Annotated in this window: 48 protein-coding genes, 1 pseudogene and 1 riboswitch (2 of these 50 cut by a window edge); of the genes and pseudogenes, 32 read left to right on the top strand and 17 right to left on the bottom strand. The window is 39.3% G+C overall.

Translation table 11 applies throughout. The features are described 5' to 3' along the window. From IPI59_15950 to IPI59_15845, 22 genes are all read left to right on the top strand, one after another. Window positions 1–766 carry the 3' portion of a hypothetical protein gene (locus IPI59_15950; GenBank protein ID MBK7528988.1) on the top strand. 443 nt of this gene lie to the left of the window's left edge, so only the last 766 of its 1,209 coding nucleotides appear in the window; the start codon falls outside the window, past its left edge; it ends in the stop codon at window positions 764–766. A 95-nt stretch (window positions 767–861) separates the two neighbouring features. Next, a complete protein-coding gene (locus tag IPI59_15945) occupies window positions 862–1,209 on the top strand; it encodes a hypothetical protein (GenBank protein MBK7528987.1) in 348 nt (115 codons plus the stop codon). Window positions 1,210–1,252: 43 nt separating this feature from the next. After that, the gene (locus tag IPI59_15940; protein MBK7528986.1) at window positions 1,253–1,648 is read left to right on the top strand and encodes a T9SS type A sorting domain-containing protein; all 396 of its coding nucleotides are present in this window, start codon (window positions 1,253–1,255) and stop codon (window positions 1,646–1,648) included. A gap of 185 nt (window positions 1,649–1,833) precedes the next feature. Next, entirely contained in the window at window positions 1,834–2,403 is a 570-nt protein-coding gene (locus IPI59_15935; GenBank protein ID MBK7528985.1) for a cupin domain-containing protein, read from the top strand. 559 nt (window positions 2,404–2,962) lie between these two features. Next, window positions 2,963–3,184 (top strand): antitoxin VbhA family protein, encoded by a 222-nt coding sequence (locus tag IPI59_15930; protein MBK7528984.1) that lies wholly within the window; start codon window positions 2,963–2,965, stop codon window positions 3,182–3,184. Continuing rightward, entirely contained in the window at window positions 3,177–3,785 is a 609-nt protein-coding gene (locus IPI59_15925) for a Fic family protein (GenBank protein MBK7528983.1), read from the top strand. Before IPI59_15930 ends, IPI59_15925 begins: the two co-directional genes overlap by 8 nt. Window positions 3,786–3,965: 180 nt before the next feature. Beyond that, entirely contained in the window at window positions 3,966–4,517 is a 552-nt protein-coding gene (locus IPI59_15920; protein ID MBK7528982.1) for a putative metal-dependent hydrolase, read from the top strand. Between the two features lie 436 nt (window positions 4,518–4,953). Further along, entirely contained in the window at window positions 4,954–5,307 is a 354-nt protein-coding gene (locus IPI59_15915) for a VOC family protein (GenBank protein ID MBK7528981.1), read from the top strand. A 142-nt stretch (window positions 5,308–5,449) separates the two neighbouring features. After that, the gene (locus tag IPI59_15910) at window positions 5,450–5,647 is read left to right on the top strand and encodes a hypothetical protein (GenBank protein MBK7528980.1); all 198 of its coding nucleotides are present in this window, start codon (window positions 5,450–5,452) and stop codon (window positions 5,645–5,647) included. Window positions 5,648–5,721: 74 nt separating this feature from the next. Beyond that, entirely contained in the window at window positions 5,722–6,150 is a 429-nt protein-coding gene (locus tag IPI59_15905) for a fibrobacter succinogenes major paralogous domain-containing protein (GenBank protein MBK7528979.1), read from the top strand. A 29-nt stretch (window positions 6,151–6,179) separates the two neighbouring features. Beyond that, the gene (locus tag IPI59_15900) at window positions 6,180–6,707 is read left to right on the top strand and encodes a T9SS type A sorting domain-containing protein (GenBank protein MBK7528978.1); all 528 of its coding nucleotides are present in this window, start codon (window positions 6,180–6,182) and stop codon (window positions 6,705–6,707) included. Between the two features lie 244 nt (window positions 6,708–6,951). Continuing rightward, window positions 6,952–8,112: a chromate transporter gene (locus IPI59_15895; protein ID MBK7528977.1), complete on the top strand. Its 1,161-nt coding sequence runs from the start codon at window positions 6,952–6,954 to the stop codon at window positions 8,110–8,112. Between the two features lie 9 nt (window positions 8,113–8,121). Then, the gene (locus IPI59_15890) at window positions 8,122–8,847 is read left to right on the top strand and encodes a superoxide dismutase (GenBank protein MBK7528976.1); all 726 of its coding nucleotides are present in this window, start codon (window positions 8,122–8,124) and stop codon (window positions 8,845–8,847) included. A 608-nt stretch (window positions 8,848–9,455) separates the two neighbouring features. Then, on the top strand, window positions 9,456–9,944 hold the full coding sequence (locus tag IPI59_15885; GenBank protein ID MBK7528975.1) for a proline iminopeptidase-family hydrolase: 489 nt from the start codon (window positions 9,456–9,458) through the stop codon (window positions 9,942–9,944). Between the two features lie 152 nt (window positions 9,945–10,096). Next, window positions 10,097–10,297, top strand: coding sequence for a hypothetical protein (locus IPI59_15880; GenBank protein ID MBK7528974.1), 201 nt, complete (start codon window positions 10,097–10,099; stop codon window positions 10,295–10,297). A gap of 396 nt (window positions 10,298–10,693) precedes the next feature. After that, entirely contained in the window at window positions 10,694–11,236 is a 543-nt protein-coding gene (locus tag IPI59_15875; protein MBK7528973.1) for a cupin domain-containing protein, read from the top strand. A 509-nt stretch (window positions 11,237–11,745) separates the two neighbouring features. After that, a riboswitch (cobalamin riboswitch) is annotated at window positions 11,746–11,935 on the top strand. A gap of 116 nt (window positions 11,936–12,051) precedes the next feature. After that, entirely contained in the window at window positions 12,052–13,977 is a 1,926-nt protein-coding gene (locus IPI59_15870) for a TonB-dependent receptor (GenBank protein ID MBK7528972.1), read from the top strand. Beyond that, a complete protein-coding gene (locus IPI59_15865) occupies window positions 13,974–15,002 on the top strand; it encodes a DUF4465 domain-containing protein (protein MBK7528971.1) in 1,029 nt (342 codons plus the stop codon). Before IPI59_15870 ends, IPI59_15865 begins: the two co-directional genes overlap by 4 nt. Continuing rightward, window positions 14,999–15,991, top strand: a complete 993-nt coding sequence (locus IPI59_15860) for a T9SS type A sorting domain-containing protein (GenBank protein ID MBK7528970.1) — start codon at window positions 14,999–15,001, stop codon at window positions 15,989–15,991. The genes IPI59_15865 and IPI59_15860 overlap by 4 nt, the downstream gene beginning before the upstream one ends. After that, complete coding sequence (locus IPI59_15855) at window positions 15,984–17,024, top strand: surface layer protein (protein ID MBK7528969.1); 1,041 nt, start codon at window positions 15,984–15,986, stop codon at window positions 17,022–17,024. The genes IPI59_15860 and IPI59_15855 overlap by 8 nt, the downstream gene beginning before the upstream one ends. 687 nt (window positions 17,025–17,711) lie before the next feature. Continuing rightward, on the top strand, window positions 17,712–20,579 hold the full coding sequence (locus IPI59_15850) for an N-6 DNA methylase (GenBank protein ID MBK7528968.1): 2,868 nt from the start codon (window positions 17,712–17,714) through the stop codon (window positions 20,577–20,579). Further along, entirely contained in the window at window positions 20,576–23,605 is a 3,030-nt protein-coding gene (locus tag IPI59_15845; GenBank protein MBK7528967.1) for a type I restriction endonuclease subunit R, read from the top strand. Before IPI59_15850 ends, IPI59_15845 begins: the two co-directional genes overlap by 4 nt. 245 nt (window positions 23,606–23,850) lie before the next feature. On the opposite strand, the gene IPI59_15840 is transcribed toward IPI59_15845, so the two are convergent. Together IPI59_15840 and IPI59_15835 are read right to left on the bottom strand one after the other, a co-directional pair. Next, window positions 23,851–23,994, bottom strand: a complete 144-nt coding sequence (locus IPI59_15840; GenBank protein MBK7528966.1) for a hypothetical protein — start codon at window positions 23,992–23,994, stop codon at window positions 23,851–23,853. 74 nt (window positions 23,995–24,068) lie between these two features. Continuing rightward, on the bottom strand, window positions 24,069–24,752 hold the full coding sequence (locus tag IPI59_15835; protein MBK7528965.1) for an SDR family oxidoreductase: 684 nt from the start codon (window positions 24,750–24,752) through the stop codon (window positions 24,069–24,071). Window positions 24,753–24,964: 212 nt separating this feature from the next. Here IPI59_15835 and yaaA point away from each other — a divergent pair, with 212 nt between their 5' ends. Together yaaA and IPI59_15825 are read left to right on the top strand one after the other, a co-directional pair. Then, a complete protein-coding gene (gene yaaA, locus IPI59_15830; protein MBK7528964.1) occupies window positions 24,965–25,888 on the top strand; it encodes a peroxide stress protein YaaA in 924 nt (307 codons plus the stop codon). A 19-nt stretch (window positions 25,889–25,907) separates the two neighbouring features. Beyond that, window positions 25,908–26,708, top strand: a complete 801-nt coding sequence (locus IPI59_15825) for an RMD1 family protein (protein MBK7528963.1) — start codon at window positions 25,908–25,910, stop codon at window positions 26,706–26,708. A gap of 12 nt (window positions 26,709–26,720) precedes the next feature. On the opposite strand, the gene dapB is transcribed toward IPI59_15825, so the two are convergent. The 3 genes and pseudogenes from dapB to IPI59_15810 all read right to left on the bottom strand — a co-directional run bounded on the left by dapB (window position 26,721) and on the right by IPI59_15810 (window position 29,164). Continuing rightward, window positions 26,721–27,440 carry a 4-hydroxy-tetrahydrodipicolinate reductase gene (dapB, locus tag IPI59_15820; protein ID MBK7528962.1) on the bottom strand — a complete coding sequence of 240 codons (720 nt, stop codon included), beginning with the start codon at window positions 27,438–27,440 and terminating at the stop codon, window positions 26,721–26,723. 40 nt (window positions 27,441–27,480) lie between these two features. Next, a complete protein-coding gene (locus tag IPI59_15815) occupies window positions 27,481–28,200 on the bottom strand; it encodes a TIGR02206 family membrane protein (GenBank protein ID MBK7528961.1) in 720 nt (239 codons plus the stop codon). Between the two features lie 74 nt (window positions 28,201–28,274). Then, window positions 28,275–29,164, bottom strand: a pseudogene (locus tag IPI59_15810) (sterol desaturase family protein). Between the two features lie 373 nt (window positions 29,165–29,537). Here IPI59_15810 and IPI59_15805 point away from each other — a divergent pair. Then, entirely contained in the window at window positions 29,538–29,816 is a 279-nt protein-coding gene (locus IPI59_15805) for a hypothetical protein (protein ID MBK7528960.1), read from the top strand. A 119-nt stretch (window positions 29,817–29,935) separates the two neighbouring features. Continuing rightward, complete coding sequence (locus IPI59_15800) at window positions 29,936–30,397, top strand: hypothetical protein (protein MBK7528959.1); 462 nt, start codon at window positions 29,936–29,938, stop codon at window positions 30,395–30,397. 251 nt (window positions 30,398–30,648) lie between these two features. Here the strand turns inward: IPI59_15800 and IPI59_15795 are convergent, their stop codons facing one another. The 9 genes from IPI59_15795 to IPI59_15755 form a co-directional block, all read right to left on the bottom strand. Then, a complete protein-coding gene (locus IPI59_15795; protein ID MBK7528958.1) occupies window positions 30,649–31,554 on the bottom strand; it encodes an SPFH domain-containing protein in 906 nt (301 codons plus the stop codon). Between the two features lie 328 nt (window positions 31,555–31,882). Continuing rightward, window positions 31,883–32,251, bottom strand: coding sequence for a T9SS type A sorting domain-containing protein (locus tag IPI59_15790; GenBank protein MBK7528957.1), 369 nt, complete (start codon window positions 32,249–32,251; stop codon window positions 31,883–31,885). Beyond that, on the bottom strand, window positions 32,221–32,508 hold the full coding sequence (locus IPI59_15785; GenBank protein ID MBK7528956.1) for a hypothetical protein: 288 nt from the start codon (window positions 32,506–32,508) through the stop codon (window positions 32,221–32,223). Before IPI59_15785 ends, IPI59_15790 begins: the two co-directional genes overlap by 31 nt. After that, window positions 32,502–34,382: a hypothetical protein gene (locus IPI59_15780; GenBank protein MBK7528955.1), complete on the bottom strand. Its 1,881-nt coding sequence runs from the start codon at window positions 34,380–34,382 to the stop codon at window positions 32,502–32,504. Before IPI59_15780 ends, IPI59_15785 begins: the two co-directional genes overlap by 7 nt. A 133-nt stretch (window positions 34,383–34,515) precedes the next feature. Further along, complete coding sequence (locus tag IPI59_15775) at window positions 34,516–35,880, bottom strand: N-acetylmuramoyl-L-alanine amidase (GenBank protein MBK7528954.1); 1,365 nt, start codon at window positions 35,878–35,880, stop codon at window positions 34,516–34,518. Window positions 35,881–36,069: 189 nt separating this feature from the next. Continuing rightward, window positions 36,070–36,585 carry a hypothetical protein gene (locus IPI59_15770; protein ID MBK7528953.1) on the bottom strand — a complete coding sequence of 172 codons (516 nt, stop codon included), beginning with the start codon at window positions 36,583–36,585 and terminating at the stop codon, window positions 36,070–36,072. A 10-nt stretch (window positions 36,586–36,595) separates the two neighbouring features. Then, window positions 36,596–37,816, bottom strand: coding sequence for a pyridoxal phosphate-dependent aminotransferase (locus tag IPI59_15765; protein ID MBK7528952.1), 1,221 nt, complete (start codon window positions 37,814–37,816; stop codon window positions 36,596–36,598). Between the two features lie 114 nt (window positions 37,817–37,930). After that, window positions 37,931–38,482 carry a DUF1573 domain-containing protein gene (locus tag IPI59_15760; GenBank protein MBK7528951.1) on the bottom strand — a complete coding sequence of 184 codons (552 nt, stop codon included), beginning with the start codon at window positions 38,480–38,482 and terminating at the stop codon, window positions 37,931–37,933. Window positions 38,483–39,215: 733 nt separating this feature from the next. Beyond that, window positions 39,216–42,191, bottom strand: coding sequence for a T9SS type A sorting domain-containing protein (locus IPI59_15755; GenBank protein ID MBK7528950.1), 2,976 nt, complete (start codon window positions 42,189–42,191; stop codon window positions 39,216–39,218). A 493-nt stretch (window positions 42,192–42,684) separates the two neighbouring features. On the opposite strand from IPI59_15755, the gene IPI59_15750 reads away from it, so the two are divergent. Then, window positions 42,685–43,299: a hypothetical protein gene (locus IPI59_15750; GenBank protein MBK7528949.1), complete on the top strand. Its 615-nt coding sequence runs from the start codon at window positions 42,685–42,687 to the stop codon at window positions 43,297–43,299. 141 nt (window positions 43,300–43,440) lie between these two features. Here the strand turns inward: IPI59_15750 and sppA are convergent, their stop codons facing one another. The 3 genes from sppA to IPI59_15735 all read right to left on the bottom strand — a co-directional run bounded on the left by sppA (window position 43,441) and on the right by IPI59_15735 (window position 50,028). Next, window positions 43,441–45,222 carry a signal peptide peptidase SppA gene (gene sppA, locus IPI59_15745; GenBank protein ID MBK7528948.1) on the bottom strand — a complete coding sequence of 594 codons (1,782 nt, stop codon included), beginning with the start codon at window positions 45,220–45,222 and terminating at the stop codon, window positions 43,441–43,443. A gap of 151 nt (window positions 45,223–45,373) precedes the next feature. Next, window positions 45,374–47,488: a hypothetical protein gene (locus tag IPI59_15740; GenBank protein ID MBK7528947.1), complete on the bottom strand. Its 2,115-nt coding sequence runs from the start codon at window positions 47,486–47,488 to the stop codon at window positions 45,374–45,376. A 320-nt stretch (window positions 47,489–47,808) separates the two neighbouring features. Then, on the bottom strand, window positions 47,809–50,028 hold the full coding sequence (locus tag IPI59_15735; GenBank protein MBK7528946.1) for an Omp28-related outer membrane protein: 2,220 nt from the start codon (window positions 50,026–50,028) through the stop codon (window positions 47,809–47,811). 747 nt (window positions 50,029–50,775) lie between these two features. On the opposite strand from IPI59_15735, the gene IPI59_15730 reads away from it, so the two are divergent. The 5 genes from IPI59_15730 to IPI59_15710 form a co-directional block, all read left to right on the top strand. Next, window positions 50,776–50,913, top strand: a complete 138-nt coding sequence (locus IPI59_15730) for a hypothetical protein (protein ID MBK7528945.1) — start codon at window positions 50,776–50,778, stop codon at window positions 50,911–50,913. A 44-nt stretch (window positions 50,914–50,957) separates the two neighbouring features. Then, complete coding sequence (locus IPI59_15725; GenBank protein ID MBK7528944.1) at window positions 50,958–54,461, top strand: T9SS type A sorting domain-containing protein; 3,504 nt, start codon at window positions 50,958–50,960, stop codon at window positions 54,459–54,461. Window positions 54,462–54,550: 89 nt separating this feature from the next. Beyond that, window positions 54,551–56,137, top strand: coding sequence for a T9SS type A sorting domain-containing protein (locus IPI59_15720; protein ID MBK7528943.1), 1,587 nt, complete (start codon window positions 54,551–54,553; stop codon window positions 56,135–56,137). Between the two features lie 167 nt (window positions 56,138–56,304). Continuing rightward, a complete protein-coding gene (locus IPI59_15715) occupies window positions 56,305–56,862 on the top strand; it encodes a T9SS type A sorting domain-containing protein (GenBank protein ID MBK7528942.1) in 558 nt (185 codons plus the stop codon). A gap of 59 nt (window positions 56,863–56,921) precedes the next feature. Then, window positions 56,922–57,671: the 5' end (the start) of a T9SS type A sorting domain-containing protein gene (locus tag IPI59_15710; protein ID MBK7528941.1), read on the top strand. Its footprint extends 861 nt past the window's final position; the window shows 750 of its 1,611 coding nt (coding positions 1–750); it begins with the start codon at window positions 56,922–56,924; its stop codon lies beyond the right edge, outside the window.

Below are 57,671 nucleotides of genomic sequence, written 5' to 3'. Positions count from 1 at the left end.
CAAATCACTATGTATAAAAGCGGGAAAAGATATAGAAAAGGGGGGTTTGTATGTGTCGTTTTCCGATACAGTTTGCAATAAACTAAAAAATAATGCTACGCTGGCGCAAACTCAAGGAGCAACACAACAAAATCGTATTGGCACAGTAGGGAGTGATTCTGTTATTTATGTGTTTAACGCCACGATGCGGTTTCGCAAGCAACCTCTTGGCGGCAAGTCGTGGTATTATGGCTCGCCCGATACCTTAAAACTTAACCAGTTTAATTTCGAGAGCGTAGCCTTGCACGAATTGGGGCATTTTTTTCGATTAAAACATGTAAACGAACCCACCCTTATGTACTATGGTAGTGCTGCCGATACTGCTGCAAAGTATAATATTGTAGATATTACCAACGACCCAGCCAATACCGGAGTTGATACCGTAGTGGCGTTTTCTAAAAAACCAATTCCATTATGCGCCTACAAACCCTTGGTACCTGTAAGTTTTGTTAATTGCCCCTTAGTGCCGTGTAGCGTGGCTACTTGTTATAACCCAACCCCAATAGGCGACATAGATGTAAACATTACCTGCAACTTAGATAGCGGCACCATTGCTGAAGATGATTTTGGCGTACTATTGATGGTACCAGTTATTGTTTCTATTGAAGATACCACAGACCAACCCAATTTTAACTATTTATGGAACTTCGATGGCGGCATTATAACATCCGAACCAATACTACGCAATTTGGCCCTCACGAAGTTCATTGGGAAACTGCGGGGTTAAAAACAATTACCTTAACCATTAATGACGGTACTAACTGTTATGAACTTAGTCGTACCTTGTTTGTGAACGCCTAAGCCGGATGCGCTATTGACAGCATGTTAATTAGCACTTCGTATGCCCACCCCGACTGTGATAGCAATAACGGAATTATTTATTTAGACAATAGCTATTTGGCAGGAACTACCTGTTTTTATTATAAAATGTATAAAAATAGTTTAGAATTTTATACAGGTTATACCGACTTTTTGGGATTAACTTTAGATAATTTAAGTGCCGGAACCTATAAATTCGATGTTTGGGACAATATATCCGGATGTTTTGGTTCGCAGACAATTACGTTAATAAGCCAAGTTAAAGCCGATGCTACTATAACCCATACCTATAATGGTGGTAGTCATGGAAAAATAGAACTGCACCTTAAAAAACGATACAGCTACTTATAACTACGCATGGAGTAATGGGGCAAGTAGTGCTAAAATACAGAACTTGTCAGCAGGTAATTATACTGTTACAATTACAGACGGCGATTGCATTGGAATACATACTTTTACAGTAGAAAACCTAAATATAACTGTTGATGATTGCCATAATTGTGGAACAGGGCCGAGTGTAATTAGCCCTAATCCATTTACACAGCAGCTAAACTTTAAATTTATTATTCTACCACCAACTGGTTGTCAAGCCCCAAGTAGCAGCACAACCGCTCAGGTACGTTTATATAACCAACAAGGTATGCTTGTTAGTGAATTATATAACGAGCTGGTCAATTTTAATGAAAATAGCGAAATAACAGTTAATACAAACGATTTTCCTCCGGGGGCTTATTGGTTACAGTTAATATACTGTAACAAAACCAAAACATGGACAATAATTAAACAATAATAATTATTTATTAAAACACAAAGCATGATGTTGTATTTGTTTTAATGTATATAAATATAAACTTCGCCCAACAATGCACACCCGACAAGGCTACCGCCCTGCGTGTGTGCGGGACGTTAGCGGCAACTCTGGAACGACACTTAATCCTGAAACAAATTTTAAATTAGACAACTAAAAATATAACAATGGCAAAGCAAGGCGACCAAATCACAAATGCACGGACAGGGCAAAGAATGGTATTTCTTAAAACAAGCAAGGAAACGAATGGCAATTTGTTGGAAATAGACTCGTTCAATCCCAAAACGGATATGAGAGAACCTATTCATATTCATCCAAAACAGGAAAGCTCCGCTGAAGTCGTTTCCGGGAAGCTCCATTTTTTGATAAATGGGAAAGAACAAATAGTTGGTCCCGGTGAAAAAATCACAATTCCTGCAGGGGCACATCATTGCTTTTGGAACGAGGAAAATGAGGAAGCACACAGCATTCAACGATTTTCGCCTGCCCTAACTATTGACGAATTTTTTGAGACATTTTTTGCATTATCACGAGACGGTAAGTTAAACGAAAAGGGAATACCAAATTTTATACATGCTTCAATGATACTGCTGAAACACAGGAACGATATTCGGGTAATTAATCCTCCGTGGATTATTCAAATAATGACTTACCTGACACTTTCACCCATTGGCTGGCTGATGGGTTATAGAAACAATTATCAGTCTGTAAATGAACATAATAAGAGCAGCCGCTAACAAGGGTAACCGTTGCACAACCTAAATTTCCTAAGCGGGTTTTTGGGCTAAAATGCCCGCCGTAGCTGCATTTGCCGCGTTTTAGGCAAACCTCAATTTTGGGATAAATAAATTGCTGCCCTACATTTAAATACCCTCAACCGAGCCAATTGTTTATCCGGCGGTAAAAATTATCTTCCGGAACTAATTGGTCTAAACTTAGTTGGTAAAAAAGTTGCGGAGTAAGCTGTTTTCGTCCTTGCATAATGCAGGCAAGTATACTACAAATTATTGAGTTTTCCTATTCTTTTTAAAAATATTTCACCAAATTTTTTTGTATATTAATTTTTCGCTACCTTTGAGTTGTGCAACAGGCACAACGGCTTTACGGTTAGGCGGGCGGAAGTATTATTTCAAAGTGAAAATTTTCTAACAAAAGTTGGAAATGTATTGTAAATTTGTGCTTCGTAAACCGCCCAACGCAAAGCCTTTTCCGGTATAAGCCATTTTAACGAGACAGAAAACAAATGATTTGACCTAAATATTTTGTAAAATTGAAAAGAGCTTAAGACTGAAAGATATGTTTAACACAATAGAAATAGACAGAAGTAACCTGACCATAATGGGTGTAAAATTTTCAGACTTGAAAACGCTTGAAAGTACTGCAAACGCTTTGGGAAGCAATATGTTTGAAGGATTTAAACCGACACCAAAAGGAATAGAAATTATACGGGACTATGTTACTGGAAAAATATCACTAACAGAACTTGTGACATTCGCCAAACAAAAAGCCTATGTCTAATTCCTACAAATACATAGACCCTGACTTCACCTACACTGACCCCAAGACAGGACTTTTAAGGAATTTACAGGACATAACCGACCCCGATGTATTGCTCTTTGTTGAGAGCGGTGCGGTAACAAAACGACTACAAGAACTTTACGAAAACCCGATAAAAATAAAGGGTATTGACACCCTTTTTGAAATTCACAGACATTTATTTCAAGACATTTACGTTTGGGCAGGCAAAAAGCGGACAGTTGAAATTAGCAAAGACGGTAAGCAGTTCTTCCCTACTTCGCACTTTGACAACGCTTTCAGATACATTGACCAATTAATTGTTGAGTTCAAGAAAATTCCGAAAGACAACAAAAAACTGTTAGCCGAGAAATTGGCGGAAATTTTAGATAACGTCAATTATTTACACCCATTCAGAGAAGGAAACGGACGAACACAAAGAGAGTTTTTAAGACTGTTGGCATTAGAAAAAGGCTTGACTCTAAATCTCAACCCACCAGACAACAAAAGTGTTTACGAACAATATATGAAAGGGACGATTGAAAGTGACGTGAAGACGTTGACAGAATTGATTTTTGAGCTAATTGACACGAATGACAAATAGAAAAGCGGCTTATAACAGCAACTTGTCAAAAGCGGGGCGGACCTGGTGGCCGAAACTTTTTGGCTCTGAATAAACATTAACCATAGCTTGACAGATGGTGCTCCGAAAGCCCCGCCTTCGGCAAGCTGCAAAACGTTAGCGGTCAGGCTAAAAAAACAGACACCATATAAATAGGTTAATATGACGGACATTGAAAAATTAAAATTCCCGATTGGTAAGTTTGACAAACCATCAACAATAACGAAAGACATTTTAAACAAATGGATTTCTGACATTTCAACATTCCCAAAAAGACTATTAAACGAAGTTGTAAACTTAACAGACGAGCAACTTGATACGCAATATAGACCAAATGGTTGGACAATAAGACAAGTTGTTCATCATTGTGCAGACAGTCATATGAATAGTTTGACTCGCCTAAAACTTACATTGACAGAAAACCAACCAACAATAAAGCCATATTTTGAAGAACGTTGGGCAGAACTCCTTGATACTAAAAATATGCCGATACAACCATCATTGAGCATGATAGAAGGAATCCACGAGAGGTGGACAGTTTTGCTTAACAATTTAACTGACGACCAATTGAAGAGAGAATTCGTCCATCCTCAGAACGGGAAAATTTTCAGAGTTGACGAAAATATAGGTTTGTATGCATGGCATTGTAACCACCATCTTGCCCACATAACTGAAACAAAAAAACATAATAATTGGAACCAAGAATTGACGTAAACAAACCGACAGAAGCCCGAACCGCTAACACGGGTAACCGTTGCAAAACTCAAATTTTATTTAGGTAGTTTTTGGGCTAAAACACCCGCCGTAGCTGCATTTGCTGCGTTCTGGGCAAGTTTCAATTTTGAATTTTGAAAGCCTTGGTTTGAGCCTATTACTTCCGGATAAAATTGCATCAGCACATTTTCCGGATAAATTTGCGCCCTCGTTTTTTTATCCGGATAAAATTAAGGCAGCCCACTTCAAAACATATTTCATCCGGATTTATTAACGCAAAAAACAAGCCCTCAAATCGCCTCTATTTAAAACTTATAATGTAAATTTGTCGAAAACTAACGGTTTTTAGACGGACTGCCGTTAGTGGCAATGTTTAAAAGGACAATAGTATAAACCAAAAAATCAATAGGACATGAAAGTAAACAGTTTAACACCCATGATTTACACTGACAACATTCAAGAGACGGTTGACTTCTACGTTAAGACTCTCGGGTTTGAATGTTTAGCAAATGAGCCTGAATGGGGTTGGGCAAGGGTTCGCCTTGACAATGCAGACCTTATGGTAAGCAAACCGAATGACCACATCCCGTTCGACAAATCGACATTTACCGGTTCATTTTATTTAAACACTGACAACGTTGACGAAATTTGGACAATGGTCAACCAAAACACCAAAGTCTGCTACCCAATTGAAAATTTTGAATATGGAATGAGGGAATTTGCTATTTACGACAATAACGGCTATGTGTTGCAATTCGGACAAGACATTAAAGTAGAAACAGAAAAGTAAATCATAAAAACACAGCCACTAACATCGGTAACCGTTGCACAACTCAAATTTTATTTAGGTGGTTTTTGGGCTAAATCGCCCGCCGCAGCTACATTTGCCGCGTTCTGGGCAAACCTCAATTTTGAATTTTGAAAGCCTTAGTTTGAGCCTATTACTTCGGATAAAATTGCATTTTGCGCATTATCCGGATAAATTTACGCCCTCGTTTTTTATCCGGATAAAATTAAGGCAGCCCTCCTCAAAATTATTTCCTCCGGATTTATTAACGAAAAAACAAGCCCTCAAATCGCCTCTATTTAAAACTTATAATGTAAATTTGCCGAAACTTATGAGTTTTTAGACGGACTGCCGTTAGCAGCAAGTTTTAGCAAGTGTAATTTTAAAATGTAAGTTATGTAAATTGAAGATTAAACCATGAGAGAAATAATTCTTTTTTTTGCCGTACTTGCATTTTATGTGACTAAAATTCAGGCGCAGACAGTAACCGACTATGACGGGAATGTTTATAACACAGTAACTATTGGAACTCAAGTATGGATGAAAGAAAATTTAAACGTAAAGCACTATCGCAATGGCGATGCGATACCGGAAGTACAAGATTCAGTACTTTGGGTAAATCAAAATGAAGGCGCGTGGTGTTATAATGAAAATAACCCTGTCAATGGCGCTGTTTACGGAACGCTTTACAACTGGTATGCAGCCAACGACCCGCGCAACATAGCCCCGGTAGGTTGGCACCTGCCTACAGACGATGAATGGAAAACATTAGAGATATATCTTGGAATGTCACCTGCAACAGCTAACCGGGTCAATACCGAGGAACAACCGAGGGCAATGCATTAAAAGAATCCGGTACCACTACTCATTGGACGTTGGATTGTTGCCCGGGGCATGATCCGAATGCGGGAACCAATTCAAGCGGTTTCACAGCACTTGGTGGTGGCTTTAGATGGTATTTTAATGCAGGTGATCCTTATTTATCATTCTCGCCTCCAACCGGCAATGCTCAATTCTGGACATCTAGCGAACAAAATGATTCTACAGCATGGCTCAGACATTTGTGCGTTTATCACGAAGATATTTATAGAGCAAACTGGAAAAAAGCAAATGGTTCTTCCATACGTTTGATTAAGGATTTAACAACAGGAATAAATGAAGGTAACGGGCATCTGCTATTTAATGTTTACCCGCATCCTGTAACGGACATATTGTATGTGACAGTTCGCAATACTGAACCATCGGAAATTATGCTCTATGACATTTTCGCACGACAAATTTTGCAACAGACATTCACAAACTCAACGACAATAAAGACAGAACAACTTGCTGACGGAATTTATTTCTATAAATTGAGAAACAGCGATGATAAAATTGAGAGTGGGAAAATTATTAAGCAATAAACCAGCCGCCAACACCCGCGCAAATAAAAGCGGGGTGAAATTTCTATATTTAAAGTGAATCTCCCGTGAGGGAATTTTAGATTTTAGATTTACGATGTATGATTTGAAAAGTCAAAAATCGTAAATCAAAAAATCGTAAATCACAAGGCAGGGAAAGTGAACCGCTCGCCCCGTCTTTCTTTGCACGCGGGGAACGTTATATACCATTTTTTGAGGACAGTGCTATCATGAACATTTATTGCCAATGAATGAACAACCTACATACACTTTGCGACAACTTGTTTTGTATTTCCTGAAACTTGGCTATGCTGGTTTTGGTGGACCCGTTGCTCTTGTCGGTTATATGCACAGAGATTTAGTTGAACAACGCAAGTGGGTTTCGGAAGAAGAATACAAAGAGGGACTTGCGCTTGCACAGTTAGCACCGGGACCACTTGCAGCACAACTTGGAATTTATCTGGGCTTTGTTCACTACGGAGTTTTGGGTGCTACACTTTGCGGACTTACATTTGTTATTCCTTCCTTCATTATGGTTGTGCTGATTGGCGTCGCTTACAAACTTTATGGCGGACTGCCTTGGATGCAGGCAGTATTTTACGGTGTAGGTGCAGCAGTAATCGGCATCATCGCCATGAGCAGCTACAAACTCACAACTAAATCAGTGAGCAAACTCAACATTTCCGCCATCAAAGAAAAATGGTTGTTGTGGCTTTTCTTTTTAGTAGCAGCAACAATTACAATAATTACACAATCGGAAGAGGTGTTACTGTTCGTTGTTGCAGGACTTTTATACATGCTCATAAAAGCACCGCCAAAGTTTTTACAACGGCACACTAACTCTCTTTTGCTAACAGGCATCGGCTTTTGGCAATTTGAGTGGAACACATTGGGACAAATCGCTTGGTTTTTTACAAAAGCAGGTGCGTTTGTTTTTGGAAGCGGGCTTGCAATCGTTCCGTTTTTACACGGAGGGGTTGTAACAGAATATCATTGGCTTGACGAAAAACAGTTTGTTGATGCAGTTGCGGTAGCTATGATAACACCTGGACCCGTTGTAATTACTGTTGGTTTCATTGGTTATCTCGTTGCAGGTTTCCCAGGTGCTTGCGTTGCAGCATCGGCAACTTTTCTTCCATGTTATCTTTTGACTGTAATCCCTGCACCATATTTCAAAAAGATTGCGAAGAATGCGAGCATCAAAGCGTTTGTTGACGGCATTACTGCCGCAGTCATCGGTGCATTAGTCGGAGCAGTTATTATTATCGGCATTCGCAGTATCACTGACATTCCGACTGCTTTGATTGCAGTTGCAAGTGTGCTTGCACTCATCTACATCAAAAAAGTTCAAGAGTCATATATCATATTGGTTGCGGCTATAATCGGACTAATTCTAAAATCACTTTAAAAGAATGCAATGGACAGAAAACAATTTCTTCAAAACAGTTTAATCATCGGAGGAGCAACTATCCTTCCTTCAAATTCAATCTTTGCAAACGCAATTACCGAAGGAGGCATAGACAAACTTGTTGACGACAACGGAAATTTCATTCAGCAAGCATTACCGTATTCCGAAAATTTTTTAGAACCAAATATGGATGCAGAAACGATGCATCTGCATTATACATTTCATCATGGCGGTGCGGTGAAAGCGGCCAACAACGATTTGAAAAAAATAAAAGATGCGTTGGACAACAACAATCTTGAAACAGTTGACTTCTGGACAAAGAAACTTTCATTACATTTTTCATCGCACATCTTGCATTCAATCTTCTGGACAAACCTCACGAACAAGCAAACCACACCGACAGGAGAATTGCTAAAACGCATTGAGAAATATTTTGGCACTTACGATAAACTCAAAACCTACATTGCTTCAACTTCCAAAAATGTTGACGGCAACGGATGGGGAATTTTAGGTTATCAACCTTACAGCGACAGTTTAGTTGTGTTGCAATGTGAGAACCATGAGAAGCTGACACAATGGGGAGTTGTTCCGCTTTTAGTAATTGATGTTTGGGAACATGCTTACTATTTAAAGTATAAAAACAAACGAGCCGATTTTGTTGATGCCCTCTTTCCGATTTTAAATTGGGACAACGTTGCTGCACGACTTGACACAGCATTGAAATTGACTAAGTAACCCAAAATGAAAAGTAAAACGCCAGCCGCTAACAATGGCAACCGTTGCACAACTCAAATTTTATTTAGGTAGTTTTTGGGCTAAAATGCCCGCCGTAGCTGCATTTGCCGCGTTCTGGGCAAGTCTCCATTTTGAATTTTGAAAGCCTTAGTTTGAGCCTATTACTTCCGGATAAAATTGCATCAGCGCATTTTCCGGATAAATTTACGCCCTCGTTTTTTTATCCGGATAAAATTAAGGCAGCCCGCCTCAAAATATATTTCATCCGGATTTATTAACGCAAAAAATAAGCCCTCAAATCGCCTCTGTTTGAAATTTATTATGTAAATTAATTTGCCGAAATTATGAGTTTTTAGACGGACTGCCGTTGGCAGCTATTTAGCAGGACAACTTTAAACTTAAACCATAACAATAAAAAATGAAGAATTTAATCATTACAACTCTTATTTTGACCAGCTTATGCTCTTGCAATCAATCATCTGAAACAAGCGACACGGTTTCAACCCAAGATACAATTTCCACGAATTACGAAATAAAAACAGGTGGGAGTAAAATGATACAGGTTGACGGTAAGTATAATGTTTGGACAAAAAAAGTAGGACGGAAAAATCAAAGTTCTACTTCTGCACGGTGGACCAGGATTTACTCACGACTATTTTGAGTGCTTTGAAGATTTTTTGCCCAAAGAAGGAATTGAGTTTTATTATTACGACCAATTAGGTGTCGGAAACTCTGATATTCCAACAGACACTTCGCTATGGAATATTCCACGCTATGTAGAAGAAGTAGAACAAGTTAGGAAAGGACTTGGCTTAGATAATTTTTACTTGCTTGGACATTCTTGGGGCGGAATGTTGGCAATGGAATACCTGCAAAAATATCAAAGCCATGTGAAAGCTGCTGTTCTTTCTAATATGACTGCTGGTATGAAAAGTTATACATCATACACTGAACAGTTAAAGCAAAAACTATTCACTCAACAGGAATTGAAAACTTATGATTCTCTTGACAAACTCAAACTGTATGACTCACCTCAATACCAAGACCTCTTAATGAATAAGCTTTATACACAAGTTTGCTTATCGAAAGCCGGTTGAAGAATGGGCAGAGCCATTAATGAGAGCATTTAAGAAAGCCAATCACACTATTTATATTCATATGCAGGGTGTGGACGAGTTTCACGTAACTGGGTAATTTTAAAGATTGGGAAATGTGGGACAGGTTGTCTAATATTAAAGTTCCGACACTTGTGATTGGTGGTATGAAAGATGAAATGAACCCTGACGATATAAAAAAAGAAGGTCAACTCATATTGAATAGCAGAACGTATTTGTGCCCTAACGGAAGCCATATGAGTATGTATGACGACCAACAAAATTATTTTAAAAATCTTATTGCATTTTTGAAAGACGTGGAAGAAAACAAGTTTACGCCAGACAAAAAGCAATAAAACAGCAGCCAACAAGGGTAACCGTTGCACAACTCAAATTTTATAAAGCGGGTTTTTGGGCTAAACCGCCCGCCGTAGCTGCATTTGCCGCGTTTTAGGCAATTTTGAATTTTGAAAGCCTTGGTTTGAGCCTATTACTTCCGGATAAAATTGCATCAGCACATTTTCCGGATAAATTTACGCCCTCGTTTTTTTATCCGGATAAAATTACTTCCCGCTTCATTTTACGCCTCAAAACATATTTCATCCGGATTTATTAACGCAAAAAAAAGCCCTCAAATCGCCTCTATTTAAAACTTATAATGTAAATTTGCCAAAATTATGAGTTTTTAGACGGACTGACGTTATAGCCAATGCTAACGAACAGAATTAATAATCATTAAGCACAAACAAAAAATGAAAAGGACAATCGTAAACCCTATCATTAAGGACACTGTAACATTTTTACAGACATCTGAGGAATCAGGTGGAAAAATTACGGAAGGTGAAATAACGCTAATGCCAGGCGGAAAAAATCCCTTGCATTACCATAAAACATACTCAGAGACCTTTACCGCAATTGAAGGAGAATTAGGTTTAAAATTAGGCAAGAAGGGTTCAAAGATTCTAAAAGCTGGCGAATCTTATACAGTTGAACCAATGTCGTTACATAGTTTCTTTAACCCAACAGACCGTGAAATTAAATTCAATGTTAAAATAAGACCTGGGCATACGGGATTTGAAAATTCGTTAAGAATAATATATGGATTAGCTGGCGATGGTCTAACTGATAAAAATACAGTTCCAAAAAGCATTAGGCATTCAGCAATCGTCCTTTGTATGAGCGACATGAACCTTCCCGGATTATTCACCTTTATGTTTCCACTGCTAAAACTTATTGCAAAACGAGCAAAAAGAAATAGAGAAGAACAAAAGCTAATTGACAAATACTGTATATAGATAACATTATACAGAAAGTGAGCACTAGCTATAACACGGGTAACCGTTGCACAACTCAAATTTTTTTAGGTGGTTTTTGGGCTAAACTGCCCGCCGTAGCTGCCTTTGCCGCGTTTTAGGCAATTTTGAATTTTGAAAGCCTTAGTTTGAGCCTATTACTTCCGGATAAAATTGCATTTTTGCGCATTATCCAGATAAATTTACGCCCTCGTTTTTTTATCCGGATAAAATTAAGGTAGCCCGCCTCAAAACATATTTCATCCGGATTTATGAACGCAAAAAAACAAGCCCTCAAATCGCCTCTATTTAAAACTTATAATGTAAATTTGTCGAAAACTAACGGTTTTTAGACGGACTGCCGTTAGCGGAACCCTAAACCGACCCCACCCACCACCCAAACTTGCCAAAGAGCCAAATTTCCTGACCCACAGCATAGTCCGTTAAAAAATTATTGATAACTATAAGAGAAAAAATTTTATCTTTGCCCCCGATAAGTTTTTTACTTTATTTCTTTTTCAACCGGAGTAGGTTATACTTAGCGGTGTATTAAAAGGGAATCGTGTGAAAATCACGAACTATCCCGTAACTGTAAGTAACGCAAAGGTTTTATCAACAAAGTCCACTGTTTTAAATTTTAGAATGGGAAGGACGATAAAACTGTTACAAGTCAGGAGACCTGCCTATTCCGAATGGACGATGCTTTCGTGGATTGAAGCAACAGTCGGTTTGATGCAGGTATTTTACCACTTCCTGTTTTCTTCTGCTGCTCTATTTCCGAAGCATTGCGAAATGCTGTAATGACAAAATCGGATACCATGCAGAATAAATACTTATTCCTACTGTTTTTTCTTTCCTGTTTGCGGGCGGGTTCCGCTTTTGCACAACAGGCAGTTTTCGATTCTGTATTTCTTTTGAAAGAAGTAACAGTAGAAGCCCCAAGAATTTCCGGCTTCACCCCCGGCTTAAAAACCACTGAGTTTGATTCATTAACCAAAGCAGCATACGACCAGAAAAACTTAACTGACTTATTAGCTGACGAAAGCCCTTTGTTCATCAAGTCCTACGGATTAGGTTCGTTGGCGACCACTTCTTTCAGGGGTGGCAGTGCTTATCACACGGCAGTATTATGGAACGGTATTTCACTTTCAAGCCCCATGAACGGGCAACTTGATTTATCACTTGTTCCCACCGGTGCAGCCGACAACATTAAGCTGCAATATGGCGGCGGCAGTGCTTTGTTTGGCAGCGGAGCAGTTGCCGGAGTAATTCATTTACTCAATAACCCAAAGTTTGGCCAAAGCATTACCGCAAGAGTAAATTTATATGCTGGAAATTTTTCTGACTATCGCCAAAATATTTTAGTTGAAGTAAGCAAAAAGAAATTCGTTTCATCACTGAAAGTTTTTAATGCTTCTGCAAAAAATGATTTTAAATACTCCAATATTTATTCTGCTTCTGAAGCTACCGTTAAGCAATCAAATGGAGAATTAAAAAATCGGGGCATCATCAGCGAAAACAAATTTCTGATTAATAGCAATCAAATTTTAAGCGTCAACGCTTGGTTGCAATATACCGACCGCAACATACCGCCAACAATGTTGCAGAAAGAAAGTAAATCAAACCAAACAGATGATGCGCTGCGGCTCACATCAGAATGGAAATACGAAAAGAGGAAAACGGCAACCTTTATACGTGCTGCATGGCTCAATGAAAAATTGGTTTACTCTGACGGGCTTGCAGATTTTTCCGAAACAAGCAAAACCCAACAACTGATTGCAGAGGCAGAAACTAAAATCACATTAAGCAAAACTCATTTTGTGAATGTGGGAATCCACAATACTTATTCAACGGCAAGCAACCGCAGCTTTGAAACAGACTCACGCCAAAACCGTTTTGCATTATTCGCTTCCTACCTTTTTACATCACTAAACAAAAAACTTAGTGCAAGTTTATCAGCACGGGAAGAATTGCTGAATAATTCATTTATTCCTTTCGCCTATTCAGCAGGTGGGCAGTATGCAATTACCAAATTCCTTTCAGCAAGAGCAAATTTTTCAAAAGTATATCGCATTCCAACCTTCAATGATTTGTATTGGGTTCCCGGCGGCAATGCTAACTTAAAACCCGAAGATGGCTATGCCGAAGAAGCAGGGCTGAACTTAATTTTAAAAAACAAAACTTTCCTTCTCAAAACAGATTTAACCGTATTCAACCGCAATATTAAAAATTGGATTTTATGGTTGCCCGGAGTTTGGTATTGGAGTCCGCAAAACATTATGAATGTTTGGAGTCGTGGAATAGAAACAAACAATTCATTGGCAATTACATCCGGAAAAACAAAAATCACTTTTGCCGTTCTCACCAATTATGTTCAATCAACAAACAGAACAGCAAAAACAGAAAACGATAATTCAGTTAACAGGCAGTTAATCTATACACCTATGTATAGTGGCATGGCAAAATTATCAGTTGCGTATAAAAATCTTCAGATAACTTACCGTCATAATTATATTGGCTACCGCTATACTTCGACAGACAACACACAGTACCTGACACCTTATGATTTAGGTTCGGCTTACATTTCTTACAAGCTGAAATTCAAAAGCACCAGTGCAGATATTTTCTTTCAGGCAAATAATATCTGGAATGAGCAGTATCAGGTCTTGAGCAATCGTGCCATGCCCAGCGTAAATATTAACGGAGGAATTTCAATTCAATTTAATAAACAAACAAAGTCATGACAAAACAAATCAATCAACCAATCAATTTCAGCAAAATGAAAAATCAATTACAAAAACTTGCACTTTCAATATTGATATTGATAAGTGCGAAAGCAAATGCACAAACTGTTTCTGATTTTGAATCGCTTACGCTTGTCCCCAATTCTTATTGGGATGGCGCATCAGCGCCCGGTGGAACAAGTTTTATCAGTGGTAATGCCATCTTTCCTAATTACTATGATGCTGGTTTTTCTTATTGGGTAACCGGATGGGGATACAGTAATATGCAGGACAGCACAACTGCCGGATTTGCAAATTTATATAGTGCCATAACAGCCATCGGATATAATGGCTCTTCCATTTATGCTGAAGGCACTTATGGTGCCAGGGTTAATTTAAATCCAACTGCAATAGGTAAAGTGGTAAACGGTTTTTACATCACCAATTCAACCATTGCTGCTTTAAGTATGAGAGACGGTGATGCATTTGCAAAAAAATTTGGAGGACCTACAGGCAACGATCCCGATTGGTTTAAACTTACGATACGCAATTGGTATGGCGGTGTAATGACAAATGACAGTGTTGAATTTTATCTGGCTGATTATCGCTTTGCAAACAATACTCAGGACTATATTGTAAAAACCTGGCAGTGGGTTGATCTGACTTCACTGGGAAATGTGGATAGTCTCAGCTTTGAATTGTCATCAACTGATGCCGGAGCCTTTGGAATAAATACTCCGGCTTATTTTTGCATTGATAATTTTTCAACTGCAGATGTAGCAACAGGGGTGAATCAAATAAATAATTCAACCGGAGTTAATGTGTTTCCAAACCCTTCAAGTGATTTTATTAATGTACAGCTTAATAATACGCAACACAATCTGGCAGAAATAAAAATCACTGATATTACAGGCAGAATAGTTTTTACAGAAAGTACTTTTTCAACCTCAATACAAATTCCTTTAACGAAATTTCCTAAAGGCACTTATAACATTACTGTTTCAGAGAATGCAGTTATAACATCCAAAACATTTATAAAACAATGATTAGAAATATAATATTTATAATTTTCCTATTGCCAATTATACTTCTAAACACTTACGGCCAATTTGCGCCACCTGCGGGGCAACCGGGCACAACAGCCATCTATAAAGACAGTTCTGTTTTTGTAACATGGGCAACCGGATGTTCTGTTGTAAGAGGTTATCAGGATATTTCAAACCAAACGCTTGGTTATGCAACAACAGGCGACAGTTCCATGGCTTTAGGTGTGGCAGGCACGAACGGCGTAGTAAGTTTAGGCGATGGAGGTTATGCCATCCTCACCTTTGAAAAGCCTATAGGCGATGCTACAGGTTGGGACTTCGCTGTTTTTGAAAATAGTTTCAGTGATACTTTTCTTGAATTAGCTCTTGTGGAAGTTAGCTCTGACGGAATAAATTATTTCCGCTTTCCCTGCACCTCCAACACACAAGACACCTTACAGGTTGATGGTTTCGGAAGCATTGACGCAACAAAGATTGATAACCTTGCCGGAAAGTATCGTGCTTTGTATGGAACTCCATTTGATTTACAGCAGCTATCAGGACAAGTCGGTTTAAACATCAATGCAATCACTCATGTAAAAATTATTGATGTGGTGGGCTGCATTCAAACTGCTTACGCTACTCACGACCAGTTCGGAAACATCATTAACGACCCGTGGAGTACTCCTTTTGCTTCAAGTGGTTTTGATTTGGATGCAGTAGGTGTTATTCACACAGGCACAACCGGAGTAAATGATTTATCCGCAAAAAATAATTTCATCATTTATCCAAATCCTGCAAACAGGATTGTATTTATTCAGAACAATGGCAATGACGAAATAAAATCAATTACGCTGACAAATAATTTGGGACAAATTGTAAAATCAATAGCATCAATAGTTCAAACACAAGCAATTAATGTTTCTGCCTTACCCGATGGAATATATTTTTTGGCAATAGCAGACAACAAAAAAACTGTAACAAAAAAACTGCTTGTAAAACATGACTAAAAAGTATTTATTTTTTATTGCTGCGCTTCTGCTTTTGGCTGCATCCTGCAAAAAGGATGAACCGCCTGAGCCCGACAATGGAACTATTATTTCTTCAGGCAATAATGGCGTTTACATTATCAACGAAGGCAACTTTCAGTTTGGCAATGCAGCCGTAAGTTATTATGCCGATGGAATGGCCAATGCGGCTTTGGATTTATTTCAACCTGCCAACAACCGTCCGCTTGGCGATGTATGCCAGAGTATGTATGTGTTCAATAACAAAGCATACATCGTAGTAAATAATTCCGGCAAAGTAGAAGTTGTCAATCCCAACACATTTGTTTCAATAGCTACCATTACAGGTTTTAATTCACCAAGATACTTTCTTCCTGTTAGCAACAGCAAGGCATATATCACCGATTTGTATTCCAACAACATTTCAATAGCCGATTTAAGCAGCAACACAGTAACCGGAACAATACCTTGTGCAGGTTGGACAGAAGAACTTGCTTTGGCTTACGGAAAAGTTTTTGTAACCAACGAATTGCACGACAAACTTTATGTTATCAATTCGCTGAACGATGTATTGACAGACAGTATTACCATCGGTTACGGTTCCAATTCTATTGTTGAAGATAAAAACGGAAAACTTTGGGTGTTGTGTAGTGGTAAGCAAAGCAGCAATATCAACGCTTCGTTGCATCGCATCAATCCCGTTAACAACACAATTGAGAGTTCCTACACCTTCATCAATAGCGCAGATTCACCTTGGAGATTGGACCTTAACGGTACTCACGATACTTTATATTTTCTCAATAACGGCTGTTATCGTATGGCAGTTACTGATAATACACTGCCATCATCAGCATTTATTTCTCAAAACGGAAGAAACTTTTATGGCCTCGGAATCAATCCGCACAATGGAAACATTTACATTACAGATGCAATAGATTATGTGCAGCGTGGCAAAATATACATCTACAAACCTGATGGAAATTTAGTTACAAGTTTTCTGGCAGGCATTATTCCTGGGGATTTTTATTTTAAATAACAAATATCATAAATAAAAAAATCAACATTCGTTTTAGTTTTATCTGTGCCATGATTATGCTGGCAGCACTCAGCCGTATCATTCCACACATGCCCTATAACACGGATAACCATTGCACAACTCAAATTTTATTTAGGTGATTTTTGGGCTAAAATGCCCGCCGTAGCTGCCTTTGCCGCGTTTTGGGCAAATCTCAATTTTGGGATAAATAAATGGAAGTTCCCTTTTTTTGAAAGCCTTGGTTTGAGCCTATTACTTCCGGATAAAATTGCATCAGCGCATTTTCCGGATAAATTTTAACAGTTTCTTCAAATTATAGCCCAAAGCCGCCATTAAAACGTGTTTATTGGCCTGAGTTTAAAAAATCAAGATTTAGCGGATTGTTTATCCGGCGGTAAAAATTATCTTCCGGAACTAATTGGTCTAAACTTAGTTGGTAAAAGAGTTGCGGAGTAAGCTGTTTTCGTCCTTGCATAATGCAGGCAAATATACTACAAATTATTGAGTTTTCCTATTCTTTTTAAAAATATTTCACCCAATTTTTTTTGTATATTAATTTTTCACTACCTTTGAGTTGTGCAACAGGCACACGGGTTTTGCGTCAGTTTGCCGATTGTTTTTTGCCAACGCACCAATTAAATTACCGATATTCACAAACCTAATAATTGTAATAAGTAACAGCGACAGATGAACCAAAAAGTACACAACCAAATAGTAAGTTTTATATGGAGCATTGCTGACGACGTGTTGCGTGATGTTTTTGTAAGAGGTAAATACCGTGACATTATTTTGCCATTCACCGTTTTAAGGCGTTTAGACGCTTTACTTGTGCCGACCAAAGACAAAGTGCTTGAAGCGGACGCTTTCATGAAGCAAGAGAAGATTGACAATAAATCTGCTTTACAAAACGTGACAGGTTATCCGTTTTGGAACACTTCTAAATTCACTTTTGAGACCTTGCTGAATGATGCCGACAATATTGACAGCAACTTGGAAACCTACTTAGACGGTTACAGCCCAAACGTGCAAGAAATCATCAGCAAGTTTAAACTGCGCAACCAGTTAGAAACTATGAAAGATGCAGGCATTACGTATCTGCTTATTGACAAGCTCTGCAACAAGGAAATAAACCTTAGTCCTAACGAAGCAAAAAACAGCCGAGGCGAAACCTTGCCCCCATTAACCAACTTGGGAATGGGCTATGTGTTTGAAGAACTTATCAGAAAGTTTAACGAAGAAAACAACGAAGAAGCCGGAGAACACTTTACGCCCCGTGAAATAATTAAACTGATGACACACATTTTGTTTTTGCCAGTAAAAGACAAAATCAAAAAAGGAACGTATTTGATATACGACCCTGCCTGCGGCAGTGGCGGTATGCTTACCGAAGCAGAGCATTTTGCTCTTGACATTACCCAAAGCAAAGCCAACTTTGAACTTTACGGACAAGAAGTAAACCCCGAAACCTACGCCATTTGCACCAGTGATATGTTGATTAAAGGCGAAAACGCCAACAACATCAAATACGGTTCTACTTTGAGCAAAGACGGCTTTCCGCATTTGCATTTTGACTTTATGCTTTCCAATCCGCCTTATGGCAAAACATGGAAAATTGACGAAGATTCCATTGTGGACGAGCGGGGCAAAAAAGGAAAAGAAGTAATCAAAGACCCACGATTTCAAATTGGCTTGCCAACCATATCGGACGGACAACTTTTGTTCCTGATGAATATGGTTAGCAAAATGAAACACAACACAGAATTGGGCAGCCGAATTGCAACCGTTCACAACGGTTCTGCCTTGTTTACAGGTGATGCAGGTGGTGGCGAAAGTGAAATACGCAAATACATTATTGAAAACGATTGGTTGGAGTGCATCATCGCTTTGCCGAAAAACATTTTTTACAACACAGGTATTCCCACTTACATCTGGATTGTGAGCAACAAAAAAGCACAGCACCGCAAAGGCAAAGTGCAATTGATTAATGCTTTAGATTTATATGTAAAACTTCGGAAAAATTTGGGTGATAAGAATTGTGAAATGACCACGGGACCTAACGGACACATTGAGCAACTTACCCAACTCTACATTGACTTTAAGGAAACTGATATTTCAAAGATTTTCCCCAACGAGTATTTTGGCTACAACAAAATAACCGTTGAACGACCCTTGCGGCTTTCTTGCAAGTTCACTGCCGAAGCAGTGGAAAGTTTACGCTACGACAAAGCCATTCGTGATGAAATGGAATGGGCTTATACCCACATTGGCGAAAGCGGTTACACTGAACTGAAAAAGCACAAAGACAAAATTGAAAAGCATCTTGCCAGCAACGAAATAAAACTTTCGCCTGCCAACAAAACCAAACTGTTGAGCCAAGAGCATTGGAACGCACAACTGCAACTGATGCAAGCAGCCGAAAAACTGGCAAAGCATTTTGGCGACAAGCAGTTTGACGACTACAACACTTTTGTGCCATTGCTGAACAAAACGGTGAAAGAACTAAAACTGGAATTAGATGCCAAAGCCCTGAAAACCATTTTAGACAACATTAGTTGGCGAAACGAAGATGCCGAACGGGTGATTGACAAAACCGACAAAGACGGCACGGTGCATTATGTAGCCGATAGTGAATTGAGAGACACCGAAAATGTGCCGCTCGACCAAGACATACATGAATACTTTGAGCGGGAAGTGTTGCAACATATACCCGATGCTTGGATTGATGAAAGCAAAACCGTGAAGGGCTATAGCATTTATTTTACAAAATGCTTTTTCAACTCAATACCAACCAAAAATGCTGAAATGTTGAGTAACGAAATATTGAAACAAGATGAAATAAAAGTTTCAGTTCTAAAGAACCTTTCCAAACACACTAAAGCAGATAACTCATATACTTCAGTAGTCAAATTCTCTAACAATAGTGATAAAATTGAAAAGCCAACATGGGAACAATTACCTGACAATTGGCAACAAGAAAAAGCGAAATGGATTTTTAAAGAAATAAGTATCAAGAATTTTCCAAACGAAGAATTACTTGCAGTTACTCAAGACAGAGGCGTATTGCCAAAAAATTTGTGTGAAGAAAATTTTGTTTCACCAAATGATTTCAAAGGATTGAAACTTGTTTCACCAAATGACTTCGTTATTAGTTTGCGTTCATTTCAAGGCGGCATTGAATTTTCTGAATATAGAGGTATTGTAAGCCCAGCATACACAATTATCCATTTACAGGAGCAATACGACAACTATTTATATCAACGTTTCTACAAATATTTCTTTAAAACACAACCATTTATAGCATTACTCAATACAGTTATTTCAGGTATTCGGGATGGGAAAAATATAAGTTGGTTTGACTTTAGGGAACTTATGCTACCAATTCCAGATACTGCTTCCATTGAAGTTATGATTTCAATGTTTGATGAAGCTGACAAACTCACCAATATTTATCAGAAAGAAGCAAAACTTGTAAAAGAATTTAAGGAAGCGTTCTTAAATGATGTGGTTCTGGGAACTTTCTTAATTAACCAACAATCACATAGCGTAGAGAAATGAACTTAAACTTTTCCGATACATCAGAAAGAGGTTTTCAAAAGTTCATTGCCAACTACTTGGTAAATGAGCATAAATATGTGGTAAGCACACCGCAGGAATTTGACCGTGAGTTTTGCCTGAACATCAAACAGGTTTTGGCATTTATAGAAGCCACTCAAAAAGAGGCGTATGAGTTTATTCAGAAAAAAGGCGAAAGACAATTTTTAGTCCGCTTAGATGAAAAACTAAAAACCGAAGGTGTGATTGAAGTGCTACGCAAAGGCGTAAAGCATTTTGACAAAACCATACAATTATTTTACCGCCAGCCAGTAAGTAATTTAAACGCAAGAGACCTTGCCAACTATAACGCCAATATTTTCAGCGTAACCGAAGAACTTAAATATAGCTTAGACCACGAAAACCGTTTGGACTTAACCATTTTCCTCAATGGCATTCCAATTATCACAACCGAACTCAAAAATCCGTTGAGCGGACAAAACGTTCATAAAGGCATCAAACAATATCAGGACGACCGAGACCCGAAAGAAAAAATCTTTTCGTTTGCCCGTTGCATGGTTCACTTTGCAGCCGACACCGAATTGGTGTTTATGAGTGCTCACCTGCAAGCAAAGAAAACCAACTTTCTACCCTTCAACAAAGGACTGAATGACGGAAAACCAAATCCACCTTTTGGCAAAGGAAACCCCGTAAATCCCAACGGACTGAAAACACATTATTTGTGGGAAGAAGTGTTGAGCAAAGATTCTTTGTCAAATATCATTGACAAATATGCCCAAGTAGTTGAGGAAGAAGATGAGGACACAGGAAAGATTAAAAGAAAAATGATATTTCCTCGTTATCATCAACTCACTGCAGTTAGGCAAATTTTGGCACATGCCAAAGAAAACGGAATTGGGCAAAAATATCTGATTCAACATTCGGCAGGTTCGGGAAAATCAAATTCCATTGCATGGTTGGCACACCAACTTATTGGACTACACGACACCACAGGCGAACAAAATATTTTTGATTCGGTAATTGTAATAACCGACCGAACGATTTTAGACAAACAACTTCGAGACAACATCAAACAATTTGCCCGAACGAAAGGAATTGTTGAAGCCATTACAGGCGAAGGCACAAGCAAAACCAATCAATTAAGGGATGCCATAGCCAACCGCAAAAAAATCATCATTTGCACCGTGCAAACATTTCCACATTTGTTAGACGAAATGCAGGACATGGGCAATTTAAAATTTGGCATTATCATAGACGAAGCACACAGCAGTCAAAGCGGTGAAACCAGTGCCAAAATGAATGCAGTGCTGGCAAACAAATCAGATGAAGAACAAGAGGACGAAGAAGAACCAACACTTGAAGATAAAATCAACGAGTTGATTGAACGCAGGCAAATGATTAAGAACGGTTCTTACTTTGCCTTTACTGCAACACCCAAAAACAAAACGCTTGAAACATTTGGTATTCCGCAACCGCCAGTAACAGACGAAAACGGAAACATCAAAATTCCGCATGTGGCTTTTCACTTATACAGCATGAAACAAGCCATTGAAGAAGAATTTATTTTGGATGTATTGAACCATTACACTACTTACAATTCTTACTACAAATTGGTGAAAGCCACAGAAGGCAATCCCGAATTTGACACCAAACGAGCACAACAAAAATTAAGGGCTTATGTAGAAGGACATGAATTTGCCATTGCCGAGAAAGCCAAAATAATGATTGACCACTTCAACCGAGAAGTGAAACATTTGATAAACGGTGAAGCCAAAGCCATGATTGTAACCAAAAGCATTGTGGCGGCTATCAAATACAAAAAGGCGTTTGATGATTATTTGAAAGAAATAAAATCGCCTTTCAAATCCATTGTAGCGTTTTCGGGCAAGAAACTGTATGAAGGTGTTGAATACACCGAAACAGAAATGAATAATTTTTCGGAACAGAAAAACAACATTCCGAAGCACTTTAAGAAAAAGCAATACCGTTTTTTGATAGTGGCAAACAAATACCAAACAGGATTTGACCAACCGCTGCTGCACACGATGTATGTGGACAAGAGTCTGTATGGTGTGTCTGCTGTGCAAACGCTTTCACGTGTGAACCGTGCTTATAAACCGTGGAAGAAAGACACTTTTGTGTTGGACTTCTACAATGATGTGGAAGAGATAAAAAAAGCGTTTGACCCTTACTACACTTCAACCGTATTGAGCGAAGAAACCGACCCGAACAAACTGAACGAGTTGGTGGACAAAATGGATAAGGTTGAAGTGTTTTATGAGCATCAGGTAAAAGAGATTTTTGAGAAATATGTAAACGGAGAAGAACGCACCAAATTAGACCCGATTTTAGATTCATGTGCTTTTGTGTTCAATCAACAATTGGACGTTGATAAGAAAATTGATTTTAAAGCAAAAGCAAAATCCTTCTTGCGGGTTTACAGCTACCTGACAAAAATTATTGACTTCAAAAATCAATATTACGAGCAGTTGTGGTGGTTTTTGAAAATGCTTGTTCCGAAACTTATAATTGAGGATGACGAAGACCTTGCAGCAGGAATTCTTGAAACCATTGACATGGACAGCTACCGTCCAAGCAAACAAGGCACAGGTAAAATTGAACTGGACGACAACCCAGGTTTAGTAGAACCAATTCCAGTTGACGCTGGTGGAGGAAAAGGCGACCCCGAGTTAGACACATTGGAAAATATCTTGCAAGTTTTCAATCAACGTTTTGGCGACATTGACTGGACAGACAAAGACAAGGTAAATCAAATTCTTACAGAGCAAATTCCAACAGACATGAAAGCGGACTCTAAAGTGATGGATGCTATTGTAACATCACCCGACAGACAGAACGCAAAAATTTCATCAGACAAAAAACTGGAAGAACTCATGCAGAAATACCTTTTCACACAAACAGAAATTTTCAAAAAGTTTTCGCAGGACAAGGACTTTCAGAGAAGATACAAGGAGTTTATTTTTGATACGCTTTGGTCACAAGGCAAACAACCACCGATAAACCCATGACAGGACGATACAACCTTTCCAAGTCTGACAAAATTGAAACCGTTTACGGTTCACGAACACCAACAGAAAGCAAATAAAAAGTGAGTAATTAAAAAAAATCTCCTGCCCTTCTGAAAATAAAAAATACACAACGCACAGCAGACACTCAATGACACAGAAACTCAATACTGACAATGGTTTACAAAGACAGACGTACAGAACCACTGGTGGTAACAAGGCTAACCGTTGCACAACTCAAATTTTATTTAGGTGATTTTTTGGCTAAACCGCCCGCCGTAGCTGCCTTTGCCGCGTTCTGGGCAAGTTTCAATTTTGAATTTTGAAAGCTTTGGTTTGAGCCTATTACTTCCGGATAAAATTAAGGCAGCCCGCCTCAAAACATATTTCATCCGGATTTATTAAATACAAAAAACAAGCTCTCAATAAATTTGTTGAAAACTAAGAGTTTTTAGACGGGCTGCCGTTACTCTAAACTAAACTGCTTAATATTGGCAATTTCGTAATAAGTAATCTCTTGGCTCTTATTGGGGTTTTCGATGGCATAAACCAAATTTGCTAAAATATTATTTAGCCAAACTAAATCGAGGTTTTCCGCTTTTTGACGGGTAGAAGGCAATTTTTTAAGCAGCCAATATAACGGTAAAAATAACAAAGGCCAGTAATGGCCTGGTCCTATTACATACCAAGGACGCAAAATGCTTACAGATGTATAGTGCTTTGCAAGTATCAGTTGCTCGCAATGCGCTCGAATATTTTGATAAAATTGCATAATTTTTGATGGGGTTTGCGCCACACTTAAATACACAAAATGTTGAATTAAATTTGGCTCTGCTGCCTTTACTGCCGCTTTAACACTTGCCAAATCAATATCGTTAAACGCTTTGGTTTTACTTGGATTTGGTTTGGAAACACCAATTAAATGCACAAAAACAGTTTGATGCGTTAGCAAATGTTTGTAGGTGCTGGCATCTAAAGCATTGCCTAAAACAACATCGCACCCCGGTGGTATTTTTGCCTCGCTGCCCGAGCGAACTAAGGCAGTTGCCTTATGCCCTTTTGCCAATAAGAGTTTAATTAATCGCGAGCCAATATAGCCCGTACCTCCGGTAACAAATATTGATAAAGGAGTCTCTACTTTGGCAGAAATTGATACTTTTATAGACACGGCGTGTAGTTTCTTTTATATTTCAAACAAAAATAATCCGGATATTTTATATTTACACGTTTTTTTTATTGAGTATATTTGCACATTTCGCAGCTAACTTGCCTCTTTGCACATTTCGCAGCTAACTTGCCTCTTTACACATTTCCGATATAACTTGTTTGGCCAAATTTATTGTTAATTTATTTGTTTTTTATATGATTGCCTTGTTGTCGCCTGCAAAAACCCTCGATTTTACCACGCCCGTAAGTATAACTACCCATACACAGCCCCAGTTTTTAAATAAAAGTGAACAACTTATAAAAAAACTCCGCAAATTAAAACCGCAGCACTTGCAAAGTTTAATGAGCATAAGCCCGCAATTGGCCGAGCTAAACATGCAACGTTACCTTAACTGGCATTTGCCGTTTACACCACAAAACGCCCGGCAAGCAATATTGGCTTTTAAAGGCGATGTATATTTAGGTTTACAAGCAGCCAATTTTACCGAAGACAATTTTTTGTATGCCCAACAACATGTCCGGATTTTATCGGGGCTTTACGGCATGCTACGCCCTTTAGACCTCATACAGCCTTATCGCTTAGAAATGGGTACTGCTTTTGTGGTATCAGCTTCGTGCAAAAACCTGTACCAATATTGGGGTAAAACAATAACGCAGGCCCTAAACAATGAAATTTTACGTAATTGTCAGCAGTATCCGGATGATGGCTCTTTAAAATCTGCTAAAATGGTGCTCAATTTAGCCTCGAACGAGTATTTCGCTGCCATCGTTGCCAAGCAATTAAAGGCGCAAGTGCTTACTATTCAATTTAAAGAGTATAAAAACGACCAGCTAAAAATGATAAGTTTTTTTGCCAAAAGAGCGCGAGGTTTATTTGTAAACTATATGGTTAAAAATAATATCAATCAAATTGACGATTTACAGGGTTTTACCACCGAAGGCTATTGTTTTAACTCTCAATTAAGCACGCCCAATAACTGGGCTATTTACGCGCATAAACCAAGTATAAACTGCACTCGAAATAAAGACTTGGCAATTTTGCAGTATCTTTGCAAGGAAAATAGGCTAAATAATCACCTAAGTTTTATCTTTTTTATCCGGATTTACAATTTTATTTGAATCTGAAAAAGCAAAGTATATGCTGCCAATAATTGCTTTAAATATTGCCTACGAAATAGATCTAAAACGCTTTAAAGACAATTTTACCGGACTGCTTATAGCCGAGTCGAGTTCAGAGCTGTTTTACCGGATTATTGATGGCAACGATGGGCAATATATTTATTTGTCGCAATATGGCGTGGTAGCCTTTGCCAACCTTTCGGATGTTGACATGAGCAAATTTTTACAATTGCTTACACCATACTGCAAAAATTTGCACCCCGAAAAAATGCGGGACGATTTTATAATACATGTAAACCCCGCCGACCCTAATTTTAAATTTACTTTTAACGACCTAACACTGCCAACCCTAAACGAAAACGTAGTGCATATTGTGCTTTTTAACTTAGCGCAGTCGGTAGCATTAGACAGATATGTAGAAATATGCGAAAATTTATTGGCCGAAGTTCAACAGTTTAGTACCCAACTTGAGGTAAAAGGCAAACTAAATATTAACCGGACTAATATGCTAAAATTTATTGGCCGCACCCTAAATACTAAAAATAGAATTGTTGAAAATTTGTATATCTTCGACAGTCCGGATATTGCCTGGGACGATGAATATTTAGATAAAATAAACAGGGGGATGGTAAAAACATTTGATTTACAAACCCGATTCAGAAGTATTGAATACACCCTCCGGATGGTTGAAGATAATTTACTTGTTTTTAAAGAACTGTATTTACACCGCGAAAGCACCCAGTTAGAGTGGGTTATTATTATTCTTATTTTTATTGAGTTGTTAGATTTAATTTTTTCTAAATTAATGCATTATTTTTAAAACTTGATTTTCTTAATGAATGCCTAAAACATCGTTCATAGTAAATATACCCTGCTTACCTGCCAACCATTTAGCTGCCACCAATGCCCCAAGGGCAAAACCATTTCGGTTGTGGGCGTAATGGGCTATGCTAAGGGTGTCAACCGCCGATTGCCAGTTTATAATATGTGTACCTTTTACATCGGCAACCCTCTCAGACAAAATAGCTAATTGGTTTTCAGTTGTTGCGGCGTGGTTTACCCATTCTAATAAATTCGGATTATTTGCTATAATATCATTGGCCAAAGTAATAGCGGTGCCACTGGGGGCATCTAATTTTTCGGTGTGGTGAATTTCGGTAATTTGAGGGGTGTAATTTTTTCCATTTAATAGTTGTGCTAATTGCCTATTGATGGCGAAAAATATGTTTACACCCAAACTAAAATTTGTTGCATACAACAAAGCGCCGTTTAGTTTTTGGCAGGTTTGTACAATTTGTGGCAGTGCATTGTGCCATCCGGTAGTGCCGCAAACAACGGGTAAATTCGCCTCAAAGCAACGCAAAATATTAGTAGTGGCAGCATCGGGGCGGGTAAATTCAATAGCAACCTGGGCTTGCCGCAGGTCGGCGTTACTAATAGTAGCCATAGTAGCACTATTGAGTTGAAGCACCACCTCGCAGCCTTGCTCGGCGGCTAATTGCGCAATAGTTTTACCCATTTTTCCGTATCCTATTAAGGCAATTTTAAGCATTTCAGTATTTGTTTATAGATAGTTTTGTTTGGTTGTAAATTTAAGATTGTTTGTGCGTTTTAAAGGCAAAAGGTAAATAAGCCAAATAAAATAAAAGCAAAGCTAACGCCTCCGAGGCTAAAATATACCAAGGCCAAGGCCCCATAAAATCGAGCAGCGAGCCTTGGGGCGGCTTATGCGATAAATAGTTATAGTTTCCGCCGGTTAAATAATTGGCTAAAAGACTCACCGGAACTACAATTTGTGTAATCCAAAATGTTTTCCAAAGGCTTTTGTGTGTAGGCCGCATATAATAAACAAATACCAAATACAAAATGCAAATTACCAGTCCACAATGCGCCACCCAGTATTTCCAGTAGTTAGAGTGCGGAAAACCATCGTACAAATCGGGGGTTAAAATAGCTTGTACCGTACCGACCATAATCCAAAAGTAAAACACTTCAAACAAGGCAAATCGCCTGCTAACCATCAATATTGGCGTGGCCAACGAGCAAAAATGGCAAATTGGCAGGGGCAAATCAATTTTCAATTCGAAGGTTTGGCTCATAATTTTGCCAGCTACATGCAACAACATGGTACCTGCTGGCAGCAAACTCAATAAAATAGCTATTATATGCTGTTGTCGTTTAGGCAATTTTTGCGCCCAATAAATAAGCACAAATCCAATTAAAGCCCAAATTAGAACTGTTAAAAAATGCTCAACACCCCAAGGTACAAACTGAGCTAATAATATTGGCGCTAATATAATATTGTTGGCCATGCGCTATTGAAGTGGTTTGTTGTTAGTGATTATTAGTTATATTGTTGATTTATGCGGTTAATGTAAGCTGAAACTTATTTATCTTGATTTTTTGCGTGCAAGTTTAAGCCGTGCAAATTTTGATGTAAAAAATCATCCGGAAAATCTTCGTCATCCGGAAAGCCTAACGGAATTTCGCGGCCATCATACGGAATATAATTGGTTTTAAAAAGGTAATCCCAAACACTTAGGGTTAAGCCAAAATTTACACCAAAAGGGTGAGTTGGCGGTAAAAACTTTGCATGGTGCCAAATGTGCATTTCGGGGTTGTTAAACAGGTATTTGAGCGGGCCAATGGGTATCGAAATGTTTGAGTGGTTGTAATGCCCCCAGGCAAGCGTAAAAATATGGACAATAAAAAAGTCGGTAACGCCAAAACCTATCATAGCTAAGGGAATATACTCAATGGTTCGATACACTATGTTCTCCATAAAATGGTACCGCAGGTGGGCGGCAAAGCCCATTTCTTTAACCGAGTGGTGTACTTTATGAAACTCCCAAAGTTTGTTAACCCTATGCAGTAGCCTATGAATATTCCATTGTACAAAATCGCGCACTACGAATAATAATGCTAATTGCGCTGCCCAAGGCCAACTGGCCACATTAATAGCCACTAAATTTTTAATACTAAAAATTGCCAAAAAATCGTTAAAGGCAGTTACAAACACGCTCGAGAGTGCGTTATATATGATTAACGAAAAAATGAAAAAAATTAAAAAACATATAAAAATACATCCAACCAAAAATCTTTCCGGAATTTTGCTTGGTTAGGCCTGCAGGTTTTAATAGTTCAAGGGCAAAAGAACAACGAAACGCCGATTAACCAATAAAAATAATTTTTTGGGTGAGGATGCAGAATCTCATGCCATAAATAATTTGCATATCCGGAATATGCTTGTACTATTACATCAATATATTTATGCATAATGTATTCTTTGAGCTTTTAAACTAAATTATCACGATAGATAATATTAATGAAATGTTTTGGATTTTAGCTAATTTAGTTTTACAATATAAAATTATAACACCTAAAATTAAATGGCACTGTTCATTTTTTAGTAAAAAGAGCAAGATTAAGCATAAAATTAAAGAAATTAGAGGTAAAAAGCACCTAAAGACAGAAAAAAAACATCTTTACACGTAAAATAAAAAAAAAATCCATTTTATACATCTAAGTTTAGCACTTATTGACGTAACTTTGCAGTTGGTTTTGTTCAAACTTATTTTGTAAAGCCAAAACTTAATTAATTTATAAATAAACAATTCTCAAAACAAATTTAATATCAAACGAAACACTTATGAAAAATCTTCGTTTAAGCTTAGCCGCTTTGTTTTGCCTTGTTGCAATTTTAGCATCATGTGGCAAACCCGGCAATGTGGCTATGGACCCAGCCAAACAAAAACAAAAAGTTGATTCGATTGTGGCCGCTCAAACTACCGCGTTTAAAGCCGAAGCCGAACAAAAATGCCAAACCCGGATGCAAACCGAAGTTCAGGCAAAAGCCGACTCAATGGTAAATGCTAAAAAAGCACAAGCCGCTGCCGCTACCCCACCACCCGCCGCTGGAAAAAAATAAACCTTAAAAATACATAAAACAAACAATTTTTAAGCATAAATTAACCCAAGCGGAAAATTTCAAATTCCAAATTATTATTTATCTTCCATCAAATCAACTTAAAAAAAGTAAAACAAAATATGAAACATCTTCGTTTAATTCCTTTAATGTTGTTGGCCGTTGTTGCGCTTTTTAGCTGCGATAACCCCGGCAAAAACAAAGAAGCAGAGGCCAAACAAATGGCTACAATAGACTCGTTGGCCAAAGTTGAAGTAGAAAAGGTTAAAAAAGGCATTTTAGCTAATTGCGACCAAACAATTATGGCCGCCGCTGCTGCCAAAGCCGATTCAATTATGGCCGCCGCTGCCGGCAAAAAAGGTGCTGCTGCTACTCCTACACCTCCTAAAAATACAGGAAAAAAAGAACCTGCCAAACCAGCACAAAAACCAGCAGAGCAACCCAAAAAGGATGAAATAAAAGGCCGCACTGGTAAAGTAGAAGAAAACAAATCAACTTCAGGTACCGCTAACGCACCTTCAAAAGTTGCTACCAAGCCATCTGACATTAAAGGCCGTACTGGTGCGCAACCATCTAACAAATAATTTAATTATTCTGTTTGTTAATTTTTAATTAGCTGTTTACTTACCTAATAAATAGTTAATTTTAGTGCAAACCGGTGATTTGAGTTAATAAAAAACTGCCAAAACTTAATTGTTTTGGCAGTTTTTGTTTATTTAGCTGTATAGTTTCTCTAAACCGGCAAGGATATAAAAAAGCCTCGCCGCGTTCTGCCTTTTTCTTTCATGCATAACATGGCGAGGTCACACAATTAAGTGGATAATAATTTAATCAACTACTGCCTTGGCTTTACTTGATTGGCTAAAATCATTAAATCGCGAAACTGCTCGGTTAGTGAAGATAATCCGGATGGATTATTAGGCATCATAATAGTATTTGAGTTTGCGCGGGCGGCAATTTCTTTCATGGTATCAAAATATTGAGATAAAAGAACAATCGTCATCACATCTTGCGCGGTTGCCCCCTCTAACGAGCGCTGAAACTCTGTTACAGACGAGTGCAAGCCCTCAACAATGGCACGGCGTTGGTCGGCAATACCTTTGCCTTCAAGCGCTTTACTTTGGGCATCGGCCTCGGCGGCTTTTACTTTTAAAATTCGGTCAGCTTCACCCTTTTCGGCGGCGGCCATACGCAAACGGGTCGAAGCATTAATTTCGTTCATGGCATGTTTTACCATTTCATCGGGGTCAATATCTGTAACTAAGGCCTTTAAAATATCGTAGCCAAAATCGTCCATCGTATCGTGTAATTCGTGTTTTACGGCTACAGCGATATCTTCCTTTTTTGAAAAAACATCGTCAAGCTTAAGTTGCGGCACTCGCGCACGTACTACGTCAAAAACGTAAGCACTAATTTGGTCGTGGATGTTCGATAGTTTGTAATACGCTTCAAACACTTTGTCGGGCATTACTTGGTACTGTACCGATACTTTAACGTCCACAAAGACATCATCTAAAGTTTTGGTTTCTACAACAACATCTAATTGTTGCACCCGCATATTAATTTTATGCACTACTTTGTCGATAATAGGTAATTTTAAATTAAGCCCGGGCGAAGCAGTGCGCATAAATTTTCCAAAACGCTCAATAATACCTGTTGATTGTTGCCGAACTACAAAAAAACTGCCAAATAGCAATATTAAGGCAATAAACGAAATGAAAGGGAGAAAATAAAGATCCATGTGTAAAAAAAATTATGTTAATATAGATAGTACTAATTAGGTTCTCCGGATATTATTTTTTATTATATGTGAAAATTACACCAAACATTTCTTTTTTGAAAGTAATTTTTTCTTTACTCAGAAAATAAATGGATTGTCTTATGTATTAACTTAAAAAAGGTAAATTTAGTTTCATTTTGTTACTTAGGCTAATAGATTTAGACAGACATGTTTTAAAGACAAATCCCCTCCATTAAAAAATGAAGAGGATTTGTTCTGTTTCTATCCGGATTATTGTTTTTAATTTCAATTGCCATCCGGAAAGAACAATATGCCGTAAATAGGCTATCTACCTGTTTATTACTATCTTTTTGGTCACTACTTCACCATTAACCTCGGCAATCAACAAATACAATCCCGATGGAAGATGCGCAATATCGGTTTGCCAAACAGCGTGGTGGGTTTGCCCTGTTTGTACTATTTGCCCCTGTGTGCTTAATATTTGAATATTTGCAAGCGTATTGGCATTGGGTTTTTGCAAATACAAAGTAAGGTTTTGCTGGTTGGCATCGGTAGAAACTTGAGAAATAGCTAAACTGTTTTGTTGGGCCTTACTGCGCATAACACTAATTACGCCTTGTATTGTTTTTTGATTATTGGCATCAATTTCGGTTAGGCGGTAATAGGTTAATCCGATGCAGGGTTTGAGTGACTGCACTGGTAATCTTGTATTATGTTGCTGTTGCCCGCTGCTGGCTCGGTACAAACCTCTGTATAGGTAAATCCGTCTGTGCTGCTTTCAATTACAAAATATTGGCTATTTGTTTGGGTAGCTGTTTGCCAAATTAGCTCGGTGCTATTGGGTTGAATTTGGGCATAAAATGCAGCCAACTCAATACCTGCCGGACCTTTTAAGCACTCAACAAACCGCGAGTCAACACCTAAGCAACCGGCGGCATCGGTGGCGGTTAGCACGTAAGTAATGGCGTTGTCGAAGGGCCTAAGGTAACGTTTTCGTTGTATTGGAGGGCACCCATATACTCGCCGGTAATATTATACACTTCGTTAGCGGGGTCGTAGGCGGGCAAGCCACCGCTAACCGATACTTGTAGGGTAAATAAGGTGCTAACATTGTCGCAGTAGTCTTTAACGGTTAATTTAATTGGCAGTAAAAAACACCACTGGGTTCCGGGAGCTACGCGGGTACAAGGGCTGCCAAAATCAACATTGCCATTGGTATTTAAAGGCCCAGCTACTGCCGATATATAATAAATTGTGTTTACTTGTAAGCCGGGCGCCGAGGTAATATCAAAATTACCATCCGGATTAATAGCTAAAACGGTGCCCAAACTATTGCCCGAAGCAGTGTGCATCACATAGGTCAGCCCTTGTCCTTCGGCAATAACGGGATTAACACTGGCAATTGAAAGGCTTGCACCATCGCAAACAAATTGGGCATCGGGCATGGTGCCGGGGTCTGAAACAGGTATAACTTCTACGGTAACGGAGGCCGAGCCAAAACAGCCATTGGCATCGGTAACGGTTACGGTATAGGTAGTTGTTTGACTTGGGCTAACAGAGGGGTTGGCCGATTGTTCAATGCTGGCATCGCTCCACGCATAAGTAGCGGCATCGGCAGGCGATACGTGCAGTTGCACTGTTTCATCCGGACAAATGCTAACATCATCGCCGGCTGAGACCTGTAAATCGTCAACAACAAAAACAGTAATTTCGTCGCTTCCTACACAACCGTTGGCATCAGTAACAGTAACAATATAGGTGGTTGTGGTTAAAGGCGCTACTTGTGGAAAAGCATTTTGTGTTATTGTTGGGTCGCTCCATTCGTATTTGGTAGCACCTCCGGGTGTTACTAAAAGTTGAACTGCTTGCCCGGGGCAAGTGGTAATGTCAAGACCTGCATCAACTACTAATTCATCGTTTACCGTAACAATTACTAATTCGGGGGTAGTACATCCATCGGGGCCTGTTATTAATACAACATATTGTGTTGTTTTAGTTGGCGTTGCTATGGGGTTGGCTATGTTAGGGTCGCTTAGGCCATCGGTTGGCGACCATTCGTAAGAGAGTCCAAAGCCAATGGCTTCAATTTGAACGCTACCACCTGCACAAATAGCATGGTTGGTAGTAGTTATGCTGGGTTCGGTAACTACACAAACACGCTGCTCGTTGTTACAACCGCCCGTGCTTGCCGTAAAGCCCCAATATACGTTGGGGTCGCCACCAAAAATATCGTCAATAATATTAATTCCGGTATAATCAACGCGCAATTGGCAATCGAAATATACTTTTAAGTTTTGCGTTTCAGCACTCCACACAACTTTTATAGTATGTTCGCTGCAGTTTTCAATATTTGTGGGCGGGTCGGTGGCGGTAACTGGGGCAACCAACGACTTAATAGAGTTATGGTCAATATCGCCATCGCTATATACGGCTATATGGTCATCTATTAAATCGCCATATTGGCCGTTGGGATAGGTATCAAACTCAATACAAAGTGAGGGTTCAACTCCTTCAATGCCTAAACTACCTCCCGAACTACCTATGCTGGTCGAAACTGGTTGAAAAGCAAACACAATACCATCGGCACCACTATCTAAATCTTCAAAACAATTGGTGGTGTCGGCACAGCCAAAATACAAAAGCATTTCAGTTTCAAACGAATAAGTTAAGTCTATCTGATTAACACACCATATTGAGCCAGCTTGGTTGTTAATAGCGGGGGTAAGCGTGTAACAATTGTCAGAGGTTTTGACGGCTGCACCATTTACTTCAAAAAGTGGTTGTGCAAAAACGTTTTGATGCCCAAAAAACGCACATAATAGAAACAAAAGGGCAATAGTTTTTATTTTATTTTTGTAGCAGCTATTGAACATAAGTGAATAGATTGGTTTGAGTTAAACAAAAGAGAACAAGCAAAGGTAATTCTAAATTATTAGGTTTTTATAATAAAAATTCCGGAATTTAGTTGTTTTTTTTGCCTTTTTTTGCCTTTTCTTTTGGTTTTTTTGAAATAAACTCGCCTAAAACACCTTGGCAAAGCCATTCGGCAATTAATTGGCGATTTTTTGCCACTACTAATCGCTGTTGGTCGTCGGGGTTTGTAATATTAGCCAGCTCAATATATACCGAAGTTGGATTGGTTTTGCGCAGCATAAATAAATCGCGGTCTTCTATGGTGCCAAAATAGCCTCGCCCTTTTTGGTGCTTATCGTATTGTTTTCGAAGAGTGTTTTGCATTAGGCTGGCTAAGTTTTTCCCATCATCACTACCCCCAAAATAATAAAAAAACACATCTTGCCGGTGGCCTACCGCCCTCGAATCAACATGTATTTCTATCATGCGTTGGTAATTTTGCGGCACACCTTTAGCTAAGTTTTGCGCGTAAAGTGTATTAATAAGGTTACACCTATCGGTTAATCGCTCTATTTGCTCGGTCGAAATTTGTGAGCCGCCCCAATGGAACTCATCCTTGTCGCAATCAAGCAGGGCATCTTGCCTAATGCCGTCATTATTGTCGCGTACAATTAAATAAACCGTTGCGCCATGTTCAATTAGGCAACGAGCCAATCGTAAGGTTACATCGTAAGCGTATTCGTCTTCGCAAATAGTATGTTTGTTGCGGGTGCCTACTGCACCGGGGTCGGGGCCGCCGTGTCCGGCTACCAAATAATAAATTTTACCCTCAAGGGTGTTGCTTTTAAGTTCAACTTGTTCAAAACTTTTGCCAAAAATAGGAAATTTGCCTCCACTCGCACCTGTGCTATAAGGTTTTTCTTCGACAGCCGTATTATTTTCTGCTACTGTCGTTGCTGCCGTATTTGTATTTTGTTTAGTATTGTTATTGATGCTCGCTTCGTTATTAGAGGCTAACAACAAATTAAGTGACTCGGTACATTCCTTATCGTCAAACGGCACCCAAAGCTTTTTATCAGTTCTAAAATTAGTTTTCCGGATATTTTTTTTCAATAAGTCATCATTATATTTTTCAATATTTTTTGCTGTTTGATAATTGTCAATATTAAGGGTTGTACGGATGCTTTTACCATCATATTTATATATCCGGATGGGTAAAATATAGGCCTTTTTAGGCAAAAGCGGGTCTTTATCAGAAAGATTGTTTAATTTTCTAAAAAAACTTATCGAACAAGTTGATGAACTTAACGCATAGCGGTTTAACAAGCCAATTATATGGTCGCCCTTTTGGGCGGTAACGTTTAAAAAGGTGTAATTGGGTATTTGCTTGCTGTTGGCCGATGATTCATAACCATAGCCACATATAAAAAAGCAGGCAATAGTATAAAGGAATAGGAGTATTTTTTCTTTCATGCAAAATGATTTAGTCCAAAAAGTATTTTAGCATAAATCCACCAGAGGAGGGGGGATTTTATCTCTGTCTATATGTTTAATTAATGAAGATATAGGTAAGGTTCCTTAAATTTTAGCATGAATTAGAAGGTAGAAATTGTTTTGTTTTTATAAGGGCAATAATTTCCGGATGAGGTCATTACCAGTTATTTACCAAATACTAACCTGATTGGGTTCGGTAATTTCAATTTCGTATAAAGATTTTCCGGCATTTTTAAGTTCGTACAATTCAACAAAGCCGGTTACCGCAATTTGTTTTCCGGTTTTAAATTGGGCCAAATTAAATTTTTGCAAGTTAAATGATCTAATAATAAAACAGCAAGAATTTTTTGGATAAGGCAGGTCAATATTGATATAAAAAATATCAATTCCGGATAAATCGGGCTGGTACGTTTCGGCAATCAAGCCCGTAAATATTACTTTCTGCCCTACAAAATCGGGTGCATTTGTGCAGTTGCAATTTGGCAAAGGCACGTTAAAATTTAATATCGGATTATTGGTGGTGTCTTCACTTGCAAATTGAAACGCAGTATCGGCGGTAGCAGAATGGGGCGTTGTTTGAGCTTTTGTTGTATGCCCAAATACAAGGCAACCAATGCAAAGCAGCCAACCAATATTGATATTAATAGTGTTGTTAAATTTAAATATATAATTTTTGTAACCCATTTACAATTGTTTAGGTTGCCGCTTTTTGGTTCTCGGCAAATTGTATTTGATAGGCAGCCAGCCCTTTTTCGAGGCAGGTTAAAGCGCGTTTAAGGGCGTTGCCGTTAAGTACATAAGCTAAACGCACTTCGTTGCGGCCCAAATTGGGTTTCGAGTAAAAGCCGTTTGCAGGCGCCATCATTACGGTTTCGTTGTTATAGTTAAAATGCTCTAACATCCATTGGCAAAAATGGTTGGCATCGGCTATAGGCAGGCTGGCTATACAGTAAAAAGCTCCTTTGGGTTTAGGGCAAAAAACACCTGGTATTTTGTTTAGTCCATCAACTAAAATATTTCTGCGATCGGTATATTCGGTTAAAACTTCGTCAAAATAGTTAGCAGGCAAGGCGAGGGCAGCTTCGGCGGCAATTTGCCCAAACGAGGGGGGGCTAAGGCGGGCTTGGGCAAATTTTAAAGCAGTTTGCATAAAACTTGCATTGCGCGAAACAAGCATACCTATACGAGCACCACAAGCACTATACCTTTTTGAAATACTGTCAACTACAATTGCGTTGGCCTCTAATCCGGATAAGGTAAGTATAGACGTATGTGTTTCGCCGTCGTAAACAAATTCTCTATAAACCTCATCGGCAAATAAATATAAATCGTGTTTTAGCACCAAATCGCGCAGTGCTAACAACTCTGAATCGGTATATAAATAGCCGGTTGGGTTTCCGGGGTTACAAATTAAAATAGCTTTTGTTTTGGGCGTAACTAATGCTTCAAAATTTGTAATTGGGGGTAAAGCAAAGCCGTTATGAATAGAAGCATTTACCGGCACTAATACAACGCCTGCAGTAATTGCAAAACCGTTGTAATTGGCGTAAAATGGCTCTGGTACAATTATTTCATCTCCGGGGTCGCAGCAACACATCATGGCAAACAATATTGCCTCTGAGCCGCCCGTAGTAACTAAAATATCGTTGGTTGTAAGGGCAACATTTTTGCTGGCATAATATTGTACCAACCCTTTGCGGTAGCTGGCATTACCCGCCGAATGGCTATACTCAAGGACTTTAAAACTGATATTTTTTATCGCATCGAGCATTACTTGCGGCGTAAAAATATCGGGTTGGCCAATATTTAAATGGTGTATATGAACGCCGCGCTCTTTAGCTGCATCGGCAAAGGGTACTAATTTCCGGATGGGCGAGGCCGGCATTTGTTGCCCTTTTTGCGATATAGATGGCATAGTTTTAAGGAGTAACGTTTAGAAATAACGTGCAAAATTAGCAAAAAAACCCTGCAAACTGAGGCTTGCAGGGTTTTTATTTTATTTAAAGTCGTTGAAATAAATTAAATAATTTTATTCTTTAATTATCGACTCTGATTTTGTATTGGGCGAAGACTCGTTTTTTACTTTCACCACTGTGCCTTTAATGTTTACCCGCGAAGTTGGGCTCGAGGCGTTTGAGGTAATGGTAATAGATTTGGTAAAGGGACCTACACGGCCTTGTGTGTTATAAGTAGCGGTAATTACGCTTTCGGCACCTGGCGCAACGGGCTCTTTGGGCCAGTTAGGGGTGGTACACCCGCACGAGGCTTTTACGTTTGATATAATTAGGGGCTCGGTGCCTGTATTTTTAAATTTAAACTCGTGGGTAGCTTGGGGCCCTTCGGGTAATTCACCAAAATCAAAAGTTTCTTCAACAAACTCAATAACTGGTGCGTTGGTAGGTACTAATTTGCCTTCAGCGTCAATGCTAAACGAGCCTTGATTTGAGTTGGGGCTGGCAGGCGAAGCCGTTGTATGTTCGGGGGCTTCTTTTACTGATACAGGGGTAGGTGTGGGTGTTTGGGCATTTGCGGCAAAACCTATACCCATAAAAATGCTAAAAGTTAAAATTAATTTTTTCATATTAAGTTACATTTATTGTTGTTTTGTTATTTTATTTGATTAATAAACATGGTTGATAAATATTATGTATTTTGTTTTATTCTATTGAAGCTTGCTTTCGTAAACTATACTGTTTAAGTAATTTTATAACTCCGGAACAAAAAGTATGGGGCAAGTTTAAATGTTCTGAAATTAGGTTTAAACAGGGGGGGGGGTGATTTACATTTAAGCATAGTTCTATTTCATAATTTTGTAAGAATACTATTTAAAAATTCTTAGCTTAATATTGCCTTACTCAATCAACTAATTACAGCCCATTGCCTATAAACTAAAAAATAAAAATGAAATTCAACAACATTTTTTGCTCTTCCTTTTGCTTCAAGTAATCTGTTCTACTACCAACGGCATTTAGACCCACAAAGTTAGTATGGGTTTACTATATTGCTACTTTTTTTACAAAATTTTAACAAAACTTGCGCTATAATGCACCCTTATACTATTTTATATGCTATGCACTGTAGGGGTAAAGTGGCTATGGGCGAGCTGGTAGGGGAGAGGTTTCCCTTCTCTAATCGCAAATAAGGTCGTACAACTTACTAAAATACATAAAGCCCACAATGTCTGTGAGCTTTATGTTTGTGGAACTCAGGTTTTGCTGTAAAATAGCGGTTTTTAATTTTTCCGGATAAAAGTTTGGTATGGCTATTAGTCATGACCAGCATCCGGAAAAATAGCTTAGCAGAGATTAATGCATCTACCTGTTAATTACTATTTTTTTACTTATCATTTCGTCATTAACCTGGGCAATCAACAAATACAATCCCGATGGAAGATGCGCAATATCGGTTTGCCAAACAGCGTGATGGGTTTGCCCTGTTTGTACTACTTGCCCCTGTGTGCTTAATATTTGAATATTTGCAAGCGTATTGGTATTGGGTTTTTGTAAATACAAAGTAAGGTTTTGCTGGTTGGCATCGGTAGAAACTTGAGAAATAGCTAAACTGTTTTGTATGGCCTTACTGCGCATAACACTAATTACGCCTTGTATTGTTTTTTGATTATTGGCATCAATTTCGGTTAGGCGGTAATAGGTTAATCCGGATGCAGGGTTTAAGTGGCTGCACTGGTAATCTTGTATTATGTTGCTGTTGCCCGCTGCTGGCTCGGTACAAACCTCTGTATAGGTAAATCCGTCTGTGCTGCTTTCAATTACAAAATATTGGCTATTTGTTTGGGTAGCTGTTTGCCAAATTAGCTCGGTGCTATTGGGTTGAATTTGGGCATAAAATGCAGCCAACTCAATACCTGCCGGACCTTTTAAGCACTCAACAAACCGCGAGTCAACACCTAAGCAACCGGCGGCATCGGTGGCGGTTAGCACGTAAGTAATGGCGTTGTCGAAGGGGCCTAAGGTAACGTTTTCGTTGTATTGGAGGGCACCCATATACTCGCCGGTAATATTATACACTTCGTTAGCGGGGTCGTAGGCGGGCAAGCCACCACTAACCGATACTTGTAGGGTAAACAAGGTGCTAACATTGTCGCAGTAGTCTTTAACGGTTAATTTAATTGGCAGTAAAAACACCACTGGGGTTCCGGGAGCTACGCGGGTACAAGGGCTGCCAAAATCAACATTGCCATTGGTATTTAAAGGCCCAGCTACTGCCGATATATAATAAATTGTGTTTACTTGCAAGCCGGGCGCCGAGGTAATATCAAAATTACCATCCGGATTAATGGCTAAAACAGTACCCAAACTATTGCCCGAAGCAGTGTGCATCACATAGGTCAGCCCTTGTCCTTCGGCAATAACGGGATTAACACTGGCAATTGAAAGGCTTGCACCATCGCAAACAAATTGGGCATCGGGCATGGTGCCGGGGTCTGAAACAGGTATAACTTCTACGGTAACGGAGGCCGAGCCAAAACAGCCATTGGCATCGGTAACGGTTACGGTATAGGTAGTTGTTTGACTTGGGCTAACAGAGGGGTTGGCCGATTGTTCAATGCTGGCATCGCTCCACGCATAAGTAGCGGCATCGGCAGGCGATACGTGCAGTTGGAAACTTTCGCCTTGGCAAATGGTGCCACCTTCTCCGCCCGATACTACTAACTCGTTGCTAACGGTTACGGTAATTTCATCGGTAGCAATACAAGCATCGCTGCTGGTAACGGTAAGGGTATAGGTAGTGGTAACTGCTGGAGAAGCGATAGGCGTGAAGCTGTTGGGGTTGTCAAGGCCATCAATGGGCGACCATTCAACAGTATAAGGCTCAACACCACCGGTTGCCGAGCCATCTAATTGGGTTTCGGTATTGGGGCAAATGCTTTTATCGTTGCCGGCATTGGCAACCAAATCATTTGATACAAATACGGTAACCGAGTCTAACGAAGCGCAAGCACCGTATTTATCTTGAACTGTTAAATAAAACGTAGTGGTTTGTGTAAGGCCAAAAGTAGTGGGGTTGGCAATAAATGGGTCGTTTAATAGATCGCCGGGTGCCCACAAATAAGTATCGCCGCCCGAGCCGTTTAGGGTAGTGCTACTTCCGGGACAAATAGTTGCCGGAGGACCAGCCTCGGCAGTAACGGGTGGTACTACATGTATATTTACGGTGTCGGCATCGTTACAACCCGAACCAGCCTCAACATATAGCACATAACTTATATCGCCAGAGGGCGTAATTTGAGGATCTAAAATTGAGGGGTCGCTGAGGCCATCAGTTGGCGCCCAGGTAAAGTCGCCACCATAAGCATAGCCGCCTAAGGTATAAGATTCACCTTCGCACAAGTAAACATCGGCATCAACACCGGCATCGGCAAGTACAACTTCGCAGTCGGCCACTCTAAACTGAAAATCTCGCAAGCTGGTGGTCAAAAATTCGCCATTGCGGTACTCATCAACACAAATACCCACTACAAAATTGCCAATATAGGGTGGGGTTACAGTTAATTGTCCGGTTTCCCAATGTACTTTTAACGAGTCGGCACCTGCGGTGTACCCCATTTGGTTGTCAATGGCATAGCCGGGTTTCCAGTTTACGTTTTCATAAGGTGGGAAAGGTGCAATTTGGGGTTGCGAGTTATCGGGTGAGGCGCCAATATAAGGCCAACAAAGGTTATAAACTAACGAGTCGCCATCTTCGTCAAAAGCCGAGTGGTCAAATTTTAAGGGAGTATCGGCACATATAATTATAGGTGGGTAATTGTTAAATTCTGGAGAACTATTGCAAAAGGTGGCATCGGGGTTGTATGGAATCGTTAGCCAGTAGGTGGCACCGTTTTCTAAAGGGTCAAAAATATTTAGAATGGTGCTATTGCGGCAACAGCGCTGGTAGGCAACATAAAAACTGCTGGAGGTAATGTCTAATTCAACAGTGTCGCTAACATATTCGGCGCGTTCAACACATACAAATGGTACGGTTTCTAAACAAAGGCCGTCCACGTTGGGTTCAATCCTTACGCTGTCTATATAAAACATTTCAAGGGGCTTTTCGCCTACTACAAATTGAAAATCGTTGTAAATAGTCAAGTAAGCGGGTGCGTCAAACGGAACACAGTCCACGCAGTCGCAGTCTTTGTAAACTACCAATTTAAATTGGTACTTGTTGTCGCCCAAACAGTCATAGCTCAACTCGCCACCTACCATATGCGTTGCATAGGCTTGGCGAGGTGCAAAAAATAGGGCTGTAAATAGTAAAAGGGCAAAAAGGGTAAACGCTTTTTTCATGCGTGCAATAAATAAATGGTATTTACTAAATAGATGATGTATATAAACAATAATCTAATTTTCTCCGGATAGCCAATTAACGTTTTGACTTCTGTTTTATGAATAATAAATTATATATTTGTTTTGATAAAACATGAAGTGAAGGTTTAATTATCCGGATGATATTAGTTAAAAACAAGTAACCTTGCTAATCAAATGGCAAATCTATAAAAACTCTGCCTTATTCGAATGAATTTTGACTTATTTTTTTTGTTTAGGTGCTTTTTTTAGTTAAAATAGTCGTTCTTGTGGCAGTTTTGTATGTCTATTCGATATTGATTTGAATTTTACCCCCCATGATTGCCATTTTGTAAAAATAAAAAATGATGCGAAATTTGCAACTCAATTAGTTTTATCCGGATTTTTTTATCTTATACTTCATTTTATCATGTTGTTTCGCTTGCTTTCTTTTGTTCTTTTATTTTTGCTGTTAGTATTTTTTGGAGCTTGTAAAATGTCAAAAACCAAGCAACAAACGGACTCAAAAAATTACCCGCCGGCCATAACTACCAATACTAACTGGTTGTGCATTCCAGGGCAAAAAGTGGGGGCTATTACAGCTACCACCACCGAAGCCGACCTTAAAAAAATATTTGGGCCTAACCATATTCAACGCGATTCAGTTCGCGGCAATCAAGGCGTATTTATACCTGCCACGCGCATTTTTGCCAATACAAGTGACGAACTGCGCCTTATTTGGGAACCGTCGAATCCTTACAAATCAGTTTTACGTATTGTTATTGAGCATCAGGGTGCGCGCTGGCATACTGCCGATAGCATAAAAACGGGCTGCCCCATTAGTGTTTTAGCTAAAAGCAACGGCAACCCTTTTTATTTTAACAGTTTGGGTATGCCGTATCCGGGCAATATTATATCGTGGGATGGTGGCTTATTAGACAATTTGGGCTTGGGTGGGCAAGTTGCGTTTAAAGGAAATTTCAAAAAACTTCCGGAAAAAGTACAGGCAAAATTGAACGGAAAAATGGAACTCTCCTCTTTAGATAGCGAGCTAGTTGAGGCTCAATTAATTATGGATAAATTGTTTTTCTATTTTGATGTAGAAAAGTAATATCATCCTACCCTTCAAAAAAAAATATACAGGCGAATCAATTAGCAATATTAACTAACCTGTATATTTTTTAGCTTGGTTTTGTACACCCTTTCTTTTGCCGGCAATAAGTAACAACAAAAAATAATAGTATTTTTTTACTTACTCAAAGTTATAGACAAAAGGCAGTCGCATTTGTGGGCCGCGCATTTGGGTAATGGCTTTTAACTGTTGATACGAGGCATAGAACGGGCCTAATTCTTTTTTTATAATATTTTGTTTAGTTTCTTTGCCTGTAATTTGTTCCATTATACGTGTAGCAAAATCTTTATCGGTGGGGTAGTAGCGCACGTAATATTTATCGGCAATATTTGCTTTTGTAGCGGCAATTCTAATAGCATCATCAAGGTTGCCTAACACATCAACCAAGCCTTTTTGTTTGGCTTGTTCACCCGTCCATACGCGCCCCTGGGCTACCTGGTGTACGGCATCGCGGGTCATGCCGCGCCCTTCGGCTACTCGTTGTAAAAAAGTATCATAAATTTGGTCCACGCTTTGTTGGATGATTATTTTTTCTTCGTCTCGAAGGTCGCGGTTTACTATTGCCGACATAGGGAAATCACTGAATTTAGTGGTTTTAACGGTATCGTAGCTAATTCCTAATTTGTCGGCATAAAAATTATCTAATTCGGCCATCATACCAAATACACCTATCGAGCCGGTAATGGTATTAGGCATTGCCACAATAGTATCGGCTATACACGATATATAATACCCACCCGAGGCGGCAACATCGCCCATTGATACAATAATTGGTTTGCCTTTTTCTTTTATTAATTTTAGTTCGCGCCACATAATATCGCTGGCTAAGGCACTACCACCCGGCGAATTTACGCGCAAAACAACTGCTTTAATTTGTTCGTCCTCTCTAATCCGGCGGAACATTTTTGAAAAAGGTTCCGAGGCTACTTCACCCGATTCGCCCAAACCATCAACAATACTGCCTTCGGCATATACAACGGCAATTTTATCTTTAGTTAGTTTTTGAAAATCGCCTTTTACATCCTCAAAATAAGTTGTTATATTGGCAAATTTAACTTTTTCTTTGCTGTCTTTGGCTATGCCAATCCGGGCTTCAAGGTCGTTCAAAACACCGTCGTAGTATGCCAATTCATCAATAACACCACTTTGTTTAGCATCTTCAGCTTTTCGTACAGTTAAATTATCAATAATTTGTGTGAGTTGTTGCGGCGACATTTTGCGGGCAGAGGCTACCGTTTCTATGTAAATATTTTGAAAGCCATTAATAAGCTCGCGGGTTTGAATGCGGTTATAATCGCTCATTTTGGTAAGCCTAAATGGTTCGGTTGCACTTTTAAAGTTTCCGGCATAAAAAATTTCGGGCTCAACACCTAATTTGTCTAAAGTGTTTTTAAAAAAAGGTATTTCCGTTGAGAAGCCTTTCAATAACACCAAGCCTGTAGGATTGAGGTAAATTTTATCGGCAACTGATGCTATAAAATAAGCCCCTTGGGTCATAGTTTCGCCGTAAGCCACAATAAATTTTCCGGATGTTTTAAAGTTGGCTAAGGCATCGCGCAGTGATTTTAGGTTTGCAAAGCCCGATGGTGTGCTGCTCAATTCTAAGTAAATACCTTTAATTCGGTTGTCGGTAGCAGCATGTTCAATAGTGTTTATCATATCGGCCAATCCAATTGTTTGAGCAAACGAAAATTGCCCTAAGCTGCCAATTTCTAAATCTTCGGGCTTCGATTTGTCGGGTATTGGGTTGTCGAGTTTTAATTTTAATATACTGTTTTCGGCAATTGGGCTGGTCGATGATACAGACGCAGCAAGACCAAAAACCATAAAAAGAACAAATAGGAGTGCAAAAAATAAAAATATGCCTAAAACAGTGGCAAGGGTGGTTTTAAAAAAAGACATGCAGTATAGATAAATTGATAATAATGGTTAATTGATAATTGATAACAGCCAACAGCCAAAAGCCCAAAGCCAACAGCTAACAGCCAAAAGCCAAAAGCCAAAAGCCAAAAGCCAAAAGCCAAAAGCCAAAAGCTAACAGCCAAAAGTAAGATTATTCTTTCATACGGGTATAAAAATTGAACATCGGAATATCTATGGCTACAAACGCGCCCATACGGTAGGCATTTGAGCTTGTTTTTACTTGATTTAGGGTGATTTCGCGCAGTTGTGGGCCATACTGAACACCAAAGCCTAGTGCTAAGGGCAGTTGGGCAACTCCGTAAACTGCATATATGCCCGGCGCTAATATGTTTTGCAGTTTGAATTGAGGTAAAACTTGTGCGCTGGGATCTTTCATCCGGAAACTAACTAACGAGCCAATATCTAACAGCGAGGTTACTACGCCAACAGAGCCGGCTTTGCCCAATCCGGTACTTATACATATCCCTACAGGGGTAGTTAAACCCGCCGTGCCCCCCCACTTATTGCTGGCCCCACTTGGGCGCGACAATAAATTTTCGGCAGCATAAAACGGCCCTGCAAAGGCATTTAACGATATGTTTAAGCCAGCAGTGCGTTTAATAGCTGTGCTTCCGGGGGGTACAGCTATGGCTTCAATGGCTAACCGCACCTCGTTTGATGAGCGGGCATTGGCAACATTAGCCATAAACAAACCATAGGTTAAAAACTCGCGTTTAAATGCGGTTTCCTCCGGAAGTGAGGTGGCCAACAACAAACTTAAATTGGCAACGGCTGCACTATATTCTTTTTCTTCGACCGATTGGTATAAATTCAATAAATTTGACGCAATACCAGCAAAATTTTGTTTGGCGTTGGGGTTTCCAAAAGATTTTTGGTTAAACGAAAACTCTAAAATTTCGGCCACTAATTTTAGGTAGGGCAATATTTCATTAAATTGTATTTGGGTGCCGGTTTTTTGGTTGGTACGGATGGCAAGGCTTTGATACTCGCGTTGTGTTTTTGTTGTTAGGTCTAAAACTGATTTAAAATAAGGTTTAAATAAATTATAAGTCGAATAAGTTGTGCTATCCGGAACGGGGTTTAAGTTGTCGTTGCGGTAAGTAAGCTGGTAGGCATAAACTACCTCGCTCATGGTTATTAGATTTTTATTTGCCCCGCCCGATATGGGTAAATCTCGGTAATAGGCGGGCATGTCGCGGCGGTCAATGGCAACGTTGTTAACTAAATTGCCGTAACGCTGCCACATTAAACCCATAAGCAAAATGGGGGCATTGTCGGTATTTTCTAAATCGTCAAACTCTTCTTTTGAAGCCCATGTGTTTTCATCTTTTTTTAATGCTTTCGATACAAAGGCCAATGTATTTACCGAGCGCTGAAAAGTAGTACTTTTTGCATCTTTAATAAAAGGAAGCTCGGGCAACAGTTCAATAATTTTTGCCGGATGTTCCCGATTTTCGTACAAATAACCCAAGGCCGCACCAGTAGTAAGCAGTATTTGAAGCTGCGGCCTGTCTTCAATCATTTGTTTATAGCGCGGAATGTCTTGTAAATTGGGCACATTTCGCGGTATATTGTTAATGTCGTTTTTAATAGAAGTATGTAATAAGTCCATAAGCATAGCCGGGTTATGGTCGCCTAAAACGTTTACATATTGGTAGGTCGAAGGAAAAAATACTTGCAGCTCTTTGTACTTGGTAAAATCGCGTTGCAGGCGTAAAAAAAAGGTGCCCACCATTTCTTGTTTAATCCGGCTGGCTACAAATTGGCTAAGGCCATCGGCAATTTTATTCCAGCTAAAACCTGTGCCGTAGGACATGTCGCCCGACGGTTTCACATAATTATCTGTGCCACCTCTTCCGGGTATATTAAAAATGTTAAGGGTTTGTGCTTGGCGCTTCTCGTATAGTTTTAAATACTCGTACAAAATAGTATTGCCTTTCAGTTTAAAATTAGCTAACAGGCTTGCGGTGTCGGCTTTTCCGCCTGTATAGGCTGCTAAAATGGCGTAAAAGGTGTTGCTGTCGTTTCTATTGAAGGCTTCGGCTAAATTTACGGCATCAATTAAGGGCAGTTTGTACGATTTTGGCTTAGTTGGCGTTGTGGGAGCATCCTCGTCATTTACAAATTGGGCTTTTAGTTTTACTTGGGGTGAGGTGAGTAATAAAATAGTAATAACTATCCCTAAAAATATAGAAAAACATCCGGATGCGGTGCTTACAAGGCGGGTTACAATAGGGCTATTCATACAAATAAAGGTAAATTGTTTGATTGGTGAAAATGATTGGCAAAGGGCAAGCGAATGGCTATTTACGTGGTTTATTTAAATGAATCTTATAAACTTAGTGCCAAAGAGTTAAGTCAGTGGCAAAGATACCAAATAATTACCACTTAATAAAAGCACTGTTTGCAAAACAAAACACGCAAAACCTTTAGAAATATCTCTATTCCAAGGGTTTTGCGTGTTATAAACTGGCTCGTTATACTTTCGTTAATTAAATAGTTAATGTGATATAACGTAATAGCTGCTATTAAATTATATTGTCATTTTTTTATCTGGACAATTAATTAATGTATAATAGTAAGTTTGGTTGAACCAATTATATTGCTGTTATTGTGCAAGGTACAAATATACATGCCATCGGCTAAGTGCGAAATATCAATATTTGAAGTTAGCACGCCTTTGCTTATTGGCACCTGTAGGGTAGTATGGCCAGCCAAATCGGTTAGTATCAGGTGAGTGGCTGCAGTGTTTAAGGTTAGTGTTAGGTTGTTGCTTGCAGGGTTGGGATAAAGGGCAAAATTATTGGCAATATCGGCAATACCAACGGGGAATTCGAGGTTAACTTGCCCGCCCTGGCAAACTTTGTCGGCATCTTTAATGGTGTAGTTATAAACTCCGCCCGATAAGGTTACGTTTTCGCCGCTGGCTACTTTTGTATTATTTGGTAACTGATACCAATCTACTACGTAGGGGGCTTTTCCGGATGTAATATTTAAGTCTACGCTCCAGGTTTTATTGTTGTCGGGGGTTGATTTGTTTACGTTTACTTCTAAGCCGCCGGCTGGTTCTTCAATTACCACATCGTAGTTGTTTTGAATACCGTTGCCGTCTGTAACACTAACATTATAGGTGCCGGCTGCCAAACCCGAAACTACTTGTCCAACTGCGCCATTTGACCAAACGTAGGTAAAAGGTGTTACGCCCTCTTTGGGTATTATAGAGGCAAACCCGTCGTGTGCACCATGGCAAGAGGTGTTATTGGTAAACACATCAATTTTAAATACTTCAACGGTCGAGGTTACACCTGTATTTGTGCCGGTGGCAGCTTCGGCTTCAAAAGCCTGGGCAATGTCTTTTTTGCTTTTATCTTGAATAAAAATAACGGTACGCAAGTTTTCTTTATTTACCCAACTTGGAAAATCGTAATCCAAGGTTAAAGTATATTTTTCGCCAAGGGCTAATTTGGGAATGGCTTGTCCGGCTGTTCCGGTAAGCATTTTGCGTTCAACCCAATCGAAATTCTTTTCGCCATTCGAGCCGGGTGCCTGGGCGTATTCAACTACTTCTTCGGTAATAACAACGTGGGCTACTAAATTGGTGCCGTTATACGCTGCCAAAGGAGTTAAATCAACGGTTAAACTAGCTTTGCTATTGGTTTTAGTTTCGTTTAGACTGATTTCCCAGCTTGAGGGGGGTAAATTATTAAACCATTGTTTTATGGAATTGCTGTTTACGCTTCCTGGCGAGCCGTTGTACACCAAGCCACCTTCAACGATACTATTGGGTACCCCACTAATTTTGTAGTAGCTAACACGGGCATCAGGGTCGCCGGGTTCTTCGTTATACATAGGGTCGTAACCAGGCCACGAGGTATGATACCAAATAGCAGCCACTTTGCTTTTATTAGCTTTTATAGCTGCAATAGCCGGGGGATTGCTTACAGCGCAAGGTCCGCACGAAGCTTGGGTAAAATGCTCGTATAATAATTGGCGCAGCGGCATTTTAAACAACGAATTTACGTTTACCGAAATGGTATTGTCTAAGGGGTTAAGGTCGGTGCCTTCGTTGATATTGTCAACCCAAATTGTTACTTCGTGTAAACCGGGTTGGGCAATCCATTTTTCGGTACTAATGGCCATATATTTTTCACCGGGTGCTATGCTAATGCCATTAATTGTTGAGGTAAAAGTGCTGCCGGCATCAATTTTGTAGTTAATATTAAACGAGGTAACGGTAGCGCCACCCATGTTTTGTACTTCGGCCTGAATGGTTTTTTTGCTGGCCAAAAAGGCATCTTCCAAGGGGGTCGAAACCACTTTAAGGTCGCCGCCTTTAATTAAGGTAGCAGTAAATTTATAGGTTTGCATGGTGAAACTGCCATTATAGCCTTCAATAGCGGGTTCGCTACCTAATACTTTAAAACTGCCATTGCCATTTGTGCAGCAAAGGCCATCGCCCCAGTCGTCATAAATATTAAAAGTAAGTTCTTTTCCGGTAGGTACACATACGGGAGTTTCGTAATGTTTGCCGCTAATTAATACGCCGCCCGCGCCTGCGCAAACTTGGTCTTGTGTTTTTTTGCCTCCGGGTATAATTTTAGAGCATCCGGCCGAAAAAATTACGGTGGTGCCGTCTAAAATTTCCCAATAAGTTTCGTAGCCCGAATTGTCTGTATCTAATGATACTACAATTTCTTGCTGACCACCTGGGCAGGCAGCATTAACCATAGTTGGGCATATACCTGCCAGCAAAATTGCAGCTAAAATAGGTAATAAATTTTTCATTTTTTGCAATTTAAATTATGAATTTGTTTATAGTTGTTATGTTGTATATATGAGATAGAAAAATGATTAAGTTTTTTCAACCGGTAAAATTACAGACTATATAGAATATGAGTGTTGTTTAACTGTTAAATTTGGTTATTTTTTTTGTTAAGAACCAAAATAAGCGCGTATTTTGATTTTTAACGACAAATAAAAAGAGAATACATATTTTTTTGTTTAAAAACTTATTCGGCTGTTAAAATCCGGATTTTTCTTTCTATTCCTTGTAATTAACTTCAGTATAAGAAAAATGTGATAATTGTATCTTATTTTTGTCGAACCGCATACAAGTTAAATAAAATACTGTAAATTGCCGCCATATTTAACCATATAACCGCCGTTTGCTATGATTTTTTGCTTTGCTTCCCCCCGCACCGGCACTTCCCGCGCTTTAAGCAAGTGCTGGGGTAAATACTAAGCGTAGCTTACCGCCTTGTATTTACCCCTATCCCCCCGTCCTTGCAAACACCCCCCCCGTCCCTTTGTCTGAAACTGAACTATTCTACCCCTTTTACTAGCCTTTAAACACATCCTTTTTTCAAAATGCAAATCTAAAGGAATTAGGATTAGTAGGATTAGAAGATGAATAGGATTAAGGCAATTGCGAATCATGTTAATCCTAAAATCAGATAAATCAAGGTTCAGACAATTCCGGGAATAAAAAACCACAAACCAAACCTATTTTTTAACCCAAAAAAAACATTTTAAATGAAACATTTTTTTCTTAATTTTGTAGGCACTATACCTACAACCGCACAACAGCCCAACAGCCCAACAGCCCAACAGCCCAACAGCCCAACAGCCCAACAGCCCAACAGCCCAACAGCAATAATTTTTGGCTTGTAAAGTTAGCATCTTTTGCTATAATAATTTTTCTATTAAGTAAAACAGTGGTAATTGCGCAAACTCGATGTGGCTATGTGTCTGATATAAACGACCCACCTATACTCGGACCGCCAACTCCGGTAGATGATTGCAATTTGCCAGTAGCCGTTTTTCCGGTGGTGTTTCATATTTTTTTAGAAGATGAAGAGGAAATTCCGGAAGATTTAACTCCAACGGCATTTGAAGGTATTATGCAACATCTTAACTATTGTTACCGCAGCAGCAATTCATTGCTTGAAAACAATATTGATACAAAAATAGAATTTAGGCTTGCCGCTATTGACCCCCAAGGTGTTTGTATGGAAACCCCTGGCTTAAACTATGTGAATGTTGCTGCTGGTGCCGCCACGTTTTCAAGTTTAGCCCAAGCCGAAGCTAATATGACCATTTTACAACCATTATGGTGGGATGATATTGATGGAACTGATAATGACCCAACTTATAGGTATATTAATGTTTATGTTGTTAAAAAATTAGATGGCAATGGTAAAGTATATGGTAGTACTTTTGGTGTAAATATGGTAGCGATTGTTCGAGATAGAATAACTGCTAAGCCATTAGGGTTTTACGCTGACTTAGCCCATGAAATGGGGCACATATTATCATTATTTCATACCTTTCAGGGATTTGATTGCTCGCAAGTAGATTGTAAAGATGGGGACCAAATTTGCGATACTTCGCCTCATGGTGCCACCTGCCCTGCTTTGACCAATAGCTGCACAGATGCTAATGGCAATGTGCTATACCCACCAAACCCAACACTAAACATTATGTCTTATTGCGATTATGCCTTTAAAACAACCTTAGACCAATCGTATAGAATGAATTATTGGAATGTAAACAACGAGACGAAAGTACTAATGATGGCTGATGAAAATTTAACAAACACCGGGGTACCTAAAATTGAAGTACTACCCGGAAATAGAATTGTTGCCGGAAAAACAGTTACCCTAACAGCCACTCTTGGCAGCCTGCCTCCAACTGCCTTTACTTGGTCGAGCAGTTTTTTTACCTCGGTAAATAACAACACCCTTAGCCATACCTTTTTAACACCGGGTACATTTGAAATACTATTAACGACTGTTATTGACACAGAATGTAGCCGAGAAGATAAAATAACGATTACGGTTGATGACCCCTTATTAGACCATGATCCGGATGTAAATGTGCAAGGTATTTATGACGCTAACTATAATTATGACTACTATCACCGTATTATTAGTGGGCAAGTTGTTTATACCAATTTGCAAACTAAAATAAATGGGGCTATTGTTGTGCAAAGCGGGGGCGAACTAACCATAGACGGGGGCGAATATGAATTTAGCGAAAATGGGGCAATAGTAGTTATGCCGGGCGGAAAGCTAATTGTTAAAGGCTATTACAAGCAACCAACTATTTTACGCGGTGATGCCTGCGACAACACATTATGGACAGGTATTATAGCCATTGGCAATGGCAACATAGCCGCACCCGCGGGAAATACCTCGCCCGACCATGGGATTGTTATTTTTGAGACTGATTTTGTTGGAACTGACTTTTCAAACAGCTTTGTAGTACAAGATGCTTATAGAGGCGTTAAATGCTTTTCGTGTATTTTAGAAGCCAATAACGTGCAGTTTTTAAATAATGCTTTCGATGTGTTTGCCTACAATACTTCGGGTTACGACAGCGACATAAAACACCGCATAAACCTTAATGCTTGTAAATTTATTACCGATGAAAATTACAAAGGTCCCGAAAACACAAAATTTATACAAGGGGCTGATTTTACCGATGCTAATTTGCCCATACACGTTTATTTAGGATATATGAACTTATTATCGGGAACAAAAGCTAATATTGTAAACTGCGAATTTAGAGATAATAGAGAACCTGTTTTCCCTAGCTCTATGGGAATTTTTGGACATAGTACATCTATTAATATTGGCGAAGATGACACCAAAAAAAATAATACGTTTTGGCATTTATTTCAAGGTATAACATTGCAAAACTGCCTTGATGTAGCAGGAAACGCTTTGCAAACAAACCAATGTTGGTATTGTAGGCGAGGAATAGTAATAAAAAATAGTAATGCCCCTTTTTTAAAGAGAAATTCGCTAACACTCATTCCGGATGGTAAAAGCCCTAATAATATATTTAACTATAGCCCCCCATTTGGGGTTTGGCTTGAACAGGTTGATATGGCATCTGTTATATGGAATACCTTTTCTTCAACCTCATCCATTGAAGAATACCAACCTGGTATGACTAATATGGGCGTAGTTGTTACAGGTCCAGAGGTAAATGGTGGTGGTGGTGAACCAACCTTGATTAAGGACAACGATTTTGCTAAAGCATTTTTAGCGGCTACGGCAATCGACGATGTTGTAAAAGTACAAATTCAATGCAATGAATACAAAGATGCCAGCAAATACGATTGGCTAATATTGGATAAAAAAATTGAAGACCAAGGGGAATGCGTTGATGGGCAGCCAAGCAAAAATGGCTTTCACCCAAATGGTTGCAATAACAATAATTACCATTTGGGCACCTTTGGTTTTACCGACCCCATTGTTTTTAACTATAAAGAAGCCGATGATATACCCGACCCCAACTGCACCTTAGACCCAGTAATGCTATTATATAACCAGTGCAACTTAAGTGTATTGCCTACTATTTGTAAGTATGGCCCTCCTGTACCTCCGCCTTCGCCCCCTGCTATTGTTGAAAGTGATGATTTAAATAGTATTGAAATAGCGCAAATTCAGCAAGTAGTAGCCCAACAAATGGCGGTAAATGCTATTGGGCAATTATACCAAAAAGCCTTACGCCATTACAGGCAGCAGGCTAATTTCGATACCCTGTTGTTGTTGTTGCAAGCTAACCCACAAGGTCAACGCATTATAGCCAATTACTACCTAAGTAAAGGTATGCCACAACAAGCCGAACAAGCCATTAATAGTGTTTTTGCGCCCAATACCGATGAAGCACGTTATTACCAAGCCCTTATACATTTGCAAGCACCGCAACCACTTTTAACCAACTGGCAGCAGTGTATTAATATAGGTTTTCCGCAGCAACCCGATACGTTGGTGCAAACTATGCAAACCTTGGCCAATAGCCCCAACAAAGCGGCGCAATTAATGGCAAGGTCATGGTTAGAAGGCAATTTATTGGCGCAATTTACCCAAAACCTGCCCGACACCACCGGTATTATGCAGAACAAACAAGATGGCAGAGCAGCCCTTAACAACCCCACCAACAAAGTATTAAAACTATACCCTAATCCCGCATCAAACCAAGCCCTAACCATACATATTGACGCTTCGGTTATAAACGATGCCGATTTAGGCAACCTAAATTTGAGTTTTTACAATAGTGTGGGCAAACTTATAAAAACACAACTTATTATAATTAGTAATGCCAACACGGTAATACCTATAAACCAGTTGCCAAACGGCATATACACTGCTGTGTTAAGTGCTAATAACCAAACCTTAGCCGTACAAAAACTAACCATTATTCGTTAAATTTTAATTCATTTACCCAGCGGTTGTAATGTACAATCGCTGGGGTTGTTTTTACATATATTATGAGAAAACTATTTTTACTTGCAATTTTGCTCTTTGTTTTAAGGCAAACAACCTTAGCCCAACTCCCCGTTATTAATAAAATCATGTACAATGATACATCTTTTTTTACTTTCACATTTGTCGATACCTTGTCTGATGGTTTTCAAACTGTTGTCCACCACAACGACAATACAAAGACGAAACGGCTATATACCCAACGTTTTGATTTATTGGGTAACCATATTAGCACCAAACTATTATGGCAAGATACCGTAGGAATAGGAATTTGGGAAGATTTTGTATATAGAGTGGGCAACGAATACATTTTGATGTTTATGTCGCCACACCCCGAAAATAAAGATGCGGTAGGCTATAATTTGTTAAAATTTAAACCCGATGGCACGGTATTATGGCATAAAACCTTTTATAATAAAACCTACCCCAAAACAGCCCTAACCCATGTATCGGCGTTAATACCAACCCCCGATGGTGGCTATTTAGTTGCCGGCGGCTTAAACACGCCCACTTACAAGGATTTTAACCAAATTTATGCTGCAAAACATAATGCCATTGGTGAGCAAATTTGGGAAAAAACCTACACCTCCGACACCACAGATGTGTATTATATTAAAGGCTTAAAAACACATGCTTGGGATAGTATGGTAGATGAAGATGGAAATTATGTATTGTACTGCACCAAATACGGTGGCTATTACCCTTGGCCTTTTCCTTACGAGCAAAAAAGCGATTTGCATTTGATTAAAATTAATCCAGATGGCGAGGTCTTATGGGAACATACTTATGCCGACTCAAGTTCAAATGCGTATCTTTACCAAGATATTGTTTCGCTACCCAATGGCAATTATTTTTTTATGATGGGTGAAGACTCCGTACATTATTACACAAAGGGCTTGCACATAATTGAAGCCGATAAAAACACTGGTGATATAGTATGGGAGAAATGGCTATTTAAGGGTGAGGGGAAATTCTATAGATATTATTTTACTACCAGCACTTATTCGCACGATGGGAACATAATTTTTGCAGGCTCATGGAAAAACGAGGAGGAAGAAGGGAGCGGCCATCATGGAGCCATTATGAAGTTAAATTTACAAGGCGATACAATATGGATGCGTTTTTTACCCGATTATTATGTTACGGGTTATCCACCCGAAGGGGATATATCGAGTTATATCCGCGATATAATGCCACAACCCGATGGCGAAACATATGTGCTTTGCGGCGAAATTTACGACCAATACCATAAACATACCTACGCTTGGCTATTAACCATTGACGAAAACGGCTATACTTGCGGCAACTATGTTTGCGATACCGTTTCGGGGGTTAAACCACCACCAGGAACAAATTCCCCCTCTGGGGGGCAGGGGGGGTTCACCCTTACCCCCAACCCCACCCACCAAACCGCTACTATTGCCATTAGCCCTGCATTATTAAACCCTAATTCGGCGGCGTTACAAATCTTCGATACACAAGGACGCTTAGTAAACACCATAACCCTATCCGGAAGTGAAACTACTACGTTTAGCACCGCCAATCTTACATCCGGAATATATTATTGCCGGTTGCAAAATCATCCCGAAACAACAGGAGTTAAAATGGTGGTGTGGTAGCTGCGTGAAATAAATTTTTGTAGTTAGCTAAAAAAGCACATTCATTGATGTTACGAACGATTATAATTGCTTAAATTTACTACAAGGCTGCCTTTGTGTAAGTATTGGCAGCCTTTATTTCGGGCTAAAGCCCGAAAACCCAATGTAATTTGTACTTTTGCCTTTCGATGCAGCCAATTACCTACCTTGCCCGCCAACCGCACCCCAACGAAATTAAAGCAACACTCCCACCTGTGGGTATGGTGCTTTACGAAAACGAGCAGTTTTTGCCCGTATCATGGCAGGTAAATAACCATTTGCATTGCAACCTTGCCCCCGAACTAAGCACCGAGCAATTAATGGCAAGGTCATGGTTAGAGGGTAATTTATTGGCGCAGTTTACCCAAAACCTACCCGATACTACAGGTATTGTGAATAACAAACATGAGGGTAGGGCAGCCCTTAACAACCACAGCAACAACGTATTAAAACTATACCCTAATCCCGCATCAAGCCAAGCATTAACCATACATATTGATGCTTCGGTTATAAACGATGCCGATTTAGGCAACTTAAATTTGGGTTTTTATAATGCCGTAGGCAAACTTGTTAAAGTACAAGGCATTGCAAAAAACGCAACCCAAATGGTAATGCCCATAAACCAGTTACCAAACGGCATATATACTTGTGTGTTAAGCACTAATAACCAAACCATAGCGGTACAAAAACTAACCATTATTCGTTAATTTATTTAAAAACACCCTACCCCATTGCTATTGAAATGGGGTAGGGCTTATTTGTTATTATGAAAAACACCTACTACCTTATTACCTTATGTATAGCCCTGCTATACCATACCCACGCCAACGCCCAAACCCCTAATTTGTTTAATAGGTTATATTATACCGATACTTCGTACTTAGTGTTTAGGTATGTAAACCCTCTGCCCGATGGTTTTTTAACGGTTACCGGCACACAGAAATCGCCATATTTTGATATATTAGCCCAAAAATACGATTTAAAGGGCAACCATATTTGGACCAAAAGTTTATGGAAAGATACCGTGGGCATAGCTATTTGGGAAGATTTTGTGATAAACGAGGACATTTATTATACTTTATTGGTTAATGCCACCCTACCCGGATACCCCTATTCGCGGGGGTATCATTTAATACAATTCGATACTGCTGGAACCGTACAATGGCATAAAACCTATTTTAACAAAACCTACCCCACCACAGCCGTCGATTATATGTCAGAAATAGTGCTTATACCCAACGAAGGGTTTTTAACAGTTGGTTTATCAAAAGAACCCGATATATGGTCGAAACACAAAATATACGCAGCTAAATTTAACAACAACGGCGAGCAGCTATGGGAAAAAACCTACGCCCCCGACACATCATTAGTTGATGTAATTTGGGGTTTATATACCAATGCTTGGGCGGGTTTAGTTGATGATGATGGAAATTATGTACTGTACTGCACAAAACATGGGGGGTATTACCCGTTTCCGCTTGAATATAGCGATAAATGCGACCTGTACTTAATAAAA

Source organism: Sphingobacteriales bacterium (assembly GCA_016706405.1).
Taxonomy (GTDB): domain Bacteria; phylum Bacteroidota; class Bacteroidia; order Chitinophagales; family UBA2359; genus BJ6.
The sequence above is the reverse complement of the archived record's forward strand: the minus strand, read 5'-3'. Positions and strand labels throughout refer to the sequence as shown.

Bases quoted from the DNA above. Each gene is read 5' to 3' on its own strand.
- IPI59_15945 (MBK7528987.1), top strand. From the start codon at position 862: ATGTTAATTAGCACTTCGTATGCCCACCCCGACTGTGATAGCAATAAC.
- IPI59_15935 (MBK7528985.1), top strand. From the start codon at position 1,834: ATGGCAAAGCAAGGCGACCAAATCACAAATGCACGGACAGGGCAAAGA.
- IPI59_15930 (MBK7528984.1), top strand. From the start codon at position 2,963: ATGTTTAACACAATAGAAATAGACAGAAGTAACCTGACCATAATGGGT.
- IPI59_15925 (MBK7528983.1), top strand. From the start codon at position 3,177: ATGTCTAATTCCTACAAATACATAGACCCTGACTTCACCTACACTGAC.
- IPI59_15920 (MBK7528982.1), top strand. From the start codon at position 3,966: ATGACGGACATTGAAAAATTAAAATTCCCGATTGGTAAGTTTGACAAA.
- IPI59_15915 (MBK7528981.1), top strand. From the start codon at position 4,954: ATGATTTACACTGACAACATTCAAGAGACGGTTGACTTCTACGTTAAG.
- IPI59_15905 (MBK7528979.1), top strand. From the start codon at position 5,722: ATGAGAGAAATAATTCTTTTTTTTGCCGTACTTGCATTTTATGTGACT.
- IPI59_15895 (MBK7528977.1), top strand. From the start codon at position 6,952: ATGAATGAACAACCTACATACACTTTGCGACAACTTGTTTTGTATTTC.
- IPI59_15890 (MBK7528976.1), top strand. From the start codon at position 8,122: ATGGACAGAAAACAATTTCTTCAAAACAGTTTAATCATCGGAGGAGCA.
- IPI59_15875 (MBK7528973.1), top strand. From the start codon at position 10,694: ATGAAAAGGACAATCGTAAACCCTATCATTAAGGACACTGTAACATTT.
- IPI59_15870 (MBK7528972.1), top strand. From the start codon at position 12,052: ATGCAGAATAAATACTTATTCCTACTGTTTTTTCTTTCCTGTTTGCGG.
- IPI59_15865 (MBK7528971.1), top strand. From the start codon at position 13,974: ATGACAAAACAAATCAATCAACCAATCAATTTCAGCAAAATGAAAAAT.
- IPI59_15860 (MBK7528970.1), top strand. From the start codon at position 14,999: ATGATTAGAAATATAATATTTATAATTTTCCTATTGCCAATTATACTT.
- IPI59_15855 (MBK7528969.1), top strand. From the start codon at position 15,984: ATGACTAAAAAGTATTTATTTTTTATTGCTGCGCTTCTGCTTTTGGCT.
- IPI59_15850 (MBK7528968.1), top strand. From the start codon at position 17,712: ATGAACCAAAAAGTACACAACCAAATAGTAAGTTTTATATGGAGCATT.
- IPI59_15845 (MBK7528967.1), top strand. From the start codon at position 20,576: ATGAACTTAAACTTTTCCGATACATCAGAAAGAGGTTTTCAAAAGTTC.
- IPI59_15840 (MBK7528966.1), bottom strand. From the start codon at position 23,994: ATGAAATATGTTTTGAGGCGGGCTGCCTTAATTTTATCCGGAAGTAAT.
- yaaA (MBK7528964.1), top strand. From the start codon at position 24,965: ATGATTGCCTTGTTGTCGCCTGCAAAAACCCTCGATTTTACCACGCCC.
- IPI59_15825 (MBK7528963.1), top strand. From the start codon at position 25,908: ATGCTGCCAATAATTGCTTTAAATATTGCCTACGAAATAGATCTAAAA.
- dapB (MBK7528962.1), bottom strand. From the start codon at position 27,440: ATGCTTAAAATTGCCTTAATAGGATACGGAAAAATGGGTAAAACTATT.
- IPI59_15815 (MBK7528961.1), bottom strand. From the start codon at position 28,200: ATGGCCAACAATATTATATTAGCGCCAATATTATTAGCTCAGTTTGTA.
- IPI59_15805 (MBK7528960.1), top strand. From the start codon at position 29,538: ATGAAAAATCTTCGTTTAAGCTTAGCCGCTTTGTTTTGCCTTGTTGCA.
- IPI59_15800 (MBK7528959.1), top strand. From the start codon at position 29,936: ATGAAACATCTTCGTTTAATTCCTTTAATGTTGTTGGCCGTTGTTGCG.
- IPI59_15795 (MBK7528958.1), bottom strand. From the start codon at position 31,554: ATGGATCTTTATTTTCTCCCTTTCATTTCGTTTATTGCCTTAATATTG.
- IPI59_15775 (MBK7528954.1), bottom strand. From the start codon at position 35,880: ATGAAAGAAAAAATACTCCTATTCCTTTATACTATTGCCTGCTTTTTT.
- IPI59_15770 (MBK7528953.1), bottom strand. From the start codon at position 36,585: ATGGGTTACAAAAATTATATATTTAAATTTAACAACACTATTAATATC.
- IPI59_15765 (MBK7528952.1), bottom strand. From the start codon at position 37,816: ATGCCATCTATATCGCAAAAAGGGCAACAAATGCCGGCCTCGCCCATC.
- IPI59_15760 (MBK7528951.1), bottom strand. From the start codon at position 38,482: ATGAAAAAATTAATTTTAACTTTTAGCATTTTTATGGGTATAGGTTTT.
- IPI59_15755 (MBK7528950.1), bottom strand. From the start codon at position 42,191: ATGAAAAAAGCGTTTACCCTTTTTGCCCTTTTACTATTTACAGCCCTA.
- IPI59_15750 (MBK7528949.1), top strand. From the start codon at position 42,685: ATGTCAAAAACCAAGCAACAAACGGACTCAAAAAATTACCCGCCGGCC.
- sppA (MBK7528948.1), bottom strand. From the start codon at position 45,222: ATGTCTTTTTTTAAAACCACCCTTGCCACTGTTTTAGGCATATTTTTA.
- IPI59_15740 (MBK7528947.1), bottom strand. From the start codon at position 47,488: ATGAATAGCCCTATTGTAACCCGCCTTGTAAGCACCGCATCCGGATGT.
- IPI59_15735 (MBK7528946.1), bottom strand. From the start codon at position 50,028: ATGAAAAATTTATTACCTATTTTAGCTGCAATTTTGCTGGCAGGTATA.
- IPI59_15730 (MBK7528945.1), top strand. From the start codon at position 50,776: ATGAAACATTTTTTTCTTAATTTTGTAGGCACTATACCTACAACCGCA.
- IPI59_15715 (MBK7528942.1), top strand. From the start codon at position 56,305: ATGCAGCCAATTACCTACCTTGCCCGCCAACCGCACCCCAACGAAATT.